This is a genomic window from Paeniglutamicibacter antarcticus, from assembly GCF_039544305.1.
Taxonomy (GTDB): Bacteria; Actinomycetota; Actinomycetes; order Actinomycetales; family Micrococcaceae; genus Paeniglutamicibacter; species Paeniglutamicibacter antarcticus_C.
Map to the genome: position 1 here is coordinate 1 of NZ_BAABLK010000009.1, position 56,922 is coordinate 56,922.

The 56,922-nt window shown below is 63.3% G+C and carries 53 protein-coding genes (1 of these 53 only partly in view); 16 read left to right on the forward strand and 37 right to left on the reverse strand.

What is annotated here, in order from left to right; translation table 11 throughout:
- Window positions 1–138: 138 nt before the first annotated feature.
- The 3 genes from ABEA12_RS02550 to ABEA12_RS02560 form a co-directional block, all read right to left on the reverse strand.
- Window positions 139–1,452 carry a GAF domain-containing protein gene (locus ABEA12_RS02550; RefSeq protein WP_210099380.1) on the reverse strand — a complete coding sequence of 438 codons (1,314 nt, stop codon included), beginning with the start codon at window positions 1,450–1,452 and terminating at the stop codon, window positions 139–141.
- A gap of 408 nt (window positions 1,453–1,860) precedes the next feature.
- On the reverse strand, window positions 1,861–2,028 hold the full coding sequence (locus ABEA12_RS02555; protein WP_210099379.1) for a hypothetical protein: 168 nt from the start codon (window positions 2,026–2,028) through the stop codon (window positions 1,861–1,863).
- 65 nt (window positions 2,029–2,093) lie between these two features.
- Complete coding sequence (locus ABEA12_RS02560; protein ID WP_210099378.1) at window positions 2,094–3,362, reverse strand: carboxylate--amine ligase; 1,269 nt, start codon at window positions 3,360–3,362, stop codon at window positions 2,094–2,096.
- Between the two features lie 83 nt (window positions 3,363–3,445).
- On the opposite strand from ABEA12_RS02560, the gene ABEA12_RS02565 reads away from it, so the two are divergent.
- The 3 genes from ABEA12_RS02565 (at window position 3,446) to ABEA12_RS02575 (ending at window position 6,569) form a co-directional block, all read left to right on the forward strand.
- Complete coding sequence (locus tag ABEA12_RS02565) at window positions 3,446–3,775, forward strand: metal-sensitive transcriptional regulator (RefSeq protein WP_210099377.1); 330 nt, start codon at window positions 3,446–3,448, stop codon at window positions 3,773–3,775.
- A gap of 50 nt (window positions 3,776–3,825) precedes the next feature.
- The gene (locus ABEA12_RS02570) at window positions 3,826–4,140 is read left to right on the forward strand and encodes a heavy-metal-associated domain-containing protein (protein ID WP_210099376.1); all 315 of its coding nucleotides are present in this window, start codon (window positions 3,826–3,828) and stop codon (window positions 4,138–4,140) included.
- A gap of 83 nt (window positions 4,141–4,223) precedes the next feature.
- On the forward strand, window positions 4,224–6,569 hold the full coding sequence (locus ABEA12_RS02575; protein ID WP_210099375.1) for a heavy metal translocating P-type ATPase: 2,346 nt from the start codon (window positions 4,224–4,226) through the stop codon (window positions 6,567–6,569).
- Between the two features lie 49 nt (window positions 6,570–6,618).
- Here the strand turns inward: ABEA12_RS02575 and ABEA12_RS02580 are convergent, their stop codons facing one another.
- Window positions 6,619–7,593, reverse strand: a complete 975-nt coding sequence (locus ABEA12_RS02580) for an EamA family transporter (RefSeq protein ID WP_425571718.1) — start codon at window positions 7,591–7,593, stop codon at window positions 6,619–6,621.
- A gap of 146 nt (window positions 7,594–7,739) precedes the next feature.
- On the opposite strand from ABEA12_RS02580, the gene ABEA12_RS02585 reads away from it, so the two are divergent.
- Both ABEA12_RS02585 and ABEA12_RS02590 read left to right on the forward strand, forming a co-directional pair.
- Entirely contained in the window at window positions 7,740–8,294 is a 555-nt protein-coding gene (locus ABEA12_RS02585) for a CGNR zinc finger domain-containing protein (RefSeq protein ID WP_210099374.1), read from the forward strand.
- Between the two features lie 57 nt (window positions 8,295–8,351).
- Window positions 8,352–8,681, forward strand: a complete 330-nt coding sequence (locus ABEA12_RS02590; protein ID WP_210099373.1) for a hypothetical protein — start codon at window positions 8,352–8,354, stop codon at window positions 8,679–8,681.
- Between the two features lie 393 nt (window positions 8,682–9,074).
- Here ABEA12_RS02590 and ABEA12_RS02595 read toward each other — a convergent pair whose 3' ends face one another.
- From ABEA12_RS02595 to ABEA12_RS02610, 4 genes are all read right to left on the reverse strand, one after another.
- Window positions 9,075–9,383, reverse strand: coding sequence for a hypothetical protein (locus ABEA12_RS02595; RefSeq protein ID WP_210099372.1), 309 nt, complete (start codon window positions 9,381–9,383; stop codon window positions 9,075–9,077).
- 38 nt (window positions 9,384–9,421) lie between these two features.
- On the reverse strand, window positions 9,422–9,994 hold the full coding sequence (locus ABEA12_RS02600; protein ID WP_210099371.1) for a DUF308 domain-containing protein: 573 nt from the start codon (window positions 9,992–9,994) through the stop codon (window positions 9,422–9,424).
- A 34-nt stretch (window positions 9,995–10,028) separates the two neighbouring features.
- A complete protein-coding gene (locus ABEA12_RS02605) occupies window positions 10,029–11,249 on the reverse strand; it encodes an alpha-hydroxy acid oxidase (RefSeq protein WP_210099370.1) in 1,221 nt (406 codons plus the stop codon).
- Window positions 11,250–11,365: 116 nt separating this feature from the next.
- Window positions 11,366–12,721 carry an MATE family efflux transporter gene (locus ABEA12_RS02610; protein ID WP_210099369.1) on the reverse strand — a complete coding sequence of 452 codons (1,356 nt, stop codon included), beginning with the start codon at window positions 12,719–12,721 and terminating at the stop codon, window positions 11,366–11,368.
- 141 nt (window positions 12,722–12,862) lie between these two features.
- On the opposite strand from ABEA12_RS02610, the gene ABEA12_RS02615 reads away from it, so the two are divergent.
- Together ABEA12_RS02615 and ABEA12_RS02620 are read left to right on the forward strand one after the other, a co-directional pair.
- Window positions 12,863–13,522, forward strand: a complete 660-nt coding sequence (locus ABEA12_RS02615; protein ID WP_210099368.1) for a hypothetical protein — start codon at window positions 12,863–12,865, stop codon at window positions 13,520–13,522.
- A 2-nt stretch (window positions 13,523–13,524) separates the two neighbouring features.
- Window positions 13,525–13,809, forward strand: coding sequence for a transcriptional regulator (locus ABEA12_RS02620; RefSeq protein WP_210099367.1), 285 nt, complete (start codon window positions 13,525–13,527; stop codon window positions 13,807–13,809).
- 19 nt (window positions 13,810–13,828) lie between these two features.
- Here ABEA12_RS02620 and ABEA12_RS02625 read toward each other — a convergent pair whose 3' ends face one another.
- From ABEA12_RS02625 to ABEA12_RS02645, 5 genes are all read right to left on the reverse strand, one after another.
- Window positions 13,829–15,049: an MFS transporter gene (locus tag ABEA12_RS02625; RefSeq protein WP_210099366.1), complete on the reverse strand. Its 1,221-nt coding sequence runs from the start codon at window positions 15,047–15,049 to the stop codon at window positions 13,829–13,831.
- Between the two features lie 5 nt (window positions 15,050–15,054).
- Entirely contained in the window at window positions 15,055–15,819 is a 765-nt protein-coding gene (locus ABEA12_RS02630) for a CPBP family intramembrane glutamic endopeptidase (protein ID WP_210099365.1), read from the reverse strand.
- A gap of 41 nt (window positions 15,820–15,860) precedes the next feature.
- On the reverse strand, window positions 15,861–16,517 hold the full coding sequence (locus ABEA12_RS02635; protein WP_210099364.1) for a pentapeptide repeat-containing protein: 657 nt from the start codon (window positions 16,515–16,517) through the stop codon (window positions 15,861–15,863).
- Between the two features lie 578 nt (window positions 16,518–17,095).
- A complete protein-coding gene (locus ABEA12_RS02640; RefSeq protein WP_210099363.1) occupies window positions 17,096–19,138 on the reverse strand; it encodes an ABC transporter ATP-binding protein in 2,043 nt (680 codons plus the stop codon).
- A complete protein-coding gene (locus ABEA12_RS02645) occupies window positions 19,139–20,872 on the reverse strand; it encodes an ABC transporter ATP-binding protein (protein WP_210099362.1) in 1,734 nt (577 codons plus the stop codon).
- Window positions 20,873–21,185: 313 nt separating this feature from the next.
- Here ABEA12_RS02645 and bcp point away from each other — a divergent pair, with 313 nt between their 5' ends.
- Entirely contained in the window at window positions 21,186–21,662 is a 477-nt protein-coding gene (gene bcp / locus ABEA12_RS02650) for a thioredoxin-dependent thiol peroxidase (protein WP_345466264.1), read from the forward strand.
- On the opposite strand, the gene ABEA12_RS02655 is transcribed toward bcp, so the two are convergent.
- From ABEA12_RS02655 to ABEA12_RS02670, 4 genes are all read right to left on the reverse strand, one after another.
- The gene (locus tag ABEA12_RS02655; protein ID WP_210099360.1) at window positions 21,663–22,274 is read right to left on the reverse strand and encodes a hypothetical protein; all 612 of its coding nucleotides are present in this window, start codon (window positions 22,272–22,274) and stop codon (window positions 21,663–21,665) included.
- 372 nt (window positions 22,275–22,646) lie between these two features.
- Window positions 22,647–24,080 carry an aspartate ammonia-lyase gene (locus ABEA12_RS02660; RefSeq protein ID WP_210099359.1) on the reverse strand — a complete coding sequence of 478 codons (1,434 nt, stop codon included), beginning with the start codon at window positions 24,078–24,080 and terminating at the stop codon, window positions 22,647–22,649.
- Between the two features lie 92 nt (window positions 24,081–24,172).
- Window positions 24,173–25,138, reverse strand: coding sequence for an asparaginase (locus ABEA12_RS02665; RefSeq protein ID WP_210099358.1), 966 nt, complete (start codon window positions 25,136–25,138; stop codon window positions 24,173–24,175).
- Window positions 25,135–25,842 carry a FadR/GntR family transcriptional regulator gene (locus tag ABEA12_RS02670; protein ID WP_210099357.1) on the reverse strand — a complete coding sequence of 236 codons (708 nt, stop codon included), beginning with the start codon at window positions 25,840–25,842 and terminating at the stop codon, window positions 25,135–25,137. Before ABEA12_RS02670 ends, ABEA12_RS02665 begins: the two co-directional genes overlap by 4 nt.
- Window positions 25,843–26,152: 310 nt before the next feature.
- Here ABEA12_RS02670 and ABEA12_RS02675 point away from each other — a divergent pair, with 310 nt between their 5' ends.
- The 3 genes from ABEA12_RS02675 to ABEA12_RS02685 all read left to right on the forward strand — a co-directional run bounded on the left by ABEA12_RS02675 (window position 26,153) and on the right by ABEA12_RS02685 (window position 29,697).
- On the forward strand, window positions 26,153–27,814 hold the full coding sequence (locus tag ABEA12_RS02675; RefSeq protein WP_210102406.1) for an MDR family MFS transporter: 1,662 nt from the start codon (window positions 26,153–26,155) through the stop codon (window positions 27,812–27,814).
- Between the two features lie 10 nt (window positions 27,815–27,824).
- Window positions 27,825–28,304: a MarR family winged helix-turn-helix transcriptional regulator gene (locus ABEA12_RS02680; protein ID WP_210099356.1), complete on the forward strand. Its 480-nt coding sequence runs from the start codon at window positions 27,825–27,827 to the stop codon at window positions 28,302–28,304.
- A 256-nt stretch (window positions 28,305–28,560) separates the two neighbouring features.
- Complete coding sequence (locus tag ABEA12_RS02685; RefSeq protein ID WP_210099355.1) at window positions 28,561–29,697, forward strand: siderophore-interacting protein; 1,137 nt, start codon at window positions 28,561–28,563, stop codon at window positions 29,695–29,697.
- Window positions 29,698–29,792: 95 nt separating this feature from the next.
- Here ABEA12_RS02685 and ABEA12_RS02690 read toward each other — a convergent pair whose 3' ends face one another.
- The 6 genes from ABEA12_RS02690 to ABEA12_RS02715 all read right to left on the reverse strand — a co-directional run bounded on the left by ABEA12_RS02690 (window position 29,793) and on the right by ABEA12_RS02715 (window position 36,808).
- Window positions 29,793–30,212 carry a hypothetical protein gene (locus ABEA12_RS02690; protein WP_210099354.1) on the reverse strand — a complete coding sequence of 140 codons (420 nt, stop codon included), beginning with the start codon at window positions 30,210–30,212 and terminating at the stop codon, window positions 29,793–29,795.
- Between the two features lie 242 nt (window positions 30,213–30,454).
- Window positions 30,455–31,852, reverse strand: a complete 1,398-nt coding sequence (gene allB / locus ABEA12_RS02695; RefSeq protein ID WP_210099353.1) for an allantoinase AllB — start codon at window positions 31,850–31,852, stop codon at window positions 30,455–30,457.
- Between the two features lie 65 nt (window positions 31,853–31,917).
- Window positions 31,918–33,057 (reverse strand): glycerate kinase, encoded by a 1,140-nt coding sequence (locus ABEA12_RS02700; RefSeq protein ID WP_210099352.1) that lies wholly within the window; start codon window positions 33,055–33,057, stop codon window positions 31,918–31,920.
- Between the two features lie 18 nt (window positions 33,058–33,075).
- Entirely contained in the window at window positions 33,076–34,881 is a 1,806-nt protein-coding gene (gcl, locus tag ABEA12_RS02705; RefSeq protein ID WP_210099351.1) for a glyoxylate carboligase, read from the reverse strand.
- Between the two features lie 178 nt (window positions 34,882–35,059).
- On the reverse strand, window positions 35,060–35,971 hold the full coding sequence (locus ABEA12_RS02710; RefSeq protein WP_210099350.1) for a 2-hydroxy-3-oxopropionate reductase: 912 nt from the start codon (window positions 35,969–35,971) through the stop codon (window positions 35,060–35,062).
- 45 nt (window positions 35,972–36,016) lie between these two features.
- Entirely contained in the window at window positions 36,017–36,808 is a 792-nt protein-coding gene (locus tag ABEA12_RS02715) for a hydroxypyruvate isomerase family protein (protein WP_210102405.1), read from the reverse strand.
- Between the two features lie 763 nt (window positions 36,809–37,571).
- Between ABEA12_RS02715 and ABEA12_RS02720 the strand changes: the two genes are divergently transcribed.
- The 3 genes from ABEA12_RS02720 (at window position 37,572) to ABEA12_RS02730 (ending at window position 39,819) form a co-directional block, all read left to right on the forward strand.
- Entirely contained in the window at window positions 37,572–38,105 is a 534-nt protein-coding gene (locus ABEA12_RS02720) for a hypothetical protein (RefSeq protein WP_210099349.1), read from the forward strand.
- 182 nt (window positions 38,106–38,287) lie between these two features.
- On the forward strand, window positions 38,288–38,443 hold the full coding sequence (locus ABEA12_RS02725) for a hypothetical protein (protein ID WP_210099348.1): 156 nt from the start codon (window positions 38,288–38,290) through the stop codon (window positions 38,441–38,443).
- Between the two features lie 176 nt (window positions 38,444–38,619).
- Entirely contained in the window at window positions 38,620–39,819 is a 1,200-nt protein-coding gene (locus ABEA12_RS02730) for a TDT family transporter (RefSeq protein ID WP_345466278.1), read from the forward strand.
- 184 nt (window positions 39,820–40,003) lie between these two features.
- Here ABEA12_RS02730 and ABEA12_RS02735 read toward each other — a convergent pair whose 3' ends face one another.
- From ABEA12_RS02735 to ABEA12_RS02745, 3 genes are all read right to left on the reverse strand, one after another.
- Window positions 40,004–40,162, reverse strand: a complete 159-nt coding sequence (locus ABEA12_RS02735) for a hypothetical protein (protein ID WP_210099347.1) — start codon at window positions 40,160–40,162, stop codon at window positions 40,004–40,006.
- A 429-nt stretch (window positions 40,163–40,591) separates the two neighbouring features.
- A complete protein-coding gene (locus tag ABEA12_RS02740; RefSeq protein WP_210099346.1) occupies window positions 40,592–41,278 on the reverse strand; it encodes a hypothetical protein in 687 nt (228 codons plus the stop codon).
- 263 nt (window positions 41,279–41,541) lie between these two features.
- Entirely contained in the window at window positions 41,542–42,993 is a 1,452-nt protein-coding gene (locus ABEA12_RS02745; RefSeq protein ID WP_210099345.1) for an MFS transporter, read from the reverse strand.
- 140 nt (window positions 42,994–43,133) lie between these two features.
- Between ABEA12_RS02745 and ABEA12_RS02750 the strand changes: the two genes are divergently transcribed.
- On the forward strand, window positions 43,134–43,589 hold the full coding sequence (locus ABEA12_RS02750; protein ID WP_210099344.1) for a MarR family winged helix-turn-helix transcriptional regulator: 456 nt from the start codon (window positions 43,134–43,136) through the stop codon (window positions 43,587–43,589).
- Between the two features lie 158 nt (window positions 43,590–43,747).
- On the opposite strand, the gene ABEA12_RS02755 is transcribed toward ABEA12_RS02750, so the two are convergent.
- The 6 genes from ABEA12_RS02755 to ABEA12_RS02780 all read right to left on the reverse strand — a co-directional run bounded on the left by ABEA12_RS02755 (window position 43,748) and on the right by ABEA12_RS02780 (window position 50,507).
- Complete coding sequence (locus tag ABEA12_RS02755) at window positions 43,748–44,245, reverse strand: MarR family winged helix-turn-helix transcriptional regulator (protein ID WP_210099343.1); 498 nt, start codon at window positions 44,243–44,245, stop codon at window positions 43,748–43,750.
- Window positions 44,246–44,248: 3 nt separating this feature from the next.
- On the reverse strand, window positions 44,249–44,992 hold the full coding sequence (locus tag ABEA12_RS02760; RefSeq protein ID WP_210099342.1) for an SDR family NAD(P)-dependent oxidoreductase: 744 nt from the start codon (window positions 44,990–44,992) through the stop codon (window positions 44,249–44,251).
- Between the two features lie 373 nt (window positions 44,993–45,365).
- Entirely contained in the window at window positions 45,366–46,202 is an 837-nt protein-coding gene (locus tag ABEA12_RS02765; protein ID WP_210099341.1) for a bifunctional allantoicase/(S)-ureidoglycine aminohydrolase, read from the reverse strand.
- The gene (locus ABEA12_RS02770; RefSeq protein ID WP_210099340.1) at window positions 46,195–47,472 is read right to left on the reverse strand and encodes a DUF6986 family protein; all 1,278 of its coding nucleotides are present in this window, start codon (window positions 47,470–47,472) and stop codon (window positions 46,195–46,197) included. The genes ABEA12_RS02765 and ABEA12_RS02770 overlap by 8 nt, the downstream gene beginning before the upstream one ends.
- Window positions 47,472–49,100, reverse strand: a complete 1,629-nt coding sequence (gene aceB, locus ABEA12_RS02775; RefSeq protein WP_210099339.1) for a malate synthase A — start codon at window positions 49,098–49,100, stop codon at window positions 47,472–47,474. Before aceB ends, ABEA12_RS02770 begins: the two co-directional genes overlap by 1 nt.
- A gap of 15 nt (window positions 49,101–49,115) precedes the next feature.
- A complete protein-coding gene (locus tag ABEA12_RS02780; protein WP_210099338.1) occupies window positions 49,116–50,507 on the reverse strand; it encodes an NAD-dependent malic enzyme in 1,392 nt (463 codons plus the stop codon).
- A 214-nt stretch (window positions 50,508–50,721) separates the two neighbouring features.
- On the opposite strand from ABEA12_RS02780, the gene ABEA12_RS02785 reads away from it, so the two are divergent.
- Window positions 50,722–51,486: an IclR family transcriptional regulator gene (locus ABEA12_RS02785; protein WP_210102403.1), complete on the forward strand. Its 765-nt coding sequence runs from the start codon at window positions 50,722–50,724 to the stop codon at window positions 51,484–51,486.
- Between the two features lie 665 nt (window positions 51,487–52,151).
- Here ABEA12_RS02785 and ABEA12_RS02790 read toward each other — a convergent pair.
- The 5 genes from ABEA12_RS02790 to aceE form a co-directional block, all read right to left on the reverse strand.
- Window positions 52,152–53,750, reverse strand: coding sequence for a solute carrier family 23 protein (locus tag ABEA12_RS02790; protein ID WP_210099337.1), 1,599 nt, complete (start codon window positions 53,748–53,750; stop codon window positions 52,152–52,154).
- 77 nt (window positions 53,751–53,827) lie between these two features.
- Complete coding sequence (pucL, locus tag ABEA12_RS02795; protein ID WP_210099336.1) at window positions 53,828–54,757, reverse strand: factor-independent urate hydroxylase; 930 nt, start codon at window positions 54,755–54,757, stop codon at window positions 53,828–53,830.
- Window positions 54,758–54,762: 5 nt separating this feature from the next.
- A complete protein-coding gene (uraH, locus tag ABEA12_RS02800; protein WP_210099335.1) occupies window positions 54,763–55,107 on the reverse strand; it encodes a hydroxyisourate hydrolase in 345 nt (114 codons plus the stop codon).
- Window positions 55,108–55,149: 42 nt separating this feature from the next.
- Window positions 55,150–55,656, reverse strand: a complete 507-nt coding sequence (gene uraD, locus ABEA12_RS02805) for a 2-oxo-4-hydroxy-4-carboxy-5-ureidoimidazoline decarboxylase (RefSeq protein ID WP_210099334.1) — start codon at window positions 55,654–55,656, stop codon at window positions 55,150–55,152.
- A 972-nt stretch (window positions 55,657–56,628) separates the two neighbouring features.
- Window positions 56,629–56,922: the final stretch of a pyruvate dehydrogenase (acetyl-transferring), homodimeric type gene (gene aceE / locus ABEA12_RS02810; RefSeq protein ID WP_210099333.1), read on the reverse strand. Its footprint extends 2,424 nt past the window's final position; the window shows 294 of its 2,718 coding nt (coding positions 2,425–2,718); its start codon lies beyond the right edge, outside the window — the gene reads right to left on this strand; its stop codon occupies window positions 56,629–56,631.

Sequence of the window (56,922 nt, forward strand, 5' to 3'; positions counted from 1 at the left end):
GTTGCTCACCTTGAAAATCATCGGCAAGGTCCCGTATGTGATTGCCCGGGCGGGTGAACCCCGTGGGGATCCGGAGCGGAACCTTTATTGGCATCCCGAGTTGCGGACCATCGGGTACACCCCACCATTGATCACCGACTAACCGTTCGACTCGATCCGTTCCAGCGCCGCCACCACGAGAGCGCGGTGCGGGGATCGAGCCGGTAGCACCTGCAACGTGGTGGAAAGGACCTCTTCATCGTCTTCCGCTTCGGACAAACCCAGGAAGCGGATCAACTGTGCATCAGTGCCGTCCTGCAGCATTCCTTGGCGCAGTACCGAAAACACCTCTGCACGGATCTCTTCGATTCCCGGGGCTAGCGAGCGCGGCAGGACGGGGCCTTCGTAATTGGCCAAGGCTGAATCAAGATCGCCCCGCTCGATCGATCTGAGAACTTCGCGGGCATCGCACAGCGGCAGTTTTGCCAAGCGGTAGGGGCGTGAAAGCGGAACCAATGATTCGTCGAAGTCCGACAGTACCTTGCGAAGCCGCACCAGTTCGGCACGCAGCGTCCCGACATCGGCTGCATCCGGGTTGATGTGCAGCAACTCGACCAGTTCCTCGCCACTGAGCCCGCGTGGGTGCCAGCTCAGCAACGCCAGCAGCTCAGCATGCCGCGTGCTTAGTTCAATGCTCGTCTCGCCACGTCGCAGTTCGGCGCCCGACCCAGCAGTCAGATGCAGTGTGGCCTCCACCTTCGGCGTAGCCTTGGGGCTCCGAGAGGCCGGAGCAACAAAGCTCTTGCGCGGCGGATCGACGTGTTGCCCATGCCAACGCAGCTCCGATTCGGCGGCAGCCACGGCCGCCTTCAGAAGGGCCAAGGAATGTGCCGCTACGGCATCGGCGCCACCGGTGATATCCACAACCCCGAGCAATTCCCCGGTATCGGGCGAGTGAATGGGAACGGCCGTGCAACTCCAACGGTGGGCGATCGGGTCAAAGTGTTCCGCGCCAGCGACCTGCACTCCCCCGCCGGTCACCAATGCGGTTCCGGGTGCCGAGGTTCCCACCGTGCGTTCGGACCAGTCGGCGCCGGGAACAAACGCCATCGATTCAGCGTCGCGCAACACTTGGCTGTCACCCTTGACCCAAAGCAGGCGTCCGGCGGGATCTCCAATTGCGAGGATCAGCTTGGTGTCTCTCGTGGGTTCCAGGATCAGGCGATCAAAGACCGGCAGGACCAGGCGCAACGGCGAGGCACTGCGCATATCACGCAGGGCCTCGTCACTGAGCACCGTGTGCGCATTGGTTTTGACCGCGTCCTTGTACTTCAGCGAACGAAGCCACGAGTCGCGGACCACGTCGCGAAGCTGCCACGCCACCTTCTTCTCGACCGCACCTACTTCCAACGTCTCGTGGGCCGCCATGGCACGGCGTTGCAGAGCCATCGAGGCAGGAGTCATCAGAGGCATCTTTTACCTTCCACGGGGGTGGAGAACGATTGTTTTGGCATTGCAACAACGCCTCGTGTGACCCCCTTCACGATACGTGCTCCAGCTTAGGCGAGATTCTCGGTTGAAAGAACCCCGGCGTAGGTGCCCAACAAGGCTCCCGACGGCCACTGGAATCGTGGAGTTCATCGAACTCTCCCCGGCACAGTCCCAGTGCGATGCCTGCTGCTTTCCCGCGCGCATCGCGATCGAAATCCGTGCCCGCCACCCCTCCAACCGCGGGCGCCAGAGGTGTCCCGTGCATCAATTGGCAACCACCGCAAACCACAGGCCGGAAGCGCCGGAGGCGTGAAGAGCGCAAGAAAGCGTGTCGCCTGGTCGCTCCCGGCGACGCGCCTTCCGGAGTTGTCTATTGGCGAGCCCTGCCGGTCAGGCTGTGCAGGCCTCGTTGGTGCATCCGGCATCCCTGGGCAGCCAGTGTGCTTCTTCCTCGCCCTTGTCTTCCCAGATGATGTGCCGACGTTGCCCGCACCGTTCGCAGGCCGGAGCCAGATACGATGCACGCCCTGCATCCGTGTACAACTTGTTGTCACTCATTGTTGCCTCCTTTAGACCGCTCAGCCTGATGTTGGTTCACTCTACGCCGGGCCGGGTTGGGAACTCTAGGATGCAGGGTGGTGGCGCTTGAACTTGCGGTAGTGGTTAACGGTGCTGATCAGGATGTAAAGCCATCGCCGAGGGTTGGTTTCCTTGCTGTAGTACAGCGGATGGCTATAGCGCTTGGACGCGATGAGTTCCTCAACCCCGCTCTTCATCTCTGCAGGCACGTACCGGCGCAAGAGCCGCAGGGGCAGGATGTTGTACAGGTGGCGTTCGGTGGCCACGACCAGGTCGGTGCCGCCGGCCAAGCCGCCGCGCAGGTATTCCTCGACGTAGAAGCGCGCAACATTGTGTCCGGCTGCCGTGATGTAAAAATGGTTGCGTCCCAGGCGTGGGTTCAGCTCAAAGAACTTATACGCCCCGTCGCGCGGGTCAAGCTTCATGTCAAACATGGAGAACCCGGTCCACCCGAGCTCCTCGAGCAAACGCGTACCTTCCATGACAGCGACGTCGTTGGCCTGCGCGACGATGGCCGCGGAATTGCCGACCGCTCCCGGTGCGTGCTCCTCGACGATCACCCGGCCGCACGAGACAAAACGTACCCGTTTATCCTGGTCGCTGAAGAACGTGGCAAGGTGCATGCCGCTGTCGCCTCCGGGGATCAGGTCCTGGATGACCAACGTACCGCCGTAGCCCGCACCGGAGGCCTTGTTGATGAGCTCCGTCAGTTCCTGGATCGAAGCAACGGTATGGACCTTCCGCTTACCGGCAAATTCCAAGGCTCCCCACGCGACTCCGTCGGAGGGCTTCACTATTGCGGGGAATGGCACGCCCTCGGCTACAAGCTCAGACTCAAGCGCCCGGGCGTCGGGGGCATCGCCGGCACAGCCATGGACAACCGTGGCAGGATAGCTCACACCGAGGTCGCGGCAGAGCTGGTAGAAGCCGTCCTTCTCCGTGGCCCGGTCCAGCTCCGCGTTCCCGACGTAAGGGATGGCGAACCACTCGGAGAGCTCATTGGCGTACGTTGCAATGAAACGAATATGTTGGTCGGCTGCCCCGAGGAGGAGCAGCGGCCGTGTGGTTCCGTTCACGTCGCCGAATTCACGCCCGAGCTCTGAAACGAAAGCAGCGAATGCAACCGGGTCGTCTTGTTGGGCGAACGGTCGCGGCACCAAGATGCGTGAATGTTCGGTAATACCGGTCATGACGGAAGGTACGACGACCGACCGCACGTCATAGAGCTCGTGGAACTCCCGCGCCAACGAGTAGGCGCCGATGTCACCGCCCAAAATGACAGGGACGAAGGGCTGGCTCTCGCTGATCTGCATGATCCAAAACTATCAACCCGACACAAATCGGATACCCTATAGGGGTATTTGACATTATACCCTGTGGGGGTATTATGTGAGTTATGGAGAACACTGCACTTCCCGCCGATGTCCATGTAGACCACGGGTACACAGCCAACAAGGAAGCCCTGCTCAAGCGACTGAGCCGCATTGAAGGACAGGTCCGCGGGGTAAGCCGGATGGTTGGCGAGGAGAAGTACTGCATTGACATCCTGACGCAAATCTCGGCAATCAACGCTGCCCTGCACAAGGTCAGCCTCGGGCTGGTCGAAGAGCACGTTTCCCACTGCGTGGTCAACGCCGCAGCCCAATCCATCGAATCAGGTGACAGGTCCTACGTCGATGACAAGGTGGCTGAGGTCACCACCGCGATCGGCCGCCTCCTGCGCTAACGCGCTTCCGGCGAGCAACATCAACAAACCAACCCCTCGAAGGAGAAATCATGAGCGATTCAGAAGGCTGCGGATGCGGCGGATGCGGCTGCGGAAGCAGCGAGGATTCCGGTCTCACCATCACGGTGGGTCCGCCACAGGACACCAACGCCCAAACCCACACCATACTGAAGATCAACGGCATGACCTGCGGCCACTGCGTCGCTTCCGTCACAGAGGAACTGCGCGAGATCGATGGCGTCACCGATGTCGAAGTCATCCTCTCCGTCGGAGGAACTTCCACCGCCAACATCACCAGCAGCGGACCACTCGATGACGCACTGCTCGCGCAGGCAGTGGATGAGGCCGGCTACAGCCTCGCCTGAGCCGCCACCCAGCACCATCGATCGCAGAGGGACACGTAACTCGACGGCCATGCCCCGCGGTCCTGAAACCAAGGAACGGAACAATGAGTAACCAAACCAGTTTTCCCACCAACCAACGCATCGTGAACCTGGACATCCAGGGAATGACCTGCGCGTCGTGCGTGAGTCGCGTTGAACGCAAGCTCGGGAAGATCGAGGGCGTCGAGGCAATGGTGAACCTGCCGTTGGAAACCGCGCGCGTCACCGTCCCTGAATCGGTCAGCAACGAACAGCTCATTTCGACCGTCGCGGCTGCGGGTTACAAGGCGAAAGTCAAGGCCGACGTCCACGCGCGTGTCTCCGTGCCGGAGGCCGCCACCAGCGGTTCCGGGACCGCCCAGTCCCCGTCGGACGAGGCGGAGGTCGAGCGCAAGCAGACACACGACGATGGCGTGGTGCATACACCCAACGGATCCGCAGGGGCGAAGAAAAACGAGGGCGCGGACCTGAAACGACGGTTTATCGGCGCCGCCATCTTCACGGTTCCGCTGTTCGTCATCTCGATGATCCCGCTTGCCCAGTTCCCTCACTGGGGCTGGGTTGCGTTGGCCTTGTCCACTCCCGTGGTCTTTTGGTCCGCTTGGCCGTTCCACCGCGCCGCAGCCATCAACGCACGGCATTTCGCTTCCACGATGGACACCTTGGTATCCATCGGCGTACTGGCCGCATATTTCTTCTCTCTGTGGCAGCTGGTCGTGGACCCGATGATGACCGCCCACATGGGCATGGCGATGAGCGATCACAAGCTGTACTTCGAGACCGCCGGCGTCGTTGCGACATTCTTGCTTCTGGGCCGCTTCCTGGAGACGAGGGCCAAGGCCAAGGCCGGAGACGCGTTGTCGACATTGCTTGACCTGGGCGCCAAGGAAGCCTCCGTGCTGCGCGACGGTGTTGAAACCAAGATCGCTGCCGCAGAGCTGGTGCCCGGCGACGAGTTCGTGGTGCGTCCCGGGGAAAAAATCGCCACCGACGGCTTCGTGATCGACGGCCACTCCGCGGTGGACACTGCGCTGGTCACCGGTGAATCCGTGCCCGTCGAGGTCGGACCCGACGACACTGTCATCGGCGCGACCATCAACACGTCCGGTCGGCTCCTTGTCCGCGCCACCCGCGTGGGTTCAGACACCACCCTTGCCCAGATGGGCCGGCTGGTTTCCGACGCGCAAACGGGCAAGGCCCCGATTGCCAGGCTCGCAGACCGGATTTCAGCGGTCTTCGTGCCGATCGTACTGGGCATTGCACTGCTCACCTTCGTCCTCTGGCTGACGATCAGCGCAGACTTGAACGCGGCCTTTGCCGCTTCCGTTGCCGTGCTTGTCATCGCCTGTCCCTGTGCCCTGGGTCTTGCAACACCCATCGGGCTGCTGGTGGGTACGGGCCGGGGCGCCCAACTGGGCATCCTGATCCGCGGTCCGCAGGTCCTTGAGGACACCCGCAAGATCGATACCGTACTGCTGGACAAGACGGGGACCATCACCGAGGGCAACCTCGCGGTCACCTCGACCACACCCGCATGGGGCTTCGACACCCCCACGCTGCTTGCCCTGGCTGGCGCCGCGGAATCGGGCTCCGAACACCCGATTGCCCATGCCATCGTGGAGGCGGCGCGCGCCAACGCCACGCTGTCCGAGGCCAGCGACTTCACCTCCGCACCAGGCGGCGGGGTCAGGGCCCGGATCGGGACGCAAACAGTGGTCGCGGGCCGGGTGAGCTGGATGCGGGAGAACGACGTAGCGCTCACCCAGGAGCACCACCGGATGCTGGCCTCCGCCCAACAGGAAGGAGCCACTTCCATCATGATCGGTCTCGATGGCACCTTTGCCGGGTTGATCAACCTTTCGGACACCGTCAAGACCACCTCCGCCACCGCAATTACCCAACTCAAGGAACTTGGCCTGCGCCCGGTGCTGCTCACCGGTGACAACGCATCGGTTGCGGCACAGGTCGCGGCCGCCGTGGGGATCGACACCGCCGATGTCTTCGCGGATGTGCTTCCGGAGGCCAAGGCGCAAGCGGTGCGCAAGCTGCAGGAAGAGGGCCGCGTGGTCGCCATGGTGGGCGACGGCGTCAACGACGCACCGGCACTGGCACAAGCCGATCTGGGCATCGCCATGGGCTCGGGAACCGACGTAGCCATCGAAGCCGCCGACCTGACCATTATGGGCAACGACCTCTCCCAGGTAGTTCAGTCCATCGAGCTCTCACGCAAGACCCTGGGCACCATCAAGATGAACTTTTTCTGGGCTTTCCTCTACAACACCGCCGGCATCCCGATCGCCGCGCTTGGACTGCTCAACCCCATGATCGCCGGGGCGGCCATGGCAGCCAGCTCCGTGCTCGTGGTGGCAAACTCGCTGCGCTTGCGCAGCTTCGGAAAAACCAGGTCCTGAATCAGCGTCTCGCAGCTGCGCCCCCCGGCAGGGGGCGCCGTCATCCGGACTACAGGGTGCGCATTTCGTCGGCACGGACCAGCAACACCCCGCCGACGATCAATACGCCTCCGAGCAGTTGGATTCCCGCCGGCAGTTCACCGAGCAGCAACCACGCCCAGAGCACCGCAAAGAGCACCTCGGTCAGCGAGATGAACGAAGCCAATTTCGAGCCCAGGGCACGGGCCGCCATGATCCCCGAAACGTAGGAGAGCACGGTGGAAAAGATGATCAATCCGGCTAGCGCCACCCACCAATGGGTTTCCCAGTGGGCCAACTTCACCGGGACGAACGTCATCTTCATATCCAGCAACCCGAGAAGTGCCAGCAGTCCCATGGTTGCCGAGCCCACGAGCAACCCTCCGGTAGCCAAGGCAATTGGAGGCAATGCGCCATCGGCCCGGGCACTGACGAAGAAGTAGACCACCAGTCCCACGGCCGCACCCAAGCCCCACAGCACACCGATCGGATCCACCCGGGTGTCCCCGGCGAGATCCAGGACCAGTACGAGTCCGGCCAGTGAGAGCAGCGTCCCACCGATGGTCATGAACTTGGGGCGTTTGCGGAACTTAACCCAGAGAAAAAGCACGATGAGGACCGGAGCAAGGTATTCCAGTAGCAGAGCCACCCCGACATCGAGGCGCTCGACGGCCAGGAAGTAAAAGAACTGGCAGGCTCCGACACCGAAAAGCCCAAACAGCATGATGGACTTCCAGTTCGTTGCTATCAGTGGCCATTTCCCGCGCATGACCATAAGTGTTGGAACCAAAAGAACCAGTGCGGCACCGGCCATTCGCAGGGTCACCGCGGTTGCCGGGCTCCACCCCACTTCGAGCAGCGCCTTGGCAAATGAACCCGAAAGCCCGAAAACGGCTGAGGAAAACAGGGCGATCCCGACGCCGCCCGCCAGTGGCCGAGGCAGTGCCGTAGCGCCCGGTGCCTTGGCAAGGTCGGCCACCTGAATGTGGATTTCTTCTCTGGGCACGGCGAAAACCTCCTTGGGTCGAGTTGTGTCCTTCGTGCGAAAGGTCGTGGAACCCAGTCGACTGTCAGGAGTATAACTATGTATGCTCATGACATTAGGACCGACTGACTTTGTACGTCAATCCATGAACCTCCACAGGAGTCACAATGATCTTTGCCCCTGACACAGAAGTAGCCCTGGGTACCATCGTGGCGCTCATCAACACAGCAACCCCGAGCGTCGACGGGCTGCTCACCCGTGCCGATTTGAACCACTTGGTCACGGAGCAGGGCTTCACCGGTTCGCGCACGCACAACGACGCGGAGCTTCGTTCGGTACGTCAACTGCGGACCCAATTGCACGGCATCTGGGTGTCTGCCGAGGAACAGGCCGTTCATGCGGTGAACAACATTCTGCGCAACGCCCGAGCGTTGCCGCAGCTGGTCAAGCACGACCAATGGGATTACCACATCCACGCCACTACGCCAGAAGCACCCCTGAGTGAACGCATGGCGGTGGAGGCAGCCATGGCACTGGTCGATGTATTGCGCTCAGGTGAACTCGCACGTTTGCGGGTGTGCGCATCCGCCGAATGCGGCGCTGTGCTGCTGGACCTCTCCAGAAATCGGTCCAAGCGCTACTGCGACACCGGAAATTGTGCCAATCGCGAGCACGTGCGCGCGTACCGACAGCGGAAGTCCGGACAAAATGCCGTCGTGTGAACATAGACTGTAACCAAGGCCGAAAGCGTGTTCGGCCGCACGATCGAAGGAGTACCCGTGAACAGCGAAGAAGTTCCGCAGCCACATGCCGCGAGCGATTACGAAGTCGACATGGAACAGTCCGATGACAGCCCGGTACGCGCTGCCGCTCGTTGGGCTGCAGCTTTGGTCAATGGGTTCTTTGGCGGAGACGGCGCCGACGCGGTGGGCGCCTCTGTCGTCGTTCACCGGATCGACAACGACGCCGAGGTGCTGCGTATCAACGCCGGCACAATCGGAGAGGCCGAATCCTTGGTGTCAATGGTGCGATCCGACCTGGAGGAGCTCAGCGACGAAGACTTCCTGCTCCGCTGGGGTGGACACGACGACGTCGAACCAGCGCTCTAAGCCGCGTCTTTAGCTACACGGCCGGTGCAGCGGCACGTCCCCCGAGGGTGATCCACCGCTATCGTGGGTCACCCGGCACCTGGGGTTGGACTGTCGCGCCACCTGCCCACTCTTTATGGACTTTACGGTGCCTGAATTTTTATTTTAGCGTCTACCCCTTGATCACCGGAACAAACACCAACACCGTCTGCCGAGTTGGATGTTGCGTTCAGACGCCGTTCCGGGCGCCGGAATGGGTCAGGGCGGCCGTCCCTGCCCCCCAGCAGGAATATATGGAGGACCTCTCCGTCACCGCGCTCCAGCCGCTGGTCTTGTTTGCGGGCACCGCGGCCTGCCTTAAACGACGAAACCGCCCGGTGATTCCTGGGCGGCATCGGTCAAGAACGGCTCTGCTTACTTCTTCTTCGTCTCGGTTGTGTCATCGGGATTTTCGGACGAGCGGTTGATTCCCGATCCTGTTCCCATTTCCTCGGGGTTGTCCTTGCTTGCCATCGTCATCACAGAGATGACCAGCAAACACGCAACGAACGCGACCCCGAAGGCGACGAGCCCGATGTCGATTCGCAACGGGTTGTCGGACCCGCCGGTTCCAGAGATGGTGGCAATGACGCCTGCGATGATGGCCATGACCAAGGAGAACGTCAAGGGTGCCTTGATGCTCTGCTGCCAAGACTTGTTCTGCTCGGCTGGGGTGTTGCCCACGAAAGGCCCTCCTACGGGTTTTTGGTTCAACATCTATTCTAGCTCCAAAGCCCGGTCTCGGTCTCCTTGGCAGCATGGCGCAAGCCAAATGCCGAAATCAGTTCGAATACCGCCAAGAGGATCGCACCTCCGCCGGCCAGGCCCAGCAATGCGTGTGCGTCCATGTCCAGTCCCAGCAGCAGGGCCGCACCGGCACCCAGGGAAACGAATCCGGTGACGAGTTGGTCCTTGAACGGGACGAAGCCGGCGCGATGACGGATGTAGACCACGATTTCAAGTACTCCGGCGATGATCCAGGCCGCGGCCGCGGCAATACCGATGACCACTGTCTCGGGGCGGAACGCCATCACCAGCCCGGCGAGGATCATTCCCACGGCGGCTACCGCGTAGAGCCCACGCACCCGCTTCGGCGCGCTGGGGGCGCTGGCGTAGTCCCAAAGGAACTTGGCGCTGATGACCATGAAGGCGGCCAACGAATAGGCCAGTACCTGGTTGGTGGCACCAGGCCAGAAGATGGACAGAAGCGCGAAACCGGCGGCAGTCGCGGCGCGCCCCATCACGGGGGTTGCGACTTCGGCGGCAATGGTTGCGGGTATTTTTACTGCAGGCACGCCCACAAGTCTACCGGCCGCCACGCTCTGGGCATTATTGGGACCGGGACCGGCGACGAATCAGCTCCGGGCCGAGCTCGGCGATGTTTGCCGCACCCATCAGTGCCATGGTGACGCGGACCTCCTCGGCGAGCAGTTCAATGACCCGGTCCACTCCTTTCTCCCCTCCGGCCATCAGGCCATAGAGGTATGCGCGGCCGATGAGCACGAAGTCGGCACCGGCGCACAGCGAAGCAACGATGTCCGCCCCGGACATGATCCCCGAGTCCAGGATGACCTCGACTTCCGGGCCGACTTCCGTGCGAACCTCCGCCAGTGCCTCGAGGGACACCGGCGCCCGGTCCAGCTGGCGGCCGCCGTGGTTCGAGACGATGAGCCCGTCGGCCCCCGCCTCCAGCGACTTGCGCGCGTCACTGGCTGTGAGCACCCCCTTGACGAAGAGCTTGCCATCCCAGATTGAGCGTATCCACTCCAGGTCGGCGAAGGAGAGCGTCGGGTCGAACATCGAGTTGATCAGCGTGGGCAGGTCGCTGCTGGAGTTCGACAGCGAGGCGAACTTCAACGAATCGGTGGTCAGGAAGTTAAACCACCATTCGGGGCGGTATGAGGCATCGAGCACGGTCTTGAGGTTCAGCTTAGGCGGAATGACCATGCCGTTACGCGCATCGCGAAGCCGTTGGCCCGCCACCGGGGTGTCGACGGTGACAAGCAATGTGTCGTAGCCGGCGGCTCGGGCGCGCTGAAGCAGCTGCCGTGATTTCTCACGGTCCTTCCAGAGGTAGAGCTGGAACCAGCGCCGGGAGTCCGGGGCGGCTTGCGCCACTTCCTCCAGGGAATGGGTGCCCATTGTCGAGAGAGAAAAAGGGATGCCTGCCCGGGTTGCGGCGCGCACCGCACCGGTCTCCCCCTCGGCATGCATGAAGCGGGTGAACCCCGTTGGCGCGATGCCGAATGGCAGTGCGGAGCGTTTCCCGGCAACCATCGTGGACAGATCCGCCTCCGCGGTGCCCTGCAAGATGCTCGGGATGAACTCGATGGAGTCAAACACCTCACGGGTGCGGCTGTGCGTCAGCTCCCGCAAGGCTGCACCGTCCACGTAGTCGAAGGCCGCGGTGGGGGTTCGCCGCTTGGCGATGGCCCGAAGATCCCACACATCGGCCGCCTTGGCCAGGCGGGCGGCACGGCGGTCCAAAGTGGGGGTCTCAAACTTCATCAGGGGGCGCAGTTCGGAAATCTGTGGCAATCGACGCTTCATGGCGGGGTTCCTGCTTTCTGCGGTTGGCGTACCTGTGTGGTGCGGGGATGGATCCTGGCGTCCGGCGAGCACCGCTTGGTGGAGCCGGCGCGTGGTGCGCCTGGGCCCCGCCGGGTTCACGCCCCCAAACGCATCCACCTGTCGTTGCGTACTCGCCAGGAGAGCGTCACGGCTCGGGCAAGCATGAATCCCAGGCCAAAGGCCACCCAGATCCACAGGATCGCCGAGCTACCGGTGTGCTGGAAAAGCGTGACTGCATAGAGCATGGGCAGGTAGGCCAGCAGGTTGATCATGCCCGCGATCGCCAGGTAGCGCGCATCCCCGGCACCGATGAGCACCCCGTCAAGCACGAACACCAATCCGCACACGGGCTGTGCGGCGGCCAGGACCCACACACCGACCATGGTGGCTTGGCGCACCGCGTCGTCCGTGCTGAAAAGTGCGCCGATGAAAGGTGCGATGACGGCAAGGACCGCACCGGTCACCAATCCGAAGTACACGCCCCAGCGGCACATCGTCTTGGTCAGCAGGTTTGTCCGAGGTGCGTTCCCCGCACCGAGTTCCTTGCCGATCAGCGCCTGGGCGGCGATGGCCAGGGCGTCCAGGGCGAACGCCATGAAGGTGAAGATGGTGAAGACCAGTTGGTGCGCCGCCAGGGTCAGCGCGCCGGCACCGGTGGCAACCCATACGGTGGCCAGCAGGGCCAGGCGCAAGGAGAGCGTGCGCAGCATCAGCCAGGATCCGACGCGGCCCGTTCCCAGGACCCCTCGGACATCCGGTGCCAGTGGTTGGCCGGCCTTGCGGATCCGCGGGACGAGCATCCACAGGTAGATGAGAGCCATTCCCCACTGGGCAATCGAGGTGCCCAGCGCCGCACCGGCCACGGACATCCCCAGCGGGTAGACAAGAATGAAGTTCAGTACGATGTTGGCGGCGAAACCGTAGCCGGCCACATACAGCGGGGTCTTGGTGTCCTGCATCCCGCGCAGCACACCTGTCGCGGCGAGGACCAGTAACATGGCGGGTATCCCGAAGGTTGAATACTTGATGTAGTCCACTGCGAACCCGAGCACCTGTCCCTGCGCCCCCATGGCACCGGCCAGCATCGGTGCACCGAAGAACCCGACAACGGCCAGGACCAGGCCCAGTCCCACGGCGAGCCAGATCCCGTCGCGCCCGGCCGCCATGGCCCTGGCCGTGTTGCCGGCACCGATGGCCCGGGCGACGGTCGGGGTTGTGGAATATGCCAGAAACACCATCAGCCCGACGACGGTCTGCAGGACGGTGGTTCCCAGCCCGGCACCGGCCAGCTCGTTGATGCCCAGGTGCCCGATGATCGCAGAGTCGGCCAGCAGGAACAACGGCTCGGCAATGAGTGCGCCAAGGGCGGGGACGGCAAGGGCCAGGATGCTTCGGCCCAGCCCGCCCGAAAGCCCGGGGGCCGCTACCTGGTTCCTTGCTGCTTCTTTCACCCCACCAGACTACCGGGGGGCACGGCCTGAAAACTTCGTCCACTCTCTTGACACAAACAGGTTTGCGTTACAAACTTGTTTGTACGACGTCGTTTATCTGGTACAGCACCAGACGCCACTACCCGAAGGACGAGAACCGCCATGGACACGAACCCGGCAAGCACACCAGGAACGCCACTTGACCCGCGAGCGGCCCTGGACGCCATCAACCGCACCGCGGCAACCACACGCGCCTCCATCGAGCCCAACGTGGTGGCCATCTACTTCGTCTGGGCGGCCGCATACCTTCTGGGATACGGACTGCTGCACGGCGCGGGATACGGCTGGCTCCCCCTGGCATACGGCACGGCATTGGTCATCGGCGGCATCATCCTGCTGGCCGCCATCGCCTACACCGCAGTCATCGGCATCCGCTCCGGATCCGAGATCCGCGGGGACTCCAAGTTCGCATCCATGGCCTACGGGCTGAGCTGGATGGGCGGATTCGCCACCGTTTCATTCTTCAGCATCGCCCTTGCCAACCTGCTGCCGGCCGGCGCGCAGATCACCACCGGCTGGCTTATCAACGCGGTAGCCATTCTCGTTGTCTCCCTGATGTACATGGTCGGCGCCGCCCTCTTCCAGGACCGGGCCATGTTCACCCTCGGGGTCTGCTTCGCCGTGCTGAATATTGCCGGGCTCATCGCCGGGGCATCGGCCTTCATCGCGATCTTCGCCATCGGCGGTCCGGTGCTCTTCACCGCAGCTGGCGTGCTCGTCCTGGTTCGCGGCCGCCGCGCCTTAGCGCCGGCGGTGCTCTAGCCATGGCTGAACTCGATCCACTGATCCATGCCGATGCCAGGTTGCGGGTCATGTCGGCGCTGAACACCTTGGGCGCGAAGGACTCGGTGGCCTTTCCCAGGCTGCGAACGATCCTGTCGATGACGGCGGGAAACCTTTCCACGCACCTTCGCAAGCTCGAGGATGCCGGTTACATCCGGCAACAAAAGCTCATCGAGGGTCGCTCCCCGGCGACCTACGTCGGGATCACCGCCCTAGGCGTCTCGGCCTTCGAGGCATACAAGAAGCAATTGATGGACCTGCTCTGAATGGGAGCCGAATCCCGATCTACCGGCGCTGGCGCAATCCTGCCAGCGCCAGCAGTGCTGCAATCACCAGCAGGGAAGCCACGGAAAGCACCAACCCCGGCCAGTTCCCCGCATTGAACGTCAGACCGATGGTCCAGCCAAAAACCGAGGACCCCGAGTAATAGGCCAGGTTGTACAGGCTCGCGGCCTGCGCCCGGCCCCCGACGCCGAGCATCGGGATCCACCCGCTGGCCACCGAATGGGCGGCAAAGAACCCCGCAGTGAATACCAGCAGCCCGGCGATGATCGCGGCCAGGGAGTCGGCAAGGGTCACCGCGAGCCCGGAACCCATCAATCCGATGGAACACAGCAGCACCGGCAGGCGGCCGAAGCGGCCGACCATCGACCCGGATTTGCGTGAGGACCATGTGCCTGAGAGGTACGCGATGAAGACCAGCGAGGCCAGGGACGCGGGAATCATGAACGGCGGTGCCTCGAGCCTGAATCCGAGGTAGTTGTAGACGGCCACGAACCCGCCCATCAGCAAGAAACCCTGTGCATAGAGCACCAGCAGCTGCCCCTTGGCCAGATTCATCCACAGCTTTTCCCACAGGGGTATCCGGTTGGGGCTGCGCCAGGGCACCGGTGTGAAGCCGCGTGGCGCCGGTGCCACGGCAATGAACACCGCGGCGGCGGCGGCCGCCATCAGCGAGACCACCAGGGTGCCCACGCGCCAGGAGAAGAACTCGCTCAACGGGCCTGCCACCAAGCGCCCGGCCAGGCCGCCAAGCGTTGTCCCGGAGATGTAGGTACCGGCGGCAACCGCCGAATGCAGGGCGGAGACCTCCTCGGAGAGATAGGCCAGGGCGACGGCGGGGATACCGCCCAGCGCCATACCCTCGATGAAACGCAGCCCAAGCAAGGTCTCGAAGTCCGGGGAGAACGGAACTGCCAGGCCCAGCACCACGGCGGCGATCACCGCGATCCGCATGGTCCGCAGCCGGCCCATGCGGTCCGCCAGCAATGACCAGAAGAGCACCGAGGCGGCCAGTCCAAGGGTCGCTGCGGAGACGGCCAACGCCGCATCGGCCTCGTTGATCGAGAGGCTGCGGGAGAGCTCCGGCAGCACGCCTTGTACCGAGTACAGCTGGGAGAACGTCGCGACCCCGGCGGCAAAGAGCGCCAGGATCATCCGGCGGTAGCCGGGGCTACCGTGGATATGGCCTTCCCAGGGTGCCGGGCGGCCCGGATCGTTGTCCATGGTCGTTACTGCGAGATCAGCGGCAGCAGCGTGTAGGCCAGGGACAGCGCCACCGCGTTGTTGAAGACGTGAAGGGTGTAGGAGTAGGCCAGCGACTTGCCGGTGAGCACGTATGCCACCGACATCATCACCCCGAGTGTCGTGTAGGGGATCGCCGAGGTCAGGTCGAATGACCCTGCCCCGATGAAGTGCAGCGAAGTGAACAGCACCACCGATATCACCACGCAGACCCAGATATTGAGCTTGGCGCTGAGCTTGCCGATGAGCAGGTGGCGGAAGATGTACTCCTCGACAAGCGGGCCCATGAGCACCGCGACGACGAACATCATGGGGAAGGGCACCGAGGTGGTCATGCCCTCGATGGCCAGCTGGTTTTCGCTCTTGACGGGGTTGCCCATGGAGGTCAGCACGATCGCGCTGACGATCAGTGTCCCCAGCCATGCGCCCGGGACCATCAAGGCCTTGGCCCACGGGTGGTATTTGAAGGTGGCGAACGAGCTACGCAGGGCCTCGAAGCCCATGATCATCGCACCGGTGAACACCACCACGTAGATGATCAGGTTCACGCCGAACTGCGCGGATTCGATGTCCCTGAAGGCCTCGATGAACCCGGGGACCATGACCAGCAGCCCGGCGGCCCCAAAGACGAAGAGCACCACATAGATCCCGAGCACCACCCAGTCCCCGGCCCTGGCCGGGCCGGTGTCAAAGACGGGCTGCCGTCTTTTGGGAAACGGGGCATAGGGGTACGGTCCGGGCTGTTGGTGCATGGTTTCCACCTTATCCCCCGGGCCGGTGCGCCCGGGCGGCGCTACTCGACGCGCAAGCCCAGCTCATTGGCCATGATCGGGGCCAGGTCCATGAGCTGCTCGTAGCTCACCGTTGCACCCTTGAGTGCGGAGATGCCCGAGAACGCGCGCAGGCGTGCCCCGCGCAGGTCGACGTCCTTGAGCTTGGCGCCGTTGATTGCCAGGGTGTCGATGGTGCAGTCGATGAAGCTGACCCGTTCCAGGTTTGCCCCTCCGACGTCGAGTTCCTCGATATGCACATCGCGGAACTCCACGTCCTTGATCTTTGCGCGGCGCAGGTTGAGGTAGCCGAGCTTGGCGCGTTCGAACTTCACCGAGCGGAAGGTGGAGCCGAAGAGCTCGGCGGATCCGATTCGCCCGCCCACCACCGAGGTGTTCCACCAACCGGAGTCCGGGGCCTCAAGCACCGGCGCGTTGACTTGCTCGATCTTGCAATTCCCGAACGTCACCCGCGCCATCGGCGCCCCCTGCAGGGACACGGAGCGGAAAATGCATTCGGTGAAGACCGCGTCCTCCAGATCGACCCCGTCGGCATCATCGGATTCGAACAGCAGGCCCTCGGCGCGCCCGTCAGCATCCAGTCCGGTCAGGTCCCCGGACCCGGTGATCGCGGGGTCCTTGAAGGCGGGCAGTCGGGGGGATTTCACGGGTGCAGGCATGGGTCACATCCTATGTTGCCGCGCCCTGGCCGGTAGCTCTCCACCGGCGTTGGGTTCCTCACCCGCGCATGGTCTTGACGCGGTGCCGTGGCCCGTGTCGCGGGAACATCGGTCTGCACGCCTGCCTAGGGCACCGCCGAGGAAAAGGAGGCGAAGTCTGAGGTAACGGGCGGGCACCAAGATGTTCGAAGGTCCCGGCGCCGGTGAAGAGTGAACCGGTGTCCAGGTGGAACCCGGCGGCGGCGATGTTCCCGGACATCGTCTTGCACCCGGTGGCTGCAATGGAAGGCGCACGCCTGTTCCGCGCGTGCCAGCAGCACGGTGAAGGCCGGCGCGGAAGCGGCGGATGCGCCGGAACCGGAAGGCGGCCGGCTTGATGGTTCCGGTGGCTGGCCTATCCCCCAGCAGCTGCGCGGTGATCAGGTACCCGAAAATCACGAGGAACATGCCCGCGCCGATGAATCCGCCGTTGATCGCACCGGGGCGCAGGTGGAGGATGATCACATCAGCATGGCAATCGCGTGCAATATGTGGATGCCGGTGCGGAAAACCCGGGGGCACCCCGGCCCCTTCCCCCGCTACCCTCCCGCGCCCTGACCTGGTGTCGGGGTTCCACCGGTGGCGGGTTCGGCATCGATGTCCTCGGCAGGGCCGGAGAACTGCGAGGTGTAGAGCCGATAGTATGCCCCACGGGCCGCCAGCAGCACCTCGTGGCTGCCTTGTTCCACGATCCTTCCCTCTTCCATCACCAAGATGGTGTCCGCGTCGCGGATCGTGGAGAGCCGGTGGGCGATCACGAAGCTGGTCCGGTCGCTGCGCAATGCGGCCATCGCCTGTTGCACGAGCAACTCGGTGCGGGTGTCCACCGAGGAGGTGGCCTCATCAAGGATCAGCAGCGACGGGTTGGCGATGAACGCACGCGCGATGGTGACCAGCTGCTTCTCCCCGGCGGAGATGTTCGTGCCTTCCTCGTCGATGACCGTCTCGTACCCGGCGGGCAACGCACGGACGAACCGGTCCACGAAGGTGGCCTTGGCTGCGTCGAGCACGTCCTCCTCGGTCGCATCGAGGCGCCCGTAGCGGATATTCTCGGCGATAGTTCCGCCAAAGAGCCAGGCGTCCTGGAGCACCATGCCGACCTTGGAACGCAGGTCCGCCCTGGAAATGGTGGTGACATCGACCCCGTCGAGCAGGATCCGCCCGGAATCCAGCTCGTAGAAGCGCATCACCAGGTTCACCAGCGTGGTCTTCCCCGCCCCGGTGGGTCCGACGATGGCAACGGTGTGTCCCGGGTGCGCCTCGAAGGAAAGATCCGTGATCAGTGCCTTGTCATCCGAGTAGGAGAAGGTGACGTCCTGGAACTCGACGTGCCCGTCGGTGCATGCCGGAAGCGATGTGCCCACGTCATCTTCGTCCTGTTCCTGCGCGTCCAGCAGCTCGAAGGTCCGCTCGGCGGACGCCACCCCGGACTGGAGCATGTTGGCCATCCCGGCCATCTGCCCCAACGGCGCGGTGAATTCGCGCGAATACTGGATGAAAGCGGTGGCATCGCCCAAGGACATCGCCCCGGAGGCGACGCGCAGGCCACCGAGAACCGCGATTCCGACGTAGGCCAGGTAGGAAACGAAGTTCATCACCGGGAAGATCGTCCCGGAGAGGAACTGGGCGCCGAAGGATGCCTTGTAGAGTTCCTCGTTCTTCGCCCGGAAACGCGTCAGCATGTCTTCTTCGCGGCCAAAGACCTTCATCAGCTCGTGCCCGGAGAAGGACTCCTCGACCTGGCCGTTCAGCGCACCGGTGTTCTTCCACTGCGCGGTGAACAGTCCCTGGGCGCGGGAGCCGATGACCCCGGCGGCCACGGCGGAAAGCGGCAGGGCGATCAACGCGATCAGCGCCATCTGCCACGAGACGATGAACATCATGACCACTATGCCCACCACGGTGAGCAGGGCCTGGAGCAGCTGGCTGATCGCCTGCTGCAAGGCATTTTGGATATTGTCCACGTCGTTGGTGACGCGGCTGAGCAGATCCCCTCGCTGTCTGGTGTCGAAGTAGTTCAGCGGCAGCTTGTTCAGTTTGTCCTCCACGTCGCGGCGCAGCCGGTAGATGACCCGCATCACCAGACGGTTCAACAGCCAGCCCTGGATCCACATGAACACCGAGGAAACGAAGTACATGGCCAGCACGATCAGGATGTAACGGCTCAACAGCTCGAAATCGATGCCGGCGCCCGGGATGAGATCCATCCTGGAGAACATCTCGGCGGTGTCGTTCCGGCCCGAGGCACGCAAGTCCTCGATGACTTTCTCCACCGGCACGCCCGGTTGCATCTGGGACCCGATGGCACCGGAGAAGATCACGTCCATTGCCTTGCCAAGAATCTTCGGGGCGATGACGGCCAGCACCACGCCGGCGCCGACGAAGAGCAGGACGATGGACATGCCAAGCTTTTCGGGGGCCAGCAGGCCCACCAGTCGCTTGGCCGATGGCCAGAAGGCCTTCGCCTTGCGCACCGGAACGGCGTCGCCGAACGCATCGGAGGCCCCGGCGGTGTCGAACCCGTCGATTTCCTCGATCTCATCCACGGCCGTTGTCGCGCCGTCGTTTCTACGGTTCGCCATCTAGGCCACCTCCTCCACTGCCAGCTGGGACGTCACGATTTCCTGGTAGGTCCGAGAGGATTCCAGGAGTTCATCGTGCGTTCCGCGATCCACGATCTCCCCGTGGTCAAGGACCAGGATCTGGTCGGCCCCGGTGATCGTTGAGACGCGTTGGGCGACGATGATCACCGCGGCGTCCCTTGTCGACTCCTTCAATGCGGCGCGCAGACGAGCATCGGTGGCTACGTCCAGTGCGGAGAAGGAATCGTCGAAGAGGTAGATCTGCGGACGTGCGGCAAGCGCCCGTGCGATGCACAGGCGTTGGCGTTGCCCGCCCGAGACGTTGGTGCCGCCCTGGGAGATGTTTGAGTCCAGTGCCCCCTGCCGAGAGGCGACGAAGGATTCGGCCTGCGCGGTACGCAGCGCGTCCCAGAGTTCCGCCTCGGTCGCCGCATCTGCGCCGAAGCGCAGGTTGGTCGCGATGGTTCCGGAGAACAGGTAGGGGCGCTGCGGGACAGTTCCCACCGCGCCGGAAAGCTGCGCGCGAGTCAGTTCGGTGACCGGGGCGCCACCGACCAGCACCTGGCCCTCGGTGGCGTCATAGAGCCGCGGAATCAGGTTCAGCAGGGTGGATTTTCCCGAACCGGTGGACCCGATGATCGCGGTCAGTTGGCCCCGATGGGCCGTGAAGGAGACGTCGTTGAGCACCGGGGACTCTGCCCCGGGGTAGCCGAAGCTCACGTTGCGGAACTCGACGGTCCCGGGCGCTGTCATCTCGGCCACGCGCTCGTGCCGGTCGGTGAGGGTGGGTGACATGGTGGTGATCTCGTCGATGCGCTCGGCGCAGACGATCGCACGCGGAATCATCATCGCCATGAAGGTACCCATCATCACGGCCATGAGGATCTGCAGCAGGTACTGCAGAAAGGCGGTCAGCGAGCCGACCTGCATGGCCCCGGTTTCCACGCGCTGTCCACCGAACCACAGGACGGAGGCGGTGGCAAGGTGCAGGATCATGCCGATCAGCGGGAACATCAGCACGAACAGGTTCCCGACCTTCACGCCCACCCGGGTGAGCTTGGCGTTGACATCCTCGAAACGCTGGGTTTCGTGGGGTTCGCGCACGAAGGCACGCACCACGCGGATGCCGGTGATCTGCTCGCGCAGCACCCCGTTGATCGCGTCGATGCGCTCCTGCATCTTGCGGAAGAGCGGCATCAGCATGATGACCAGCACGCCAACCACCACCAGCAGCACGGGAACGGAGACCCATAGGAGCCAGGACAGCCCGACGTCTTCGCGCAACGCCATGATGATGCCGCCGATGCACATAATGGGGGCGGAGACCATGAAGTTCAGGCTCATCAGCACCAGCATCTGCACCTGCTGCACGTCGTTGGTGCCACGGGTGATCAGCGTCGCGGCACCGAACTTGTTCACGTCCTGCGCGGAGAATCCGGTGACCGAGTCAAAGACGGCATGGCGCAGGTCCCGGCCAATGGCCATGGCCGTCTTGGCCCCGAAGTAGACGGCGGCAATCGCGGTGAGTACCTGGATGAAGGCGACGATGAGCATGACCCCGCCGGTGCGCCAGATGTAGTCGGTGTCCCCCTTCACCACGCCGGTGTCAATGATTCGCGCGTTGAGGCTGGGCAGGAACAGCGTGGCGATCGTGGTGGCAAGCTGGAAGAAGAGCACGGCGGCGATCCACCACTTGTAGGGCTTGGCATGTCGCAATATGAGCTTTACGAGCATCTTCTCTATCCTCATGGGGAGGGGCATTGTGTCCCGGGGCCGGCGATGGTGTGTTGGTCCTTGTGGCCGGCAACCGCGCACTTGCCTACCGGGCATTCGAAACCCTACACGCGTTCACCCGCGGTTTGACGACCGGTCAGGCTTGCATTTGTCTTTCGTAGGCACCTGCCCCCCCACGGCAGGGAACGGGCCGGCGAAGGCAGGCGGGTGGCGCATTCGGGGCTTTCGGCCGCCTTCACCCTCTTGTTGATCCACCTCACAACCCATAAGATGAAAAAGAATTATCATTATGTGGAAAAGAATGGAGTCTCTTATGTCTGACCTTTCAACACCGCTGGCCGTTGGCGAGCAAGCACCGCAATTCACCTTGGCCGATGCCCGGGGACAACAGGTTTCGTTGAGCGACTACGCCGGCAAGAACGTCGTGGTGTATTTCTACCCCAAGGCGGCAACGCCTGGATGCACCACCGAGGCGTGCGACTTCCGCGACAACCTGAACTCGCTGCGCTCCGCCGGCTACGAGGTCGTGGGCATCTCCCCCGACGAGGGCGAAGCGCTGGTTTCCTTCACCGAAGCCGAGTCGCTGAACTTCCCGCTGCTCTCGGATCCCGACTTCGCCGTGGCCACCGCCTACGGCTCGTTCGGCGAGAAGGAATTCAACGGCAAGAAATTCAATGGCACGCTGCGCAGCACGGTCGTGGTTGACGGCGAAGGGCGCGTCACCCACGCCGAATACAACGTTGCAGCCGATGGCCACGTGTCCCGGTTGCGCGAGCAGCTCGGCGCCTAGCTAAAGCAGTTCAGGGATGTCCGCAGAGTGGACCGGAGCAATCGGCTCCGGTTCCGCGGGCAAACCGAAATGTGCGGCCAAATGAGCCAACTCCCGGCATTCCGCGGAATTCCACGTTTCGATTGCCCGCACCCTCCTATCGGGAAGCGTGATCCAAAGCTGCTCCCGCGTCCTTTCATCGGCCGCATCGTCCCATGAAACATAGCGCAAGGCTCCCGGGGCACGCGGAACCACATGGCAGTCCCCGCTGGTGCGCTCAAGGACCAGACCCCCGGCGAAGACATGGCCGAGCAGGATCCCGCTGAAACCCTGGCGGCGCGCGAACAGCAGCCGGTAGACGCAGACGCCCAGGAACCCCAGCCCCAACGCACTTAGCGCCACTCCGCCAAATACGATTCCCAGCACTTCGGGGCGTGCCCTGAGCAGAAAAGCGATGCTGGCGGTGGCCACGATCAGCCCGATGACCAGCCCCACGACGTTGTTCAACAGCATCTTGCGGTCTTCCTCGCGCTCCAGCTGGACCGTATAACGCCAGTCTCCCAGGTTTGCGGCTTCGCCGCGTTCCGTCGCCCGCACGGTGGCTTCCCACCCAACGCCCGCCATGGTGCTCACGACGGGCATCCACGAGGCCGCATGGCCACGGGCGCACGCCCGTGGTTGTCGGTATTGAAATGGGTGAGGGGGATGTATTCGGCGCACCGTTGGTACCTCATGCTGCGAGATTAGCAGAGCCAGCGACGAAAGCAACGGTGGGATCCGACTGCCTCCTTGCACCGCCCGGGGGCCCGCAGCCGGACCGGGTGGCGGCCACACCACCCCATCGGGCAGCCGGCTGCCCGATGGGGTGGGACATCGTGCGGCTAGCGGGGGTTCGCCGACCATGAAGGGGTGTTCGGCATACCCGGCACGGGGCCGGTCAACCGCAGCAGCCGGGGACCCGGGCGGCGCGCGAATGGCGCCGCCCGGGTCCGGTGCATGGGGGGGCTACTCGCTAAGGTTGGCCAGGCGCTCGGGACGCAACAACTCGTTGAGCTGTTCCGAGCTCAGCAGCCCGTGTTCGAGGACCAGTTCCGCCACCCCGCGCCCGGTGGTGAGCGCTTCCATGGCTATTTGCGTCGATGCGGCATAGCCCAGCTGCAGTGTCAGCGCGGTGACCAGCCCGATGGAGTCCTCCACCTGGCGGCGCAGCTTGTCCTCGTGGGCGGTGATCCCGATGACGCACTTGTCGGCAAGCGTGATGCAGGCCGCCTGGAGGTGGCGCATTGACTTGGTGAGGCTATGCGCGATGATCGGTTCGAAGGCGTTGAGTTGGAGCTGCCCGCTCTCGGCGGCCATCGTGACGGTGACGTCGTTGCCGATGACCTCGTAGGCAACCTGGTTCACGACCTCGGGGATCACCGGATTGACCTTGCCGGGCATGATCGAGGACCCCGACTGCACCGCTGGAAGGTTGATCTCGCCCAAGCCGGCACGCGGGCCGGAGGAAAGCAGTCGCAGGTCGTTGCAGATCTTTGAGAGCTTGACGGCCACGCGCTTGAGCACGCCGGAGAGGTGCACGAAGGCACCGACGTCCGAGGTGGCCTCGATCAGGTCGAAGGCGGTTACCAGCGGCAGACCGGAGATGTGCGCCAAATGGCTGCAGGCCAGCGAGGCGTACCCGACGGGGGCGTTGAGGCCCGTGCCGATGGCCGTCGCGCCGAGGTTGATTTCGTGGATGAGCAGGGAGGACTCGGCCAGCCGGGCACGATCTTCGCCCAGTGTGACGGCGTAGGAGTTGAATTCCTGGCCCAGGGTCATCGGCACGGCGTCCTGCAGCTGCGTACGGCCCATCTTGACCACGGTGCGGAACTCCACGGCCTTGGCCGCAAAAGCCCTTCCAAGGTGCTCCATCGTACCAACCAGCGAGGTGGCTGCGAAGATTGTGGCGACACGGACCGCCGTGGGGTACACGTCGTTGGTCGATTGGCTCAGGTTCACGTGGTCGTTGGGGTGCAGGAACTGATACTCGCCCTTGGCGTGGCCCATGAGCTCCAGCGCCCGGTTGGCGATGACCTCGTTGGCGTTCATGTTCGAGGAGGTTCCAGCCCCGCCTTGGATCACATCGACGATGAACTGGTCATGGAGCCGGCCGCCGATGATCTCCTGGCAGGCGGCGCTGATGGCAGAGGCGCGGGGGGCATCAAGCAAGCCAAGTTCGCGGTTGGCGCGGGCCGCTGCCTGCTTGACCATCGCCAACGCCACGACCAGGTGCGTGTTCGAGGACAGCAGCTGCCCGGTGATCGGGAAGTTCTCCACCGCCCGCAGGGTGTGTACGCCCCAATATGCGTCAACGGGAATATCACGATCGCCAATCAGGTCGTGTTCGCTGCGTACCAATGATGGTGCCGGGGCCAGCAAGGTGGCGATGGATTCGGACATGTTTCTCCTCGGGGAATGTGTGCTTCAAGCGGGTTTGTCGGGCGCGGCCAAGTGCGGCATCGGCGCTGGTTGGGTATGAACGGTGAGTGGTTTTATCCCAACGGGATCCCGGAGAGGGTGCCCACCGGATGGCCACCGCCAAGAACCGGGAGATTGTTGAATTCCTGCAAGCTCCTTGCATCCACACCCAGTGCCAGTAATGCGGGGACGGCGGAGGGCATGCGCGCCCTGTCCCCGCCATCGGAAACCTTGAGTGCTACGGCGGATCCATCGGACAGCGCAATGACCTGGATCCCCTCGAAACCGTCCTTGGCCAGCAGCCCGGGCACCGCACGCATGAGGCCGGTGACATCTCGCCCGGAACCGGCGACCAGTTCAGGATAGGCACGCATGGCAGCGGCGACCCGGTGTTCGGGACTGCCTGCCGGGGCGGTGACCATCACCTGGAAGGACCTGGCCATGCCGGGAAGGGAGAGCGCAAAGACCTCCGTGCCGCATCCGTCGGTGCTGGTGGTGGTGATCGGCTCGCCGGTCAGCTCGGTGACGACCTCGCGGATCAGCGTGGGCAACGGGTGCTCGTGTTGAAGATAGGTTTCCAGCGGCCAGTCGTTGAGCACGCACGCGGCAAGCATGGCCGCATGCTTTCCCGAGCAGTTTTGGGCCAGCCGGGACGGTTTTTTGCCCTCCCGGATCCATGCCTCACGTTCGTTGGGCCCGTAGGGCAGATCAGTCGAATTGCGCAGCGCCGAAGGTTCAAGGCCCGACTCGGCGAGGATCTTGGCGGCCAGGTCCTGGTGTGCACGGGCCCCGGAGTGGCTGGCGGATGCCAGGGCGAGTTGATCGGCCGGCAGATCGAGCCCGGCACGCACCAGTGCCACGGCGAAGAGTGGCTTCAGTGCCGACCGCGGATATATGAGGGCTTCGGGCTCCCCGCGGCCAAGGACGGTTTCGCCGTTCGTGCCCAGAGCCACGAGGGAACCGAAGTGGACGCTTTCGACCATTTCCCCGCGGGTTTGCACAGCGAGCGGTGAATGGGCGGGGAAGTTCTCCGGTTTCATGCTTTTTCGGCTCCAAGGATCAGGGTCAGTGCTTCGTCGACGGCTTCAAGGTGCTTGGCCATGGCGCGGCCCGCCGCGGCGCCGTCGCCGGCTTCAATGGCCGCAAGGATCGCGCGGTGCTCCTGGTGTGAGGGGTTTTGCCGGCCGGTGATCAGGTTGATGGTCTCGGACTGGTTGACCATGGCTCCGCGAATGTCGTTAACCACCTGCTCAAAAACCTCGTTGCCACTGGAGCGGGCAATCGTGGCGTGGAATGCCGCATCAAGCCTGACCCAAGCTTCGTGGTCGTTCTCGGTTTCCATTTCCTCGACGATGCCGTTCAGTTCCTTGCGCTGCGAGGCGCTGGCGCGGGTTGCAGCGAACTGGGCAGCGGGGACCTCGATGTGCGGGCGTGCCTCCATCAGGCTGCGGGCCGAAAACGAGCCAAGGACCAGGTCGCTGCTGGGGCGGGCGGAGATCACGAAGGTGCCCTTGCCGGTCTGGGTTTGCGTGAGCCCGAGCGCCGCGCAGGAGCGCAGTGCCTCGCGTATGACCGAACGGCTGACGGCATATTGGGCCGAAAGCACCGCTTCGGAACCGAGTTTGCTGCCCACGGATGGTTCCCCGGACTCGATTGCCTTGCGCAGGGAGGTAAAGACCGCCTCCGCGGCGCTCATTCTCACGATCGGCAACGACCCGGTTATTCGGCTGTCTGACAGGTTCACGTTTCGATGCTCCCACCGCGGGCGAAACGGTGTCAAACCAGAGCGCCCGGCCAAACAATCGAACCGGCGTCCCCTGCACCCCGATCCCCCGTCGCGGCGCCCCAGGGCAGGGGTCGCGGGGGGCGCTGGGGTCGCGATGCACCCACGGCACGGGAAAAGTTGCTAAGGATCACACGACAGATAGTTGCGTAAAGACAACCAATTCCATATAGTTGATATCAATCAACCACTTATATTCTGTTTTGGAGTTCAGCTTTTGTCCCAGAAATCCGCCACCACGAAGGTGAAACCCGAGCTCTCCGAGTCGGGAATGACCCACCGGCAGGTGATGCAATCACTGACCGGCCTGCTCATGGGAATGTTCGTCTCGATCCTCGCCGGCACCGTCGTGTCCACCTCACTACCGGTCATCATCTCCGACCTCGACGGCAGCCAGTCCTCCTACACCTGGGTTGTCACCGCCACCTTGCTGGCCACCACCGTTTCCACACCCATCTGGGGCAAGCTAGCCGACATCTCCAACCGCAAGCTGCTGTTGCAGCTCTCGTTGCTGATCTTCGTCATTGCCTCGGCGATCGCCGGGTTCTCGCAGGACACCACGATGCTCATCACCATGCGCGTCTTCCAGGGCCTCGGCGCCGGCGGCCTGACCTCGCTGACCCAGATCGTCATGGCAGACATCATTTCCCCGCGTGAGCGCGGCAAGTACATGGGGCTCTTTGGCGCCGTCATGGCCCTGGGCACCGTCGGCGGACCACTGATCGGCGGGTTCATCACCGACACCATCAACTGGCGCTGGAACTTCTTCATTGCCCTGCCCTTCGCCGCCCTGGCCATCTTCCTGATCCAGAAGACCCTGCACCTGCCGGCCCAGAGCAAGCGCAAGGTCTCCATCGACTATGCCGGCATCGTGCTGCTTTCCGCCGGTGTCTCGCTGCTGCTGATCTGGGTCTCGCTTGCTGGGAACCAGTTCGAGTGGGCCTCGGCAACCACCGCCTGGATGGCCGGAGGCGCACTGGCGATCCTTGCGACCTTCGTGATCGTGGAGTTCAAGGTCTCCGAGCCGATCATCCCGCTGTCGATGTTCAAGAACCGCACCTTCACCCTTTCGGTCATCGCCTCGATCTCCGTGGGCGTATCGATGTTCGGCACCTCGGTGTTCCTGGCCCAGTACATGCAGCTGGCCCGCGGGGCCAACGCCACCGAATCCGGGCTCATGACCATCCCGATGATGGCCGGCCTCCTGGTCCTATCCACCATCGGCGGCGCCTTGATCTCCCGTTTCGGCAAGTGGAAGATGATCATGGTCACCGGTTCGGTCCTTCAGCTCGCAGGTCTCTACCTACTGGGTACCATCCACTACGACACCAACTTCGTGCTGGTCTCCACCTACATGTTCATCCTCGGTGCCGGTCTGGGCATGGTCATGCAGAACCTGGTGCTGATCGTGCAGAACGCTGTCACACCAGCCGAGATCGGGGTTGCCTCATCGGGAATCGCCTTCTTCCGCTCACTCGGCGGCACCATGGGCGTCTCGGTCCTCGGTGCGTTGATGGCCACCCAGGTCGCGGAGACCCTCGGTTCCAAGGCCGGCGAACTGCGCACCGCAATCGCCGCCTTGGGAGACCAAGGCAAGGACTTGGCCGCCTCGCTTGCCTCGGGCAACATCCCCGCGGTGCACGGACTGCCGGATTCGGTTCGCTCGATCATCGAGTCCTCCTACGGCGACGCCGTCGCATACGTCTTCATGGTTGCGGCTCCGTTGAGCATCCTGACCATCCTGGCCGTCGCATTCCTGCCGAACCTTGAGCTGGGCAACCAGACCCGCCACCAACGCGAACAGACCAACGCCACTGCGCAAGCCGAGCCCGTGGAATCCGTGGCGGTCGAGGTGAACCTCGCAGAAGTCAGCGAGGCAGCCATCGCGGCGACACCGCGTCTGGATACCGAGAACACCTCGGCGCGTCACTGACATGGGCACCGTGGCTGATCCATTCATTCTCCGCCCCGCGACTCAAACCGAAAACGCTTCCCTTGGCGGGCTGATCGACGAGGTCGAAGGTCAGTTCGCGACGATGTTCGTCAACGCGCGCAACAGCCTGCGGGCACGGGCCGCGGCCATCGACCCGCAGCTTTCGCCCATCGGGTATAAGGTGCTGGCGATCATCTGGCGCGACGGCGCACGGCAGCAGGGCTGCGTGGCCGAGGAGATGGAGGTGGACAAGGCGTTGATGAGCCGGACGATCAAGCAGCTCGAACAGTTTGGGCTCGTGGAGCGGAGCATCGATCCAAGCGATGGCCGGGCCATGCTGGTCTCGATGACCGAGCAGGCACGCGGACGCTTTGATGCGACGGTCTCCCGGGCACGGCGCGTGCTCCATGACCGGCTTGCCGACTGGGACATCGACGAGGTCCGCCGGTTCACCGACCTGTTGGCGAAGCTGAACGAATCACCCCTCTGAGTTTGATCCATCCCCCATGGTGGTCCCGTCCCGGTGCATGTCGCCCCGGGTCGGGACCATTCTCGTATCCGGGCGCAAAGCCGTTCCCCGGGCCAGGGGCCCTGGATCTTCATCGGTCGTGCACCCCGTTTTCCGCCGGAGCCCGCCACGCCGGCCGTGCCAACCGGGCCCTTGCTTGTAACTGTGCCGCGCTCAGGCCAGACTCAAGGACAAGAGGCATGGCGCAAGAACCCGCACGCCCGAAAGGAGAGTCGAGATGTCACAGGCCAGGCAATACAGTGATCCCGACGAGAAGACCTTGGCACTTGCCACCGAACACGCCGAGGTGTTCGAGGCTGCCGTGGAATCGGGCCGCAGGGCCGGGCGGAAGGCCGCGAAGAAGAAACTCAAACGCGCGGCCAAGCATGGCGGAGTCAAGCTCTCCAAAGCGCTGCGCGAGGCAACACTAAGGGATGCGGAGAAGGCCGGAGGCCGGGCTGCATACGCCGCTGCCACCAAGGCCCTGCGCAAGGCTGCGGCCCGCATGCCCGTTCCCACCGCGCCGGCACCCCTCCCGAGGTCAAGCACTGTCCCTCCAACCGCCTTGCCCGGTTTGCTCTTCGACGTCGACCAGTCGCCCCGCATCCGCACCTCCGGTTCCCAGGTCGTGCTTGAGGTGTTGGGCACCGAATGGCTCAGCCGCTCCATGGTGCGGATCATTGCCGGGGGCGAGGGCTTTGCGGACTTCGAATCCAACGGAGCAGCCGACCAGCACGTCAAGTTGCACTTCGCCAACCCCTCCCTGGGCCTTGTGCCTCCCTATGAAATGCGTTCGCTTCGCGCACTGCTGGCCCGCGAGGACCTTCCGGTTTCCCGCTCATATACGATCCGTCGGCATGACACGGTGGCCCGGGAAATATCCATCGACTTCTTCATCCACCAGATCAACGGGGTGGCCTCTGCCTGGGCTGCGGGGGCGAAGCCCGGGGACCTCATGGTGATTTCCCGCCCCAAGGGGAATTTCCGTCCGGACGCCAGCGCCGAACAGCACCTCTACCTCGGGGACGAATCAGCGATTCCGGCGATCTCCGCGGCACTGGAAATGCTCCCGCGCAATTCCCTGGGCAAGGTCTTTCTCGAGGTCAACGGCGCGGAGGACCACCAGGAAATCGAGCTTCCAGCGAAGATGACCCTGTCATGGATCCACCGCGGTGAGGAACCTTCTGCCACTTCCAAGGTGCTGGCCAATTCGCTGCGGGAACTACCCGCGGTCCATGGACAGGTGGAGATCCTGGCACTGGGGGAACGTTCGGCGACCCAAGACATCCGTCGCCTGCTGACCCACTGGGACCTGGACCAGCGTCGGATCAAGGTCTCCAGCTACTGGCGTGCCTCACGGCTCAAGCACGCCTAGAGCCAGCTGCCCGCCGGTACGCCTGAATCCACAACCGGCTAGCCACTACTGAGGCAACACCATGGCCCATCTCCGTCGGCAAACACGGGTGGGTGTCACAGGGGAGAAGAGGCATCCGGTGGACGCTGTGGGCCGAAAAAGCCCAGCATCCCGATGGACCCTACGTAGGCCAACGCGGGAAGGGCTGCCCAAGCCCAATACACGAGTGCCGGTTCGAACGCCTCGGCACTGGGCCCGCCCATGTTGATCCAGGCCGCCACGGGAGGCGAAAGCGCCCAGGCCAGCAGCACAGCCATGAGGCAGGTCCGACCGCAAGACAGACGCAGGAGCCTCATTCCCAGTGCGCAACCCACCGCGACGAGCACCGCGAAGCTGAAGCCGATCAACAATACGATGTTGACCATGCGGAATTCCTCGAAACCGCCGGTGTCCCGGGCGGACCGAGCGACCAGGATCGAAGCGGTAAGCACGCCGGTTAGTCCCGCGCCCAGTACGTTGACCCGCTTCCAACCCATGCCCGCTGCCCCCCCCCCGGTGCGCGCAAGTCCCCCTGGCGCGCGATTCCTCCTCGGCGCGAAACCACGCCCGGCACCAGCCTATAATCAAACGCTTAGATAAAGCCATGGTTACTGCTCCGGCATTAAAAAACCGGACCGCCGTGGCAGCCTGCGCTTGGAACCAACGTGATCACTGACCAAAGAGAGCGTTGGGGCAAAGCGCGGCGCCAAGGCGGCCCGGAAGCAGGTGCGGCGGAGGGTTAGGCCTCGCCGCGACGAATCAGGTTGCCGTGCGGGGTCTTGAAGTCGACCTCGACACCGCGAACGAAGGTGCGCCGGACGGTGCCGGCCAGCGCCTTGCCCTGATACGGGGAAATCGGGTTCTTGTGGTGCAAGCGCTTCACGTCGACCACAAAGCTGTCCTCGGGACCGAAGAAGGTGAAGTCGGCGTCGTTGCCCAACGCGATTTCACCCTTGTGGTGCAATCCGGCGATTTCCGCCGGGCGCTTGGCCATCCAGCCCAGAACCCTCTCCAAGGAGATGCCGCGGCGCTTGGCCTCGGTCCAGATCAGCGGAAGCCCCAGCTGCAGCGAAGCGACGCCGCCCCAAGCCACACCGAAGTCGCCGTTCTCGACGTCCTTCAGATCCACTGTCGAGGGCGAGTGGTCCGAGACGATGGAGTCGATGACGCCGTCTTCCAAGCCCTTCCAGAGCAGCTCGCGGTTCGAGGCTTCGCGGATCGGCGGGCAGCACTTGAACGCGGTGGCACCGTTGGGAATCTCCTCGGCCAGCAGCGTGAGGTAGTGCGGGCAGGTCTCCACGGTCAGCTTCACGCCGTCGCGCTTGGCCGAGGCGATCATGGCCAGGGCGTCGGAAGAGGAGAGGTGCAGGATGTGGGCGCGCACACCGGTCCAGCGGGCGCGTTCGATGACCTCGGCCACCGCGACGTTCTCGGCACCGCGGGGACGCGAGGCCAGGAAACGGCCGTACTGGTCGCCCTCGGCGTTCGGGGCACGGTCGATGGCGCGCGAGTCCTCGGCGTGGACCAGCATCAGCGAGTCGAAGGAGACCAGCTCGGTCATGTCCTCTTCCATCTCGTCCGGCTCAAGGTACGGGAATTCCTCGACGCCCGAGTGGAGCAGGAAGCACTTGAACCCAAAAACACCCGCGTCGTGCAGCTTGCGCAGATCAGGCTTGTTGCCCGGAATCGCGCCGCCCCAGAAACCGACATCAACGAATGCCTTGGGCCGTGCCGCATCCTGCTTGAGCTCCAGGGCCTCGAAGTTCACCGTCGGGGGGATCGAGTTCAGCGGCATATCTACGATGGTTGTCACGCCGCCGGCGGCCGCGGCCTTGGTGGCGGATTCGAAGCCTTCCCACTCGGTGCGGCCGGGCTCGTTGACGTGTACGTGGGTGTCCACCAGACCCGGTATCAGCACCTCGTCGTCGGTGAGCTCGATGACCTCGGTGGCGGACAGGGCGTTGCCCAACGGTTCGATGGCCACGACCTTGCCGTCACGGACGCCGATCTCGCGGGCCACGGTGCCAGCCGAGGTCATGATCCGCGCGCCGCGGATCACCAAGTCGTAGTCGTTGGCGTTGGACTGAGTGCTCTGTGCCCCTGGCGTCGTTGCCTCGGTGGACTCGATGTTGCTCATGGGTTGTGCGTTCCTTACGTTGTTGACTATCCGTATGCCTATTTAGCCACAGAGAGTGTCGTGGCCTAAACCCGTGCTGGCTGAAGGGTGCGCGCGATGCTCGCGGCGGCATCGGCCACCAGGGATGCTGCGTTGTTCATTGAACGATGCACATCGGGCTCCAGTTCCGCCAGTGTCCGCACTCCGGCGAACCCTGCGGCGGAAAGTTCCGCGGAACTGAGCAGCGTGCGTCCACAAATCGCGAACGCGGGGATCTGGTGCTTTGCGGCCATTTCGGCGACACCGATCGGTGTCTTGCCTTCCAGCGACTGGCTGTCGAGGCTGCCTTCGCCGGTGATCACAGCGGTGGCGCCCTCAAGGGCCTCTTCCAACCCGGTGAGTTCCAGGACCACGTCGATCCCGCGGCGCCGGGTGGCGCCCAACACGGCAAGTGCGGCGAATCCCACGCCGCCGGCGGCGCCTGCGCCCGGGGCCGCGGCATGCCCCGCAACTTCCTCGGCGTCCAGGACCTGGCCGAGCACGCGGGCAAAGTTTGTTAGTGCGGCGTCCAGCTGCGCGACGTCTTCGGGCCTTGCGCCCTTTTGCGGGCCAAAGACCGCTGCGGCGCCGTTGGTGCCGGTCAGTGGATTGTCCACGTCAGCGGCGAGGACCATGGTGCTCTTGGCGATGCGCGGATCAAGCCCGTTCAAATCCACGCTATCGAGCAATTCCAGGGCCCCGCCGCCGCGTGGCAACTCGTTGCCCGCTGCGTCAAGCAGCCGGGCTCCAAGTGCTTGGAGCATTCCTGCTCCGCCATCGGTGCATGCACTACCCCCGACGCCGAGGACGATTTCTCGTGCCCCGGCGTCGAATGCAGCACCAATGAGTTCTCCGGTACCAAAGCTGGTAGCCCCCAGCGCGTCCTTGGCCCCGCCCGGAAGCAGGTCAAGTCCAGAGGCCGTCGCCAATTCGACAACCGCAATCTTCTCGCGCAGCCCGATCGCGCCGGTCACCGGTTTCCCGGTGGGACCACTGACGCTCAGTTCCTGGGCGGCGAAGCCCACTTCAAGGGCGGCGCTCAGCGTGCCCTCGCCGCCGTCGGCGACGGGCACAACGCGGGTGCGCAGCTGAGGAAGCTCACGGCGCAGGCCGGCCTCGATGGCTTCGGCGACCTGGGCCCCGGTGAGCGATCCCTTGAATTTATCGGAGGCGATGACTACCAGCATGGTGTTGGTTTTTCTTTCTTAGACGTTGGCGCCGACCGGAAGACCGGCCTTGGTGCCCATCGGTGCCACGGCGCTGGGTGCGTCCTCGGCTGCTTCGGCCAGGTCCTCGAACTCGTTGACTGCGTCAAGTTCGGCACCCATGGAGATGTTGGTGATGCGCTCGAGGATGACCTCGACGACAACCGGCACCTGGTGCTCTTCCATCAGGGCCTGTGCCTGGGCGAAGCCCTCGGCGAGCTTGGAGGGATCGGTCACGCGCACTGCCTTGCAACCCAGCCCCTCGGCGACCTTGAGGTGGTCAACACCGTAGCCGTTGGTCTCCGGGGAGTTGATGTTCTCAAAGCCCAGCGACACGTGGAAGTCCATCTCGAACGGACGCTGCGACTGACGGATCAGACCCAGGTAGGAGTTGTTGACCACGACGTGGATGTACGGCAGCTTGAACTGCGCACCGACGGCCAATTCCTCGATCATGAACTGGAAGTCGTAGTCACCCGAGAGGGCAACGACTGACTTGCCCGGCAGTGCACGGGCAACGCCCAGTGCTGCCGGTCCGGTCCAACCCAACGGACCGGCCTGGCCGGCGTTGATCCACTGGCGCGGGCCGTAGACGTGCAGCATCTGCGCACCGGCGATCTGCGAGAGGCCGATGGTCGAGACGTAGGTGGTGTCCCGGCCGAAGAAGTTGTTCATCTCCTGGTAGACGCGCTGCGGCTTGATCGGGATGTTCTCGAAGTTGGTCTTGCGGTGCAACGTGGACTTGCGCTCGGTGCACTGATCGGCCCAAGCCGAGTAGTCCGGCAGGCTTCCGGCGGCCTTGCGTTCGCGGGCAACCTCCAGCAACAGGTCGATTGCCGCTGCGGCGTCGGAGATGATTCCCAAATCCGGGGAGAAGACGCGGCCGATCTGCGTGCCTTCGATGTCGATGTGGACGAACTTGCGTCCCTTGCGGTAGGTGTCCAGGCCGCCGGTGTGGCGGTTGGCCCAGCGGTTGCCCAAACCAAGGACGAAGTCCGAGGCCAGGAAGGAGACATTGCCGTAGCGGGTGTGGGTCTGCAGGCCCACCATGCCCGACTGCAGGCGGTGGTCATCGGGGATTGCGCCCCAGCCCATCAGGGTCGGGGTGACCGGGATGTTCAGCAGTTCGGCCAGCTCGACGAGCTGCTCGGAGGCGTTGGCGTTGATGACTCCGCCGCCGGCAATGATCATCGGGCGTTCAGCCGCGACGAGCATGTCCAAGACCTTGTCAATCTGGCCACGTGTTGCTGCCGGCTTGTCGGCCTTCAGCGGCTCGTAGGCGTCGATGTCGAATTCGATCTCTGCCATCTGCACGTTGATCGGCAGGTCAAGCAGGACCGGGCCCGGACGTGCCGAACGCATGATCTGGAAGGCCTTGGCGAAGGTGCCCGGAACCAGGCCCGGCTCCAGGATGGTCACGGCGTACTTGGTGACCGGCTTGGCGATGGACTCGATGTCCACGGCCTGGAAGTCTTCCTTGTGCAGCTTGTCGGTCGGCGCCTGTCCGGTGATGCAGAGCATCGGGATCGAGTCGGCGATCGCGGCGTACAGCCCGGTGATCATGTCGGTGCCGGCGGGACCGGAGGTGCCTAGGCACAGCCCGATCTTGCCGGTTGCACGCGAGTAGCCATCGGCCATGTGGCTTGCGCCCTCAACGTGGCGGGCCAGCGTGTGGCGGATTCCGCCGTGGGCCTTCATGGCCGAGTACAGCGGGTTGATCGCGGCACCGGGAAGGCCGAACGCCTCGGTGGCGCCTTCCTTTTCCAGAATCAGGGCAATAGCGTCTACAGCGCGCATCTTGGTCATGAGTGCTCTTCCTTAAGCTTGCTATCCGGCTCCGGCGCTATGGAAGCGGGCGGTCGTCCGGGAAAAATGGGTGAATCAAGAGTTCAAAAAAGTCTTACGGACGCCGACACGCATCAGGGAACGAATGCCGGCGACCGAGTTTGGCTGATGCTCCCCCATGCGGGGGAGCACCGAAACATTAGGAAGCGGAGAGTGCCGCAACCTCGGACTTGCCCGAGAGGCGCTCGACGCCGCGGAACAGGCCCGAGTGGTCAAGTGCACCGTCACCGCTTGCGACGGTGGAGGCGACCAGCTGGGCAACCAATGCACCCAGCGGCAGGATAACGCCTGCTTCGCGGGCTGCGGAGGTCACGATGCCCATGTCCTTGTGGTGCAGGGCCAGGCGGAAGCCGGGCTCGAAGGAACGGTCAAGGATCTTCTGGCCCTTCTGGTCAAGGACCTTGGAGCCGGCCAAGCCGCCGCCGAGGACCCTCAGTGCTGCGTCGGTGTCGACGCCGTAGGCTTCCAGGAAGACGACGGCTTCGCTCAAGGCCTGGATGTTGGCTGCAACGATGAGCTGGTTGGCTGCCTTGACGGTCTGGCCCGAACCCGAGGGTCCCACGTGGACGATGGTCTTGCCAACGCCGTTGAACACTGCCTCGGCGGCGGCAAAGTCGCTTGCCTCGCCGCCGACCATGATGGAGAGGACTCCACCGACGGCACCAGCTTCGCCGCCGGAAACCGGGGCGTCAAGCGGGCGAATGCCCTTGGCGCGGGCTTCGGTGGAAAGCTGTGCTGCAACATCCGGGCGGATCGAGGAGAAATCGATCCACAGTGCGCCTTCCTTGGCGTGTGCGAAGGCACCGGCTTCTCCGGTGACAACGCCTTCGACGTCCGCGGAGTCCGGAACCATGGTGACGATAACGTCGGCGCCGGCGACGGCCTCTTGGATGTTTGCGGCCCCCGTGCCGCCGGCGGCGACGAGCTTCTGGACGCTTTCCGGGCTGCGGTTGTAGCCCGTGACCTTGAATCCGGCCTTGGTCAGGTTGATGGCCATGGGAAGGCCCATGATCCCGAGTCCGATGAAAGCAATGTTCTGGTTGTTCGACATGTTCAGCTCCTGAAGAATGTGGGGGTCGTTGCGGGGAGGAAAGACTTAGGCGTTTTCGCGGATCAACCAGTCGAACGCCGTTTCACGTTCCTGCTTGTACTCCAGGGCGATGCTGCCCTTGTAGCCGAGTTCGCGGGAGCGGGCGATCCACTCGCCCAGCGGCAGGGTTCCGGTGCCCGGCGCACGGCGACCCGGTGCGTCGGCGATCTGGATGTGGCCGAATTCCGGTGCGTGCTGTTCAATCACTGCGGCAACATCGTCGCCGTTGACCGCCATGTGGTAGAAATCGGCGAGCAGTGCGACGTTCTGGCCGCCTGCTGCCTTGACCTTGTTGACAACCGCCAGTGCGTCGGCGGCGGTCTTCAGCGGGTAGGCCAGGGTTCCGGAGACCGGCTCGATGAGCACGGTGCCGCCGATCGAGGCGACGCCTTCGGTGGCGGCGAGCAGGTTCTTGAGCGCCAACTCGTCCTGTTCCTCGGGGGTGTGCTCTTCCTGGCGGTTGCCGTAGAGAGCGTTGAAGGACTTGCATCCGGTGGCTTCGCCGATGGCGGCAACCACTGCGATGTTGTCCTTGAACTCCGAGCAGCGGCCCTTCCAGGAAACGAGTCCGCGATCTCCCGCCGGCATGTCGCCTGCGAAGAAGTTCAGCCCGTCGAGCTTTACCCCGGCGTCCTTGATGGAGGCGACGAACGCGTCGACTTCATTCTCGCTCGGGACTGCAACGCCAAAGGGCCACCAGAACTCGACGCCATCAAAGCCAGCGGCCTTGGCTGCTGCTGCGCGCTCAAGAACTGGCAATTCGCTGAAGAGTATCGAACAGTTCACGGTGTAGGCCATCATCGGCTCCTAAAGGTCAGTTTCCATGATGTGGAATATGAATATTGCTTTATGAGAACTTTAGCGAGTGGTCCCTGTCACTGTCAAGGGAGAATCTTCTCCGTCGGCGCTACAGGCATACCCGATCCTTGGCAGCGTAAAGCACACGACGCCCACGGATCCCCCACCCCCGGAGGCCTTAATGCAGGCCACCACGTTATTTCCGGCTTTTTTGGAAGAACATTTCGCATCGTAGAGTTACGGCAATGAAAATAGGCCAGGATTCGCCGCATTCGCGATTCGTGAACACCAACCGCGTAGAACAATGTGAACCCACCCCCAGGCCCAGCTCCCCCATGCATGCGGCGGTGGGCGAAAAGATCCATTCTTCACCGCAGGACCATCAGCGCCGGCCCCGCGGGCGCGAGCTGCGCCTGGACCTGGCCGACCGCGAATGGCCCCGAATCAAAAGTTCGATCGGACGCCAGCGTCCGGCCCTCTCATCGATGGCAGCCGGGGATCGCAAAGCATGAGTTTGCCTTGCGCCAACAGTGACCTCGGCCATGGGCCCGAGCAACGGACGCGCCGCCGTGGTTGCCTGATCAACGGCCGGAGGTGCGAACCGGAAAGCCCTGCCTCGTGCGTCATTTCAACGAATTCGACGGCTGCCAACCAAGAACTTCAGCCTCCCGGGGACGCGGCGACGACCCCGAAAAGCGCTTCCAGGAGAATCTGGCCTATTTTGAGCGGGGAGGCTTAGTGCAATGATGGATAAATGATTTTCATGAACAAACCAGCCAAGACTGTCGTTTTCCGTGTGGGCGCCGTGGCTTCCATCGGGCTCCTCGGCCTTGGCTTGGCCGGCTGTTCCACCGACGAGGCCGCGCCGACAGCCACCGCGACCGTTACCGAGTCGGCTAGCGCCACCGCCGCTCCGGAAACCACCCCGGCGGCAAGCTCTCCCGCCGCCAGCACGAAGGCCACCGCGGAATCCAGCAGTGCTGCAGCAGAACGAAAAGTCACCCTTGAGGTCAAGGGCGCCAAGAGCAACGCCCTGGTAAAGACCCTGGTCATCACGCACAACGGCAAGAAGACCGGCGGAAAGATGGTCAAGGAAACCCTGCCGTTCACCAAGGACCTGACGCTTCCGGCGGATACAACCTTCACCAAGATCCTGGTGCTGGGCAAGTACGCCGATGGCGGCACCGGCGACATTTCCTGCGACATCACCATTGATGGAAAGAGTGAATCAAGCAATTCCTCCACCGGCCACAAGCCGGCCGAATGCCTGTTCATCGAAAAGGGTGCCAAGAACTAGCCTTCCCACCCCTCTGGCGTCTTCCACCGCTCCCTCTCCCAACCCGCATCCGGTGCTCCCGGCCAGCGCACGGGCGAAGGAACGATGCAAGGCGCCGTAAAAGCGTGTCAGAATAAATACGGACCTGGTTCAATGACCGCGAGGCACCCCACACAAAAACGGAGACAGCAATGCTGCAGGGAATGCGCCAACAACCCTCCCCCCTGTTGCCTGCACTTCTCACTTTCCTGGGCTCGGTTGCGCGCGCAATTATTGGCAAGTCATTCGTCCAGGACCATGCGGTGGCAGCCTTTCCGCTTTCCGGAGGCCCCGGCGCCAAGTCGCCCGGCGTCGACTGATTTCCCTGCCTGGATCCTCCGGTCGGTATTCGTCACCGGAGCGCGAATCATCCCACGGGCCAGTTGCTGGACCCCGCATATCGGTGCGGGACCTTCCTTGAGCACTTGGCGTCCCGGCACATGGCCGACAGCGGGCACGCCCGCGTACGCACGCAAAGAAAACCAGCGATACTTTCATGACACAAACCATCGAGGCTGAAATGCAAGAAGCCCCCACGGAAAGCACTGCCCGCACCGCCGCACGACGCGGAATCCCCAAGGGCTGGTTCCTTCGCACCCTTGACAAGCCGTCCGACCTTTTCGCGCACCTGACACCGAACTGGTTCGCTTCCATCATGGGCACCGGAATCCTTGCCAACGCCAGCGCCTTGCTGCCCCTCCAGGTACCGGGCCTTCACGTGATGGCGACCATTGTGTGGGCTGCCGCCTCGCTTTTGCTGCTGTTGCTGAGCTCGGCCACCGTCGTGCACTGGACCAGGCACCGCTCCACTGCCGAAAGCCACCATTCGCACCCCGTCATGGCGCACTTCTACGGGGCACCGCCCATGGCGCTGCTGACCGTGGCCGCCGGTTCCATCCTGCTGGGCAAGGACCTGATCGGCGAATCAGCCGCTCTAGTGCTGGGTACCGTCTTATGGTTCATTGGCACCGCCCTGGGACTGTTTAGTGCCGTCCTGGTCCCGTACCTGACCTTCACCCATCACAATGTCTCTGACACCAGTGCCTGCGGCGGATGGCTCATGCCGGTGGTTCCTCCCATGGTCTCGGCCGCCACCGGGGCCCTGCTCCTGCCTTACACCCCCGCCGGTGAACTGCGGTTAACACTAATGCTGGCCTGCTACGCCATGCTGGGGCTAAGCTTCTTCGCCTCCCTCATCGTCATCACGCTGATCTGGTTGCGGTTGGCACGGCACAAGCCCGGACCGGTGGGCATGGTCCCGACGCTGTGGATCGTGCTGGGCCCGCTCGGGCAGTCCATCACCGCGGCGTGCCTCCTGGGTGCCAACGCGCACCTGGTGGTTCCTGCCCCCTGGTCCACGGCGCTGGAGCTCTCGGCTCTCCTTTTCGGGATCCCGGTGCTGGGGTTCGCCCTGCTTTGGGTGGGCCTCGCCGCTGCCATCACCCTTCGCACGGCAAGGGGCCACCTGCCCTTCTCGCTGACCTGGTGGTCCTTCACCTTCTCGATTGGCACCTGCGCCACCGGGACCAGCCTGTTGGCCGTGGGCACCGGCGCGCTGGCCCTGCACATCATGGCGGTGGCCTTCTTCGTGGGGCTGGTGCTGGTATGGGCGACGGTCGCCTGGCGCACCTTCCATGGCAGCATGCTCCACGGCCAGCTCTTCCTGCCTGTGCAGCAGCCCGATATCCGCGCTTAACGAACCGTCGGCCATCGTTCCCGCACACTGAAGGGTGCAGTTTCGATGGCCGACGTTTTCCCGTGAGGGGTAAAGGTGCGCTCTTGCCCGAGGTTTCAAGACCCGGGTTTCGCACTTCTGTCGTGGCGACGAAAACGTGATTTATCACCGTATCGGAGCGCCGGGCTGGAACGAACGGAAGTGGCTACACGCCTCGGACCGAATGACGGTCCGGGATGCCTGCAGCGATGAACACGCTGCCGATGCCGAATGCGCCCAGCACACCAAGGAACCAGAGGATCCCGGCTCCGCGGGCGGGCACCATGAGCAGTCCGAAGAGGATCACCAAGGTCCCCGACGCCACGGCGGCCCACCAGCAACCATCCGGAGTTGCGGAGACCCATCGGTCCCCAACGTGCGCTGAAACAGTGCGAACCGGCCGTGATGCCGTCAACAGCCGCATAAACACCAGAGAGGCCAACGGTGGCCTGCGGCCAGGCGAACACCAGGATGCCGAGGGCGATCGACACCACGGTGCGCCACGACATGGCGTTCCCCATGGCCTTGGATGGTGCGCCCATTGCGTTCGTGGCCATCTCCACCCCTCCGTGAAGCTGCACCGCTCCAGCCCGTCCCACCAGATGGCTCCGGTGGGACGGCGGGCGCGAAGTCCTCTCGGTGAAGGCCAGCAACGGGTTTGGTTAAGCACAACCGGGAAGCTTGCTCCCGGCGTCCGGGGCACCTCGTGTCTCGACGCAGCGATGCACGCGGGCCCGACGGTCTCCAGGCCCGGCTACTTGCGCGAAATCACGTCGCTGCTGATGAGGATCTCGAACTTGTGGTCCTCGGTCAGGATGTTCAGGTAGCCCGAATCGACGCTGAGGACATACGCGGTGATGGTTCTATCGGTGGTCTCGATCTGCTCTTGCGGAACCCACGGAGTTTGGACCACCGCGGCAACCAGCACGATCGCTATCCCGGAAACCCATCCGATGCGCGACATGATCGCCATGAACGCACGGCGCACGGGGTTCTTCGGGGAGAGGATGTGGATCAGTGCGAACACGGCAAAGACGGCCGCGCTGGCCACCGGCAGCCACCACTCACGGAAACTGACGGTCAGTGCCACCAGCGTCACCACTCCCAGCGTGGTTCCCAGCATGACCAAGGGGCGATGGCCTCGCGGGGACCACGCGTAGGAGGCAATGAGCAGCGGCAGCACCACGATCATCAGGATCGCCACCAGGACGTGCCCTGCCATGAGCGAACCGAAGAGGAGGGCAAGTCCGTCGCTGGGGCTAAGCGTGGTGCTGACCGCGAACGCGGTGTTCCAGTCGTACCCCGATACGGCGAAGATGCGCAGGATCAACCAAACGAATGCCCAGGCCGCCGGGGAAGCGACCGCACTGGCGAATCTCTGGGCGCCTTGCCCGATGTCTCGAGCTTCGGATTCGTTCATCCTGTTATTGGCGGCGTTCATGGACCAAGGCTACTGCGCCCCACTGCGGCCTGCCGCAATCCCACCTGTCAGAGGCAATTCCCGACGCCGTCGAAGTGACCCGCGAACGGGTCAACCGCAGTCAGGCCGGCCTTTCGATGAATCCCGGACTGCAACCAAAGCGCCCATTGACGCAGGGCCATCTAACACGCCGCATGTTTGCACCAAGGAAATCAAGACAGGCCGCTGACCCCGCGATACTCTCGAGGCCAACGGCATGCCTGGCATTGCACGGGCGGACGCGGCTAGGCCTTGACACGCTCGCGGTCAACGGGCTTGGTTCCAGCGGCACCGTGGGCCCTCTTGGGGATCAACGCCGCGAAGATTGCTGCCAGAACTGCTGCACCGATCGCAAAGGCGAAGGTGACGCGGAAGCCTTCAAGAGTCGGCACGTTCACCGGGCCCAGGGGCATCGTCAAGCTGGCCAGCACCACGCCCATGACTGCCGCTGCCGCGGAGGATCCCACCGAGCGCATCAGGGCGTTCATCCCGTTGGCTGCACCGGTCTCGGTCAGCGGGACGGCACCCATGATCAGGGCGGGCATGGCCGCGTAGGCCAGTCCGATGCCGCCACCGACGATGATGGAGGCAACGAGGATCTGCCAGGTCGCAGAGATCAGGAAGAACGCCATGACGTACCCGAGAGCAATCACCAACGAGCCAATGATCAGCGTGGTCTTGGGTCCGAAGCGTGCCGAGAGGCGCGCGGAGACCGGGGAAAGCAGCATCATGACGAATCCCCCAGGGGTTAGCACCAACCCCGCCATGACCATGGTGTGGCCCAGCCCGTAGCCGGTGGCGGCCGGCGCCATCAGCAGCTGGGTAAAAGTGATGCTCATGGCGTACATGGCGAAGCCGACGGTCATCGAGGAGAGGTTGGTGAACAGCACCTGGGGACGGGCCGTGACCCGAAGATCAACCAGAGGCGCCTTGATCTTCAGCTGGTAGATACCCCAGAAGAGGAAAATGAGCACGGCCGCAGCAAAGAGTCCCAGCGTCAGCGGGCTTGTCCAGCCCCAGTCTGCACCCTTGGTGATTGGCAGCAGCAGGGAAACAAGCCCGGCTGCCAGCCCAACGGCCCCAACGCCGTCGAAGCGGGCAGGGGTACGCACCGCGGACTCGGGAAGGACGGTGGCCACCATGACCAGGCAGAGGGCACCGAGTCCGGCCGCAGTCCAGAACAACGCGTGCCAATCGGCCACCTGGGCGATCAAAGCGGAGAACGGCAAGCCAATGGCGCCGCCGACGCCCATCGTGGCGCTCATCGTGGCAATGGCCGACCCGACTTTTTCTCGCGGCAGTTCATCGCGAAGGATGCTGATGCCCAGGGGAATGGCGCCCATGGCCAGTCCCTGCAGGATGCGCCCTGCAAGCATGACTTCCAGTGTGCTCGTCAACGCGCAGAGCACCGATCCGGCGACCATCAGTGCCAAGGAAATGATGAGCATGCGGCGTTTGCCAAACATGTCCCCCAACCGCCCCGCGATGGGCGTGATCACTGCACCGGCCAACAGCGTGGCGGTGATGACCCAGGAAGCGTCGGAAGCCGTGGTGTTCAGCAGCGTCGGCAACTGCGCGATCAGCGGGACCACGAGCGTCTGCATCAGGGAAACAACGATGCCAACGAATGCAAGGATCGTGACGGCTGCCCTCGGCGAAGGCTTCCTTTTCGTGGGCAATGCGGGACTGGACGTCATGGGGCTCGCTAACTGGCGCAGGGGTGATGCGCCGAATGACGCGTATGCACCATACATTAGAAGTGCATGATACAAACAATTTGTATCATGCACATTGTTGTATAGTGGAATCTTGCGGAAAGACAATCCAAGGGAGCGAAATGATGGAGAACAGCAATCCCCTGCCTGAAATGCAGTATGAACTCATGCTGTTTTTCCGCTATCACCTGCGGCCGCATTACAAGAGCAGCCCCGCCCTTGGACGCTCGGCATACGTGCTGCTCAACCGGCTCGAACGCTCCGAGCCCATGACGCTCAAGGAGCTCTCGCAGGCATTGCGCCTCGACACCTCCACTATTCACCGCCAGGTAGGCGCCCTGATACGCCACGAACATGTGGCCTACGTGGCCGGGGTCGCCGGAGAAGTGGCTCGCCGCATCGCCCCTACCGAAGCCGGCATCGATGCTCTGCTGGACACGCGCATGTCTTACGAGCAAGGACTGCGCGACGTCGTGGGTGACTGGCCACAGGAAAAGCAGCTCGCGTTCATGGGCATGCTGCGCGACTTCAACGAGAACGTCGAGCGCATAGAAGAGGCCCCCTGGCCCAGGGGATAGTCCTTCGCCTGCCTCGCGGTCTTCAACCGGGATTCCCAAGCATAACGGTGCCCCTGACGCCGCAGGCGGATTTCTTGGCATGAGGAACCCGTCATCTGCTGGATATCCACGGTGGCGCGCTACCTCGTCCACTGCTTCGGCATCCGTAATCTTAGTGCTTACCCGATGCCCGCGGACCCCTTCTGGCGCCCGGAAGCCTTCAAGTTTCCAGCCACCCTGTGGCTTTCAACCTCGAAGCGACCCAATAGGCGAACCAGGTCGCTGCGGTCCCCATCGCTCCAGTCCCCCAGAAGCTCATCGAGAAGGGTATTGCCTGATTGCCTGATCGCGGCCCCCGCCTGCTCTCCGGCCTCGGTCAGCCCAATCAGGAAGGCGCGTGAATCTTGGGGATCTCTTGCCCTCTCAACGAGTCCGGCCTGCTGGAGCCGCGCAGTGATCTTGGAGATGTTCGACGCCCCCGTGACCATGTTCTCGGCCAGCGCCGAAGGCCGCTGGGCCCCGGAGTTGTTCAGGATACTGAGCAATGTCAGCGCTCCGGGATCCAGCACGACACCCTCGCGCGCAGCAACAGCCGTAGTGAAGTCCGGCGCAGTCCACTGCGCCAGGATTCCGTTCAGGATCTGGATCAGTGCGGCATTTCCATCCGTTGCTGTCATGGACTAGGCCTCGGTTCCACCGTCTACGCGCAGCACCACACCGGTGATGAAGGACGCCTGCTTGGAGAGCAGGAATGCGGTGGCGTCGGCAATCTCCTCCGCCTTGCCCAGGCGCTTCATCGGGATTTCCGCGGCGTAGCCAGCCCGGGCCTCCTCGGGCAGGGACGCCAGGGCTGCTGTTTCGATGGCGCCCGGGGCAACTGCGTTGACCCGGATGCCAAGCTCGGCGTTTTCCTTCGCGACGCTTGTGGTCAGTGAAACCACGCCATGCTTGGCCGCGCCGTACGGGGTCAGCTGAGGGGTGGCGCTGATTCCTGCAAGCGAGGCAATGTTCACGATCGAACCGCTGCCCTGGGAGACGAAGTGGGCGACCTGCGACTGCAGTGCCAGGAAGGTGCCACGCAGTGTCACGTTAATGGTGCGGTCCCAGTCCTCGGGGGTGACGTCCTGAACCGGCTTGGGCATGGCACCGAGTCCGGCGTTGTTCACCGCCAAATCCAGCCGCCCGAAGGATTCGACGGCGAAGGGGACCAACGCGTTGACCTCGTCTGCATCCGCGGCATTGGCGTGCTTGTAGGCGGCGCGACCACCTGCGGCCTCGATGAGGGAGACCGTTTCGGCACCCGCTTCGTCGTTGACGTCTGAAACGATCACTGCGGCGCCATCGGCGGCCAGTCGCAGGGAAATGGCACGGCCAATGCCAGCGCCTGCTGCGGTGACGAGGGCGACCTGGTTCTCAAAAAGCATGATGTGGACCTTCTCCTTCAATCGGCTTACTGTCGTAACGACAGCATATACCCGTTCGGAGGAAACTTGAAGCCCCTGGGTCCGCACTCGCCCGTCGGCGCGCGGCACCGCACGAAATTGTGCGCATGAAGGAGGGAGGTGCGGACCGGGATTCCCCGCGCGTGGCCAAAGCCGTCTTCCGTTCGACCCTCCCGGAAGCTTCCCACGAGGCATCGCCCGCACGGGCCCTTGGAATCTTAGCTACTTGAGTCTTAGCTACCGCGGCAAAGCAAAAGTTAAACGAAAAAGCCGGTCCCGCACCCTCCGAGCAAAAACATTACTGGAACAAGAGGTTTTGAAGGGTTGCGGGACCGGCTTGGCTTTTTTCGGGGCCTTACAAGGCGATCTGGCGGTTCTGGTCCTTGTAGAGCAGGTAGCGGAAGTTCGACGGTCCGCCGGCGTAGCAAGCCTGTGGGCAGAAGGCGCGCAGCGACATGTAGTCGCCCTCTTCAACTTCGACCCAGTCGGCGTTCAACCGGTACACGGCCTTGCCCTCGAGCACGTACAGGCCGTGTTCCATCACGTGGGTCTCGGCGAACGGAATCGAGGCGCCCGGTTCGAACGTCACGATGTTCACGCCGAAGTCGAATGCTACGTCATCCGGGTCAAGCATGCGCGTGGTGCGCCACTTGCCGTCGGTCTTGGGCATTTCACCCGGGGTGATGTCCTTTTCGTTGCCGACGACCGGACCCGGCGCAGCGACGCCGGCCAGCGGCTCGAAGCGCTTGCGGATCCAGTGGAACGTGGCTATCTCGACGCCGTTGTTCGCCGAGGTCCATTCGGCGCCGGCCGGAATGAAGGCGAAGCCGCCCTCGATGAGCTTGTGCTCGGTTCCGTTGATGGTCAGGGTCAGCTCACCGGCAACGACGAAGATGAAGGACTGGACCTCGGCCTGCGGCTCCGGCTTCTGGGATCCGCCGCCGGGGGAAACCTCGACGATCGCCTGGGCGAAGGTCGTCGAGCCGCCGGCAACCGGGCGGTTCAGGACCCATGAGCGGGTCCCCGTCCACTCCGGGAACACCGAGGTGACGATGTCGCGCAGCACGCCACGCGGAATCACGGTGTAGGCCTCGGTGACGATGGCGCGGTCGGTCAACAGGTCGGTCTGCGGCGGGTGTCCACCATAGCTGGAATAGTAGCTCGTGTCGGCGCGCGTGTCGGTCTTAGACATGTGCGTCCTCCTTCTTGATTTCTCGCGCAAGGGCGATCGATTCGAGGGTTTCAATGGAAATTCCTGCATGCTCGACGATCTCTTCGGCGCTCAGCGCGCCGCAGATCAGGCCGCGACGGATGAAGTTGCCCAGCGCCTTGGCGGTGGCCGGCTCGTCCATGATGGCTGATTCGATTTTGTGCACGTAGTTGCGCAGGCGGGTAGCTGCGGCGTCGAAGCCTTCGCGGTAGAACGCGTAACTGGCCAGGTAACGGGTCACCAGTTGGTTCTGGTGCAGGTCCCAACCCTGGTAGATGCCGCGTTCAAGGTGGCGTCGCACCAAGCGTGCGTGCAGTGCCCAGGCGGCCCGGACCGACTCGTCATCGCCCAACGGCAGGATGTTCGTCGAGCCATCGGACATGTGGACACCGGTCTCGGCGATGGCCACCTGCATGACGTTCTTGGCGTAGTCCGCTGCCGGGTGCTCCATGGACTGGTAGGCAGCGGCGATACCCAGCGAAGCGGAGTAGTCGTAGGTGCCGTAGTGCAGGGAGGTGATGCGGCCGTCGCCGGCGTGCAGCAGCACCGCCGAGGGAACAATGCCCTCGTGCGAGAGGATCAGCTGCGGGGTTTCCATCTGGACCTCGAACTTCAAGGTCCGCGGGGCCCACGAGTGGGCACGCTCAAGATTTTCGCAGATGTAGACCATGGTCTCGACCTGCGCGACGGTGGTGACCTTAGGCAGGGTCAGGACCAGTCCGCTCGGCAGCGGGCCGTGGGCGGCAAGTTCGGAGATGAAGATGTCCAAGGTGCGTACCGCACGGGACCGTGTCGGGGCCTCGAAGCACTTGAAGCGGATGCCGATGAACGGCGGGGCAACGGCGGAGTTCACCGCGGCGACCACGTCCTTCGCGGCGCGGGCCGCCCACTGGTCTTCCTCCTCGTCGCTGCGATGTCCGAAACCGTCCTCGAAGTCCAGGCGCAAATCCTCGATGGGCTCGGATTCCAGCTTGGAGGCGACCAATTCTGCCAGTCGCCCGGCATCCTTCAGTCCCAGCGTGCTGGCCAGTGATTGAAGGCCCGAGACGCCGCCAGCGGCCTCAAGGGCGTCGGCACCCCACTGTGCGGGAAGTTCCGGGGTGTAGCGGTCGGCCGGGACGTAGGCGGTGTGGATCGGCTGGCGCCGTCCGTCATCGCCCGGGTAGTTCTTGGCCAGCAACTTGTCCGTTGCTGCAAGGCGCAGTTCCACGGCGGCCAGCGCCGTGGTGTCCAATGACGTGTTTGCCGCCATTACCGGGTCACCAGCTCGGTGCTGAGCAGGCGGTAGGCCGGAAGGGTGAGGAAGTCCTCGAAGTCCTCGTCCTTGCCGGAGACCAGCTTGCCGATCAGTGCCGCTGCGGGCTCGTAGTACTTGGCAAAACGCGCGTCGTCGGCGATCTCTCCGCGGAGCTTCTCGACCTCTTCGGCCAGGATGGAGGCGACCAGTTCGGCGGTGATGGTGTTGGAAGTGTCGGCTGCCACAACCTTGTTGAAGATCTGCTGCCAGATCTGCGAGCGGGAGATTTCCGCGGTGGCGGCATCTTCCATGAGGTTGTGGATGGCCACCGCGCCGTTGCCCGAAAGCCACACGGCGGTGTAGGCCACTGCCACGTAGAGGTTGGCGCGGACGCCGGCCTCGGTGACCGAACCCGGTGCCGAGGGCACGTCGAGCAGCTGCTCGGGGGTCACGTTGACCTCCGGGCGCAGGCGGTCGAGCTGGTTCGGCTTCTCGCCCAGTACCGCGTCGAATTCCTCGACGCAGATGGAGACCAGGTCTGGGTGTGCAACCCAGGAGCCGTCAAAGCCGTCGCCGGCTTCGCGCTTCTTATCGTTGCGGACCTTCTTGAAGGCCGCTTCGGTGACATCGGGTTCGCGGCGGTTCGGGATGACCGCAGCCATGCCGCCCATGGCGAAGGCGCCGCGCTTGTGGCAGGTGGCCACGAGCAGGTCGGTGTAGGCGCGCATCATCGGAGCCGTCATGGCCACGTCGGCGCGGTCGGGCATGATGAACTTCTCACCGGAGGTGCGGAAGTACTTGATGATGGAGAACAGGTAGTCCCAGCGTCCGGCGTTCAGGCCCGAGGCGTAGTCGCGCAGCTCGTAAAGCATCTCGTCCATCTGGAATGCGGACGGGATGGTTTCGATGAGCATGGTGGCGCGGATGGTGCCGTGCTTGATGCCCAGCTCTTCTTCGGCAAAGGTGAAGACCTTGTTCCAGAGTGCGGCTTCCTGCGCCGATTCCATCTTCGGCAGGTAGTAGAACGGGCCCTGGCCCGATTCGGAAAGCACCTTGGCATTGTGGAAGAAGTGCAGGCCGAAGTCGACCAGTGCGCCAACGGCGGAGGCTCCGTCGATCAGCACGTTGTCTTCGGGCAAGTGCCAGCCACGCGGGCGGACCACGACGACGGCCAGCGGTGCGTCGGTACGCAGTGTGTAGGACTTGCCGTTGGACGAATCCTCGAAGGAGAGGGCTCCGCGGGCGGCATCGCCGAGGTTGGCCAGTGCGTCGATGACGTTGTGCCATGTCGGGGTGGAGGCATCTTCGAGGTCGGCAAGCCAGACCTTGGCACCGGAGTTCAGTGCGTTGATGGCCATCTTGGCCGGGGAGGCCGGACCGGTGATTTCCACGCGGCGGTCACGCAGGGCTGCGGGGGCCTCGGCGACCTTCCAGTCGCCGTTGCGGATCTCGGCGGTTGCCGGGTTGAAGTCCAGGGTGCCGGCGGCTGCGGCCTTTTCGCGGTCGGTGATGCGCTGGGCAAGTACCTCGTCGCGGGTGCCGGCAAAGCTCTGGTGAAGCTTCTCCACGAAGGCCAGTGCCTCGTCGGAAAGAATCGATGCAGCCTGCTCTACGTTGGGCAGGTGTGAAACGGTGATGCTCATGGCGATCCTCTTTTCTTACTTGTTGTTCTTACGGGCGGCTTCGACGACTGCCTCGGCAACCTCGGTGGCCACGTGCGGGTCGAACACGCTGGGGATGATGAAACCTGGGTTCAACTCGTCCTCGCTCACGCACGCAGCGATTGCATCGGCCGCGGCAAGGAGCATGGAGTCGGTGATGTCGGCGACGTTGGCGTCGAGCAGTCCGCGGAAGAAGCCTGGGAAGGCCAAAACGTTGTTGATCTGGTTCGGGAAGTCCGAGCGACCGGTGGCAACAACCGCTGCGTGGCGGCTGGCGATTGCCGGATCGATTTCCGGATCCGGGTTGGCCATCGCGAAGACGATCGCCTTCTCGGCCATGGATGCGATGTGCTCTTCTTCCAGGACGTTCGGTGCCGACACGCCGATGAAGACGTCTGCCCCGGCCACTGCCTCATGCAGGGTGCCGGAGAAGTTCTCCGGGTTGGTGTTCTGGGCCAGCCACTGGCGGTGGGCATCGGTGTGCTCTTCGTTGCGCGAGATCGCACCCTTGCGGCCACAGGCGACGATGTTCTTGGCACCGCGGGCGGATAGGAGCTGCACAATGGCGTTGCCTGCAGCACCAACACCGGAAACCACGATCTTGATGTCGGAGATGTTCTTGCCAACGACCTTCAGCGCGTTGCTCAGTGCCGCAAGGGTGACGATGGCGGTGCCGTGCTGGTCGTCGTGGAAGACCGGGATATCGAGTTCCTCGCGCAGGCGGGCTTCGATCTCGAAGCAGCGCGGCGCGGCGATGTCTTCAAGGTTGACGCCACCGTAGACCGGCGCCAAGGCCTTGACGATCATGATGATTTCCTCGGTGTCCTGGGTGTCCAGGCAGACCGGCCAGGCGTCGACGTCGGCGAACTGCTTGAACAGCGCTGCCTTGCCTTCCATGACAGGAAGCGCGGCTTCGGGACCGATGTTGCCCAGGCCAAGGACGGCCGAGCCATCGGTGACCACGGCGATGGTGTTGCGCTTGATGGTTAGGTTGCGGGCATCGGCCTTGTTCGCGGCGATGGCCTGGCACACGCGGGCAACGCCGGGGGTGTATGCACGGGAAAGATCGTCGCGGTTGCGCAGTGCGACCTTCGGGACAACTTCGAGCTTTCCGCCGAGGTGCATCAGGAAGGTGCGGTCCGAGACGTTACGGACGGTCACGCCCTCAAGTGCGTTCAGGGCGTCTTTGATGCGTTCGCCGTGCGCGGCATCGGTGGTGTTGCAGCTAACGTCGACAACGACGGTGTTGTGACCTGATTCGGTCACGTCAAGGGCGGTGATCGAGCCCCCGGCCTGTCCCACGGCAGTGGCGAGTTCGCTCGTTGCGGTGATCGTTGCGGGGGTCTCAACCCGCAGGGTCAGTGAATAACCGGGGCTTGGTGCTGCCATGTTTGCTCTCCTCTAAAAAATGTTTCCGTATAGTGGATACTATTATCTACCAGCCGAAATTACAAGCTTCGATTATGGCTTGACTCACAGTTTTCTGAAGAAAATTCTCGGATCGCGGAAAAAGTCTGTCAGTTCCGGTATCTTTACTAGTGAGACCGATTGCATATTTACCCCCAATCTTGAGGAGCACCCCCCCGTGGACGAGCCCAAAGTCATGGACGGACCCAAAGTAGCGGCCGGCGTCCAGTCCGTTGAACGAGCCTTTGACCTGCTTGAGGTTATTGCACGTGCAGGCGGGGAAGCCGCATTGAGCGAACTCGCTGTTGACACCCCGCTGCCGCTGCCCACCATCCACCGGCTGTTGCGCACCCTGGTCGGCATTGGTTACGTTCGCCAGCTCTCCAACCGCCGCTATTCCCTGGGTCCGAGGCTCATCCGACTTGGCGAGGTCGCCAACCGGCAGCTCGGGGCCCTGGCCACGCCGGTGCTCAAGGAACTTGTCACCGTCTTGGGGGAATCAGCGAATATCGCCGTGCTCGATGGCGACATGGTCACCTACATCGCCCAGGCCCAGTCACCGCACTCCATGCGAATGATCACCGAGGTCGGGCGCCGCTCCAGCCTTCACGGCACCGGAGTGGGCAAAGCCATCCTCGCGGTGCTCGACGACGACCGCGTCCAGCGCCTTGTCAGCCAGGCCGGGATGTCGGTGAGTACTCCGCACACGATCAGCTCGCTGGGCGGGCTCTTTACCGAGCTCGAAGCGATCCGTGATCGCGGCTACTCCATTGACGAGGAAGAGCAGGAGCTAGGTGTCCGCTGCTTGGCGATGTCGGTCCCGGGCGCCCCCACACCCATGGCAATATCCATTTCCGGTCCGGTGACCCGTGTCACCGAGGAATTCTCCGACCGGGCCATCCCGGTGCTGCGCAAGGCCACCCAACGCCTCTCCGCATCACTGGCAGTGCGCACCGAGTAAAACCGCCCAGCCACGTCCAAGGCCCCGATGGGTGGTCGCATCAGTTGATGTGACCACCCATCGGGGCTTTTTCATGCCTCCGCGACCCGCACCATGCCCCAGTCGGAGGTCTGCGCCGGTGGTGTGGGGTTGCGGATCATGCTTCCCGGCGGTTTTTCGTGGTTTTTTCACCCCACGTCCCAGGCAGCTACCTTTACCTGGTGTTGGCATCGGGGCGGAATCCGCGAGGACGCAGGGAGTCGAGGACGCGTTTACCAGCCGATACATGGGCAGTGCGGCGAACGGTTGGCCACGGGACGCGCAACCGGCAGCCAACCGCCGGGAACACCGGGTGGCTGCCTCGCAGACCGATACACGCTTCCAGCGCGCTCACTAGATCGAACATCGGCAGCTCGGTCGCAGCCACGTCCCGGAGGTAGACCCCGAAGCCCCGCCCTGAGACCATCGCGATCCCTTGGAAGAACCCGGCTGTTGGGGATACCTGGGTCCGCCATCGGGCAGGACCCCCCGCTTCCGCCAAGGCCGACCGGCGTTCTCCGCAAGATGATGGGTGAATCGGGCGGACACACGAAAGGCCGGTGTTGGCAGTGCTAGCGATTTTGTCGCTATCACTGCCAACACCGGCCCGCTGCCAGGGAAATGCTCAGCTGTGAACTGCCATTGGGTTAGGCGTGGTTAAGCTCTGTCGTGCTTTGTTGAGTGTTTTGGCGCCTGCCGCGTTGTTTCTCGGCATTGGCCTGGTTGTTCACGCCGGTGACCACCTTGAGTTGGTGGGTGATCAAGGCATCCTTAAAGTCGTCGTCGGAGACAACCGGGATTTCGTCGCCGTCGGCATCGATCAGCTTGCCGGCTTCGTAGTGGTCTCCGTCGCGCAGTCCGCGAACTTCTTCTTCACGAACCATGCGGGGAGGAGCTGCAGCGAATACCGAGGCGTTGTTCTTCGGGGTGCCGAACTTCATCTCGTTGAAGAGCAGGTTCAACAAGATGGCCATCACTGCGGCCGAGCTGATGCCCGAGTCGAAGATGGTTGCGAACCAGGTCGGGAACGAATCGTAGAAGTCCGTCTTGACGATCGGCAGGCTGCCGAAGGCGATCGAGGTGGCAACGATGATCAAGTTGAGGTTGCCCTCGTACTTGACCTTGCTCAGCGTGCGAATACCCGAAGCGGCGACCGTGCCGAACAGGACGATGCCGGCGCCGCCGAGGACGGCGGTCGGGACAGCTGCGACCACGCGGCCCAGGACCGGAAGCAGGCCGAGGATAACGAGGATTCCGCCACCGGCGGTGACCACGAAGCGTGATTTCACGCCGGTGATGGCCACGAGGCCAACGTTCTGGGCGAAGGCGCTCTGGGTAAAGGTGTTCAGGAACGGTGCAAGGATGCTCGAGGCCATGTCGGCACGCAGGCCGTCGGCGATGCGGCGTGAGGTGATCTTGCTTCCGGTGATCTCGCCCACGGCGAGGATGTCTGCGGTGGTTTCGGTCAGGATCACGATCACGACGATGAGCATCGAGATGATGCCGCCGAGCTCGAAGACCGGCCAGCCGAAGGCCAGCGGCTGCGGGAAGGCAAAGATCGTGCCGTTGCCGACCTTGGAGAAGTCGGCCATGCCCAGGAGCACTGCGATGACGGTGCCAAGAACCATGGCGAAGAGGATCGACAGGCGTGAGATTGCAGCGTTGCCGAGCTTGGAAAGCAGCAGGGCGAGCAGCAACGTGATGCCGGCCAAGCCGATGTTCTCGAGGCTTCCGTAGTTATCGGCCTTGGAGTTGCCGCCCATGGCCCAGTTTGCTGCCACGGGGGTCAGCGAGATGCCAATCATGGTGATCACAACGCCGGTGACAACCGGCGGGAAGAACCGAATGATGCGGGCGAAGAACGGGGCTATCAGGAAGCCGACGGCGGAGGCCGCTAGTACGGCACCGAAGACTGCCTGGATACCTCCACCGCCATCGATGATTGCCACCATGGTGGCCACCGATGCGAAGGACGTTCCTTGGACCAGCGGCAGCTGGCAGCCAAAGAACGGGATGCCCACAGTCTGCAGGATGGTGGCTAAGCCACCGACGAAGAGACAGCTTGCGATCAGGACGCCGACTTCCTCGGACGAGAGGCCGGCTGCGCCGCCAATGATCAAGGGTGGTGCAATGATGCCGCCATACATGGTCAGCACATGCTGAAGTCCGTATGCGAGTGTGCGCCCCAGAGGCAGACGCTCATCCTCTGGTCGAAGTTTGGTAGTTTTGACTTGCGTAGTGTTCACAGCTGATCTCCTAAGTCGGTTGCTGCGGTGAAGGGTGTGCCGACGTGACAGCGTCGGCACACCCTTTTATTCACCGCTTAGCAGAAACCTGGCGTATTTTCCCAGATCGGGTGCGTGGCGGCAACGCCTTCACGCGTGATGGTTGCTTCGATGAGTCCGTACGGGCGATCGGCCGCGAAGAAGACCTCATTGGGGTTGTCCTGACCGAATGCGTCGAGATCAACCAGGAAGTGGTGCTTGTTCGGAAGCGAGAACTTGATTTCGTCGATTTCCGGGTGGGCTTCGAGAACTGCACGACCCATTTCAAACATGGTCTGCTGCAGTGCGTAGGAGTGGTTGTTGGCGAACTGCTCCAACAGGTGTCCACGAACTGAGGTGTACAGAGCGTCGAAGTCGATACCGCCGGCTTTGATGGCCTCGGTGTTGTAGCGCCAGCGCGCGGTGACATCGGTAGCCAAGATACGATCCGTGGCTTCCTTCAAGGTGGTGTATCGGTCTACGGGGAAGCCGACGAACTCGCTACCGGTGGACTTCAGGACGGTGAGGCCCGAAAGTCCGCCAACGATGTTCTTCTCGCCGTTCTCGGAGATCTCAAGAACCGCGGTGCGAACCTCGGACTTGTTGGTCGAGAATGCGTGGTCGTGGTCGTTGATGCGATCCCAGAAGTACTGCTCGGCTGCCCAGCGGCCACCGGTGATCCATTCGAATTCGCTGGTGAAGTGCTCTCCGAGGCGAACCAGGAAGCTCTCCACGGATCCGACGCCGTCACGGGCAAGACCGTAGACGGTGTTCTTCTGTGTGTCGGTTGGGACAACCCGGCCGTTGTCACCTTCGATGTGGGCCTTGGTGAAGTCGCCGTGCAGCTGCGAGGTGACGTTCAGATCCTGGATCTCGTGGCGTTCGGTGTCGCGGGTGATCTTGACGAGGCGTACTTCGGCCTTGCCGTACTGGTTCTTTCCCAGGACGATCTTGGTCGAGACGTTGGCTTCGGTAGTGGTGCTTGTCATGATAATTAGCTCCCTCGGTACGTGGAAAATGCAAACGGGCTGATAAGAAGAGGTACGTGGTAATGATCCGCGGTGTTGGACACCGTGAAGTTGATCGTTACCGCGGGGAAGAAGGTTTCCGTACCCTTCTGCCCGAAGTAGGCGCCGGTTTCAAAGGAAACACGGTATTCGCCTGCTTCAACCTGCACCGGTCCGAGGTTTGCGATCCGACCATCACTGTCGGTCACCCCGGTCCCGATTTCTTGCCAACCGGATGCCTTCTTGGCTTCCAGCGTGGCCTTGACACCGGAGGAAGGCCTCCCGGTCCCGGTGTCGAGTACATGGGTTGTGATGTGGCTACGTTCTGCCATAGCTGTGCTCTCAGAGCTCCTCAAGGGTAGTTTGTGGGGCGCTTAGCGCGCGGAGACAGAATCGAAGAGTGCGCCGAGTCGGAGCAAAGCGATTTCTCGCAGCTGCTCGCCGACCTCGCGGGTTTCGGTTTTGTCGTCATTCGTACGTCTGCGGTTGAGCTCTGCGAGAATCTCCTCGCTGCTGCGTCCGGCGGCCCGGATCAGGAAGACGCTGTCAAAGCGCTCTTCATAGGCTCGGTTGCCCGCGGCCAGCTGCTCCTTGATGTCGGCTTCCATGTTGAGCCCGGACTGTTCGCCGCGGCTCAGCGTTGCTTCGGCCGACCCTCCCTCGGCGCGCTCACCGATCCGCGGATGGTGGGCCATCGCAGAGACGATTTCCTCTTCCGAGAACGGGTTTGCTGCGTTGCAGGCTTGGCTCAACAGCTCCTCGGTGGAACCGAAGGGGCGCTCCGACACGATGGAATCAATCCAGCGGTCGATATCGATGCATGGGCGCAGGATGTTTGCTGCTGCCTCTGCATCAAGGTTGTTGAAGATCAACACGTCCATGGGTGATCAGCTCTTTCAAGTATCTGTTGCGTGCCACGATCAAAGGCTGAACACCCTTACCACCAGCTGTGCCGGCTTCGACTCGATGTTTTTGAATCGTGGAAACTTTCTCTCACTCCATGTAACCCGCATCACAGGGTGTTCGTCAAGTGAAAACGGAAAAAACTTTTCACAACTTCCAAAACCCTGCCAATTCGCACCGTAAAGCAACTTTTTCTCCCTCACCCCTTGCGCAAGCACCCCAAGTGTGACCATAATCATTTCGTACAGCAAAACATTATTTCCACATTGCGGAAGCATTTAGTTAGAGGAGGTCGCATGAAAATCGTCGGTTCAGCAGCTAAATTGCCCAGTGAACACGAAGCGCACGCACCCGCGGAGACACCCGCGGCCCTATCCACTGGGATATTCCACCCGATTCGCGGCCTCGACCCCGATATGGGCCCTCGGGCAGTCCGGGGCAACGGCTTGACTCCATGGTGGTCGCGTTTGCGCCCAGGACGTCGCCTGCCCAACCAAGCACGGTAGTCGCACGGCCACTTAGGTCCGCAAAGCGAGGGAAAGCCATCGAAAACACGATGGCTTCCCCTCGCTTTGTTGTGCTTACCAGCCCTTTTCGCCCCAACGTTCCGGTCCTCCGCTTCCACGAGTCCCGACAGTGGCCGAACAGTCCCAAGGACCGAAGCCGCCGCACTGGATCGATATGCAGACCGGGAACCGAGAACAATCCAGCTTCCGGCCCCTGGGCCATCGAATAAAGGGCTGCGGCATCGCGACGTCACCTGGCAGTCGCCACTGGGCGCACACCTACGCCGATCGTGGCTTGCACAGGACCAACTCCCTGGCCCGGCACTGGGCGCCCTCTCTGGGGCATGGCAAAGGGCCCCGCAAACAGACTCCGCGCTCTTCCTGGATAAGGAAAGAAACACGGGCACTGCTCACGGGGCCCAAAGTGTTGCAGCGTAAAACCGTTTAGGAGTCGCCGCCTGAGTTGCCGCTGGCTCCGGCGTTGACGTCGTTGAGCTGGTACTTGGCGAAGGCTGCTCCAGGAACGGAAGCCTCCACTTCACCGTTCTTTGCCAGCAGCTGCAGCGTGCGCACAACCATCGAGTGCGCGTCGATCTTGAAGAAGCGACGTGCCGCGGCGCGGGTGTCGGAGAAACCGAACCCGTCGGCGCCAAGGGTGGCGAACTCGTTGGGCACAAACTGGCGGATCTGGTCAGGAACCATCGACATGTAGTCGGTGGCAGCCACGACCGGGCCGCG

Excerpts from the sequence above, each read along its gene's own strand:
- ABEA12_RS02550 (WP_210099380.1), bottom strand. The coding sequence starts at position 1,452 with ATGCCTCTGATGACTCCTGCCTCGATGGCTCTGCAACGCCGTGCCATG.
- ABEA12_RS02555 (WP_210099379.1), bottom strand. The coding sequence starts at position 2,028 with ATGAGTGACAACAAGTTGTACACGGATGCAGGGCGTGCATCGTATCTG.
- ABEA12_RS02560 (WP_210099378.1), bottom strand. The coding sequence starts at position 3,362 with ATGCAGATCAGCGAGAGCCAGCCCTTCGTCCCTGTCATTTTGGGCGGT.
- ABEA12_RS02565 (WP_210099377.1), top strand. The coding sequence starts at position 3,446 with ATGGAGAACACTGCACTTCCCGCCGATGTCCATGTAGACCACGGGTAC.
- ABEA12_RS02570 (WP_210099376.1), top strand. The coding sequence starts at position 3,826 with ATGAGCGATTCAGAAGGCTGCGGATGCGGCGGATGCGGCTGCGGAAGC.
- ABEA12_RS02575 (WP_210099375.1), top strand. The coding sequence starts at position 4,224 with ATGAGTAACCAAACCAGTTTTCCCACCAACCAACGCATCGTGAACCTG.
- ABEA12_RS02585 (WP_210099374.1), top strand. The coding sequence starts at position 7,740 with ATGATCTTTGCCCCTGACACAGAAGTAGCCCTGGGTACCATCGTGGCG.
- ABEA12_RS02605 (WP_210099370.1), bottom strand. The coding sequence starts at position 11,249 with ATGAAGCGTCGATTGCCACAGATTTCCGAACTGCGCCCCCTGATGAAG.
- ABEA12_RS02615 (WP_210099368.1), top strand. The coding sequence starts at position 12,863 with ATGGACACGAACCCGGCAAGCACACCAGGAACGCCACTTGACCCGCGA.
- ABEA12_RS02620 (WP_210099367.1), top strand. The coding sequence starts at position 13,525 with ATGGCTGAACTCGATCCACTGATCCATGCCGATGCCAGGTTGCGGGTC.
- ABEA12_RS02625 (WP_210099366.1), bottom strand. The coding sequence starts at position 15,049 with ATGGACAACGATCCGGGCCGCCCGGCACCCTGGGAAGGCCATATCCAC.
- ABEA12_RS02630 (WP_210099365.1), bottom strand. The coding sequence starts at position 15,819 with ATGCACCAACAGCCCGGACCGTACCCCTATGCCCCGTTTCCCAAAAGA.
- ABEA12_RS02635 (WP_210099364.1), bottom strand. The coding sequence starts at position 16,517 with ATGCCTGCACCCGTGAAATCCCCCCGACTGCCCGCCTTCAAGGACCCC.
- ABEA12_RS02640 (WP_210099363.1), bottom strand. The coding sequence starts at position 19,138 with ATGGCGAACCGTAGAAACGACGGCGCGACAACGGCCGTGGATGAGATC.
- ABEA12_RS02645 (WP_210099362.1), bottom strand. The coding sequence starts at position 20,872 with ATGCTCGTAAAGCTCATATTGCGACATGCCAAGCCCTACAAGTGGTGG.
- bcp (WP_345466264.1), top strand. The coding sequence starts at position 21,186 with ATGTCTGACCTTTCAACACCGCTGGCCGTTGGCGAGCAAGCACCGCAA.
- ABEA12_RS02660 (WP_210099359.1), bottom strand. The coding sequence starts at position 24,080 with ATGTCCGAATCCATCGCCACCTTGCTGGCCCCGGCACCATCATTGGTA.
- ABEA12_RS02665 (WP_210099358.1), bottom strand. The coding sequence starts at position 25,138 with ATGAAACCGGAGAACTTCCCCGCCCATTCACCGCTCGCTGTGCAAACC.
- ABEA12_RS02675 (WP_210102406.1), top strand. The coding sequence starts at position 26,153 with ATGACCCACCGGCAGGTGATGCAATCACTGACCGGCCTGCTCATGGGA.
- ABEA12_RS02685 (WP_210099355.1), top strand. The coding sequence starts at position 28,561 with ATGTCACAGGCCAGGCAATACAGTGATCCCGACGAGAAGACCTTGGCA.
- ABEA12_RS02690 (WP_210099354.1), bottom strand. The coding sequence starts at position 30,212 with ATGGGTTGGAAGCGGGTCAACGTACTGGGCGCGGGACTAACCGGCGTG.
- allB (WP_210099353.1), bottom strand. The coding sequence starts at position 31,852 with ATGAGCAACATCGAGTCCACCGAGGCAACGACGCCAGGGGCACAGAGC.
- ABEA12_RS02700 (WP_210099352.1), bottom strand. The coding sequence starts at position 33,057 with ATGCTGGTAGTCATCGCCTCCGATAAATTCAAGGGATCGCTCACCGGG.
- gcl (WP_210099351.1), bottom strand. The coding sequence starts at position 34,881 with ATGACCAAGATGCGCGCTGTAGACGCTATTGCCCTGATTCTGGAAAAG.
- ABEA12_RS02710 (WP_210099350.1), bottom strand. The coding sequence starts at position 35,971 with ATGTCGAACAACCAGAACATTGCTTTCATCGGACTCGGGATCATGGGC.
- ABEA12_RS02715 (WP_210102405.1), bottom strand. The coding sequence starts at position 36,808 with ATGGCCTACACCGTGAACTGTTCGATACTCTTCAGCGAATTGCCAGTT.
- ABEA12_RS02720 (WP_210099349.1), top strand. The coding sequence starts at position 37,572 with ATGAACAAACCAGCCAAGACTGTCGTTTTCCGTGTGGGCGCCGTGGCT.
- ABEA12_RS02725 (WP_210099348.1), top strand. The coding sequence starts at position 38,288 with ATGCGCCAACAACCCTCCCCCCTGTTGCCTGCACTTCTCACTTTCCTG.
- ABEA12_RS02730 (WP_345466278.1), top strand. The coding sequence starts at position 38,620 with ATGACACAAACCATCGAGGCTGAAATGCAAGAAGCCCCCACGGAAAGC.
- ABEA12_RS02740 (WP_210099346.1), bottom strand. The coding sequence starts at position 41,278 with ATGAACGCCGCCAATAACAGGATGAACGAATCCGAAGCTCGAGACATC.
- ABEA12_RS02745 (WP_210099345.1), bottom strand. The coding sequence starts at position 42,993 with ATGACGTCCAGTCCCGCATTGCCCACGAAAAGGAAGCCTTCGCCGAGG.
- ABEA12_RS02750 (WP_210099344.1), top strand. The coding sequence starts at position 43,134 with ATGATGGAGAACAGCAATCCCCTGCCTGAAATGCAGTATGAACTCATG.
- ABEA12_RS02755 (WP_210099343.1), bottom strand. The coding sequence starts at position 44,245 with ATGACAGCAACGGATGGAAATGCCGCACTGATCCAGATCCTGAACGGA.
- ABEA12_RS02760 (WP_210099342.1), bottom strand. The coding sequence starts at position 44,992 with ATGCTTTTTGAGAACCAGGTCGCCCTCGTCACCGCAGCAGGCGCTGGC.
- ABEA12_RS02765 (WP_210099341.1), bottom strand. The coding sequence starts at position 46,202 with ATGTCTAAGACCGACACGCGCGCCGACACGAGCTACTATTCCAGCTAT.
- ABEA12_RS02770 (WP_210099340.1), bottom strand. The coding sequence starts at position 47,472 with ATGGCGGCAAACACGTCATTGGACACCACGGCGCTGGCCGCCGTGGAA.
- aceB (WP_210099339.1), bottom strand. The coding sequence starts at position 49,100 with ATGAGCATCACCGTTTCACACCTGCCCAACGTAGAGCAGGCTGCATCG.
- ABEA12_RS02780 (WP_210099338.1), bottom strand. The coding sequence starts at position 50,507 with ATGGCAGCACCAAGCCCCGGTTATTCACTGACCCTGCGGGTTGAGACC.
- ABEA12_RS02785 (WP_210102403.1), top strand. The coding sequence starts at position 50,722 with ATGGACGGACCCAAAGTAGCGGCCGGCGTCCAGTCCGTTGAACGAGCC.
- pucL (WP_210099336.1), bottom strand. The coding sequence starts at position 54,757 with ATGACAAGCACCACTACCGAAGCCAACGTCTCGACCAAGATCGTCCTG.
- uraH (WP_210099335.1), bottom strand. The coding sequence starts at position 55,107 with ATGGCAGAACGTAGCCACATCACAACCCATGTACTCGACACCGGGACC.
- uraD (WP_210099334.1), bottom strand. The coding sequence starts at position 55,656 with ATGGACGTGTTGATCTTCAACAACCTTGATGCAGAGGCAGCAGCAAAC.